Here is a 55,106-nt window from a genome sequence, read left to right as displayed (position 1 = left end):
CGCAGCAGCGGAATTTCATGCGGCTGCAGGAGCTTTTTCCCGTCCTGGTCGTAAAGCCCGAAATGCGCAGCCCATTCTTCCGGAGGACATTTGCGCGCGTCCACACCATGCCAGTCCCGTGCGGCGCCGTTGAATTCTTTCAGCGTTCCCGAAGCGTCACAGCTCACGACGCCATCAGGCAACACATCGAGCAATTCGGAAATAGCGCTTTCCCGGCTTTGGGCAAGCAATTTCTGACGGCGCATCTCAAGCGCGTCACTTGCGCGGCGCGCGATGCAGCTCAGTATTTCCCGCTGCTCATCGCTCAACAGGCGCGGCTTCGTATCGAGCACGCACAGCGTACCGAAGCGATGGCCATCAGGGCTCGTCAACACCGCGCCGGCATAGAAGCGCACATGCGGTGCCGAAATCACGCAGGGAAGATTTGCAAAGCGATCGTCTTCGCGCGCGTCGGAAATCTCGAGGATGCCATCCTGATGAATGGCCAGCGAACAAAATCCGTCGCCGCGCAATGTACCGTCGAGGTCCAGTCCACATCGGGCTTTGAACCACTGGCGCTCGGATGACACCAGGCTGACCAGGCTGATCGGCATGCCCAGGACTTTCGACGCAAGCCAGGCCAGATCGTCGAAGACTGCCTCTGGTGGAGTGTCGAGCACTTGCAATGAATCAAGTGCTCTCAGACGCCTGGCTTCATCGTTGACGCTGTCATCCATGTACGTCTCTATGTCTTTGTCTTTGTCTGTGTCTATATCTAGTTCAGCTGGCAAGTACATGGCATCGAAGTTGAATATGTTCTTTACGGATTATTCAGACTTCGATAGCAACTAACGCCGGAACAACGCCGATTTGCGGCTGCTAATGCGCTCTTTGCCCGTGCTTCAACGACCAGCGATGGTCTGATCAACGCAAGATCATTTGCGCGTTCGCAGGCGAATGGCTGAGCTGGCGTTGTGCAGTCGATCATTCAGCAGAACGACGCCTGCATTACGTGTTCGTTTTTGCGATTTCGCATCTTTGCAAGCTGTCCTGTCGTGCAGCGGACGCACTCCCGTCTGCATAGCAAGCAATCTACCGCGCACCATCCACAGGTTCGACAACGCGAACGGCGTCAGCAACCGGGCCGGGTTCTTCGCGAGCCCGCAGTAGCGCACCTTCATACGGCCGAACTGCCGCTTTATGACCTTGAATGGGTATTCGACCTTGGCACGCATGCTCGCATTGAGCTTTTCGTCCAGGGCATCGATCTCAGCGGTCTTGTCCAGCGCCAGGGTCTGCTCGGCGAGTTTGTGCTTTGCCAGCAGATGGCGGAATTAAAGGATGGTGCTCTCGTCGGGCAACCAGCTGTCCCAGCCAAGCTGGCGAATTTGCGGAACAGGGGCACGTCTCGAAGCGCTTCTTCCATCGCCGGTTCCGAAAGGGTGAACCACTGCTGAATGAAGTAGATGCGCAGCATGGCTTCCATGGCAAAGGGCGGACAGCCCTTCTTGCCATTGGATGCGTGGGGCGCGACCAGATCGACCAGCGCTGCTCGAAGCACGGCGCATGCCATCTGGGCGAGGAATTCTCGTTTGCACTTGCGCTTGGTCGTCAGGTTCAGGCCGCGATCGGTTTGCTTTATGGCTCAGATCGCAAGCGAGTTAGGGGCCAGGTTTTTCAGCGTGTCCCTAAGCGCATCGATGACCCCAGCAGTTCAGACGCTCGCGTTGCATCGCACTGAACTCAATTGAATATCGGATTTTTTGAGGGCGGACTATTTATTTCGCCATCCTTGCTGCACGATATGGTCGCGTGTGTGAAAAGTCTCCCGAATGATTTGACGCATCTTCAAGCGATATTTTTTGATGGTTTGCGCTTTCTCTTCAATCATCACCTTTCCGGCAAATCTGGCCGTTGCAATGAGCTCGCTATTATCAGGATCCTTGCAAGCCTGGATCAGTTGCGCGATAAACATCATCCACACGTCCAATAATCCCATTTGACTAATTAGCTCGACGTGATTACGCGTCTCTTCGTATGCTTGCTGCGCCGTGTTGGCCGCCATAAGTTTCATTTGCTCGCACGAAACTGACTCTACTCTGGCGCAAGCCGATATAGCCATAAACGTCGAATTTCTTCGTCAGTCCAAAGATTTTGCTTCGGCGCTGGTCAACAGCCTCACTGCTTGGCAGTTACCTTTCCGCAAATGAGCGGTATTAAATTATTTCTCCGGCGCCTCTGACCGGCAACAGCCAAAAAAACCATAACAGGTAATGCAAGATAAAAGATAATCTCTAATTTTCACGGTAAAAGAATATAGGAGCAAGAGGCACGCGTTATTCGACTCGTGAGATTACTTGGCGCAAGAAGCTCGGGAAACTTTTTAGGGCGTACCCATATCTGAATATCGTGGCCGCACCTGAAGGCACATACTATGTTGTTCGCGTCGAAGTCCGTTTGAAATGAACACTTTACGACTATATTTATCCCACACGAGACAGCTTGCCTGAGATCGAAGAAACCAGGCCCGCGCGAAACATCACGACAATGCATAAATCTTCAAGTCCCCTCGCCATGCAACCACCGTTCGAAATCACTTCTTTGGGTGCGGGGATCCTCACGATTGACAATTTTCTTTCCGTTGAGGAATGCCAGAACCTCATTCAGCACAGCGAAGCCATCGGGTACGAGCAAGCAGCGATTCGCACAGATGAGGGCGATCGTGTAATCAAAGACATACGAAATAACGATCGTGTGATCTTTGACGATATGTCATTGGCTGGGCAGTTGTTCGAAAGAGCCAAACCGTTTTTGATCCCAGAAAAAGACGGTTGGATATTGAGTCGAATGAACGAGCGATTTCGCTTTTACAGGTATATCGAAAAACAGAAATTTGCATGGCATCTTGATGGCACAGTTACCGACACTCATGGTGACGAGACCTTCTTGACGTTCATGATGTATCTCAATGACGACTTCGAAGGTGGAAGCACTGACTTCAATTGGGAGAAGATAGAGCCCAAGCGGGGTAGAGCGTTGGTTTTCCCTCATCGGCTCCGGCATCAAGGCTCGCCAGTGAGTGCGGGATCTAAATATGTGCTGCGTACGGATGTCTTTTTCTCTATGCCGAGCACATCGTCATAAATTTGGTCGGCCAAATTCTCGTGTGCTGCAATAGCCTATAGAGAGACCAGCCAAAAACTCACATGTAAAAGCTAGTCTCCCAGCGCTCCTGATTTTTGGCCGCCACACGTATAAACGAAGTGCGACGAATCAGTTCCGTCACGGCATTGTTCAGCAATAGCGGAACCAAAGGCAGCGGTCGCAGGAAATCGACAAAGAGCACGATGCGCCACTCCGACGTGCGGTTCCACACTTCATGCTGGAACGTGTTGTCGAAGACGAGAGCCTTACCCTCCGACAAAGTCCGCGTCTCGTATAGGACCCGAATGTCACAGCTTTTGTCCGATACCGGAATGCGCAGGCCAAAGTGATAACGAAGCACCCCCTCACAGGGAACGCAATGCGCTGGCAGCACCTTTCCCGAAGCGAGGATGAAGAAGAAAGCGGTAGAGACACCTGAGATCAAATCGATCGCCGCTGCAGTATTGGTACATGCCTCCCAATTGCGCGCACTTTCGACGCCATAACCAGCGAAGAAGAATGTCCTGGAAATTTGCCAATGAATGGGCACTAGGAAGTAGCGTGTCCAGATCAGCGCGGATCTCGTCGGTGCGCGCGCCAAAAAAATGGCGTACAGCGCCTTTGCGGTCAACTTTCTACGCATCCATTCGTCAAGAAGATCTCAGTCGATAGAAACGATTGGGAATGGCATGGATTATTTTGTCTTGCTTCTGCTCAATACAGATCCACTGGCAGCACCACCCTCACCCAACGCGCTTGGTCCGAATCGCTTTCGAAGCCCGCGAATTTGGCTCCCTACCTAACGTCTGGCTGATATACACACCCGCATCGATCAGAAGATCCAGATCGATTCCCGTTTCGATCCCCATTCCCTGCAACATGTAGACGACATCCTCGGTCGCCACATTCCCGGTCGCCCCCTTTGCATAGGGACACCCGCCCAATCCAGCCAAAGAAGTGTCGTATTGCCAGATCCCCATTTCCAGACTCGCCAGCGTATTCACGAGCGCCTGCCCATACGTGTCGTGGAAATGCCCTGAAATCGCATCGATTTCAAAGTGCTTCCGCGTCGCCTCGATAGCCCGCTGCACCTTCACCGGCGTCCCGACGCCAATCGTGTCGGCCACGCCCACGTGCTGCACACCGATCCCCTTCATCAACCCGGCCAGCATCTCGACCCGCGACGGATCGATCTCACCTTCATACGGGCACCCCACCGTACAGGACATCGCCCCGCGCACATGAATTCCCAATTCGCGCGCCGCCGCAACCACTGGCGCAAAGCGCTCGATGCTTTCCGCGATCGAGCAATTGATGTTCCTCTGGCTGAAAGCCTCGCTCGCCGCACCGAACACCACGATCTCGTCCGGCCATTCCCCGCGTGGCGCGGCAATGGCGGCTTCGAAGCCTTTCATATTGGGCGTCAGCACCGAATAGCGCACACCGGCCTTGCGCGTGATGCCGTGCATCACTTCGGCGTTGTCCGCCATCTGCGGCACCCATTTCGGGCTGACGAAGCTGGTGACTTCGATGTCTTTCAGGCCGGCGTCCTGTAAACGATGTACGAGACCGATCTTGATTTCGGCGGGAACGGGCAGCTTTTCGTTCTGCAGTCCGTCGCGCGGGCCGACATCGACGAGGTTGACGCGGGTGGGGAGCTTCATGAAATTGCCTCTTTTCAATTCGTGGTCGGTCACACGATTCTGGCTTGGGCGACGTGACTTTGGCGATATCGCAGTTTCCCGCGCGATGCACCGCAAAGGTGATCCGAGGGTTTCCAAGGCTGGCCCGCAACTTGCATCCTGGTGTACAAAGTTGACTGTCGACAGTTTTAACAACGCCAAGGATTTATCGAACATGTCAGTCTCAGATTCCGAACGCCAGATACGTGAAGACCTTGCTGCCGCTTATCGCCTGGTCGCGCATTACGGCATGGACGACAGCATCTTCACGCACATCTCCGCCCGCGTGCCCGACCGCCACGACCAGTTCCTGATCAACCCGTTCGGCATGCTGTTTCGCGACATCACGGCGTCGTCGCTGGTCAAGATCGACCTCGAAGGCCGCATCGTCGAGCCCTCCGAGTACGACGTGAACCCGGCCGGTTTCACCATCCACAGCGCCGTGCATGCAGCCCGCCACGACGCGGCCTGCGTGCTGCACACGCACACGGTCGCGGGGGTCGGCGTGTCGTCGCTCGAATGCGGACTGCAGCCGTGCAACCAGTGGGCGCTGCAGTTCTACAACCGCGTGACGTACCACGAATTCGAAGGCATCGCGCTCGACCATGCGGAGCGCGACCGCCTGGTGACCGATCTCGGTCCGACCTCGCGCGCCCTGATCCTGCGAAATCACGGTCTGCTGACGCTCGGTCGCACCGTTTCGGAAGCCTTCATCCTGATGCTGAACCTGGAGCGTGCCTGCCGGGTGCAGCTGGCGATCCAGTCCAGCGGCGAGCCGGTGCATCCGGTGCCGGCCGACGTCTGCGAGCGTACCGCGCGGCAATACGAAGGCGGCGAGACCACGCTGGAGCCGGGCGAGACCGACACGTATGCGCGCGAGTGGCGCGCGATGGTGCAGCGCGTCGAGCCGATGCCGCAGCGCTCGTTCCGCGACTAGCCGCCCTTCCCTTCCCTTCTCTTTTCCGTCCTTCCCTTAGTTCTCTTTTCCGTCAGGAGTCCGTGCCAATGAAACGTCGCAATCTCATCCAAATGGGCGCCGCAACCGCCGCCGGCTTCACGCTCGCCGGCGTACCGCTCCATCTCCTGGCCGCCAGCAAGAAGGGCGGGATCATCAACGTCGTCGTGCAGCCGGAGCCGCCGAGCCTGATGGTCGGCATCACGCAGAACGCACCGACGCAACTGGTGGCCGGCAACATCTACGAAGGCCTGCTGCGCTACGACGAGAAGGTGAGCCCGCTGCCCGGCCTTGCGACTTCGTGGACGTCGAACAAGGAAGGCACGCTCTTCACCTTCAAGCTGAAGCCGGGCGTGACATGGCACGACGGCAAGCCGTTCACATCGGCCGACGTGGTGTTCTCCGCCGACGTGTTCCTGCGCAAGACGCACGCGCGCCTGCGCAACAACCTGGCCGCTGTCGAGAGCATCAAGGCGCTCGATCCGCTGACGGTCGAGTTCAAGCTCAAGTACCCGTTCGGCCCGTTCCTGGGCATCTTCGAGGTCGGCAGCATGCCGATGATCCCGAAGCACATCTACGAAGGCACCGACTTCGCGACCAACCCGGCCAACGCGACGCCGATCGGCACCGGTCCGTTCAAGTTCAAGGAATGGGTCAAGGGCAGCTACATCCTGCTGACGGCCAACGACAAGTACCACGTCAAGGACGTGCCGATGGTTGAGAGCGTCTACTTCCACATCATTCCCGACGCGGCCTCGCGCGCCGCGGCTTTCGAGTCCGGAAAGATCGACGTGGTGCCCGGCGGTTCGGTCGAATACTTCGACGTGCAGCGCCTTGCCAAGCTGCCGGGTGCGGCCGTCACGACCAAAGGTTGGGAGTTCTTCGCACCGCATGCCTGGATGTGGATCAACAACCGCAAGGCGCCAATGGACAACGTCAAGTTCCGTCAGGCGCTGATGCATGCGATCGACCGCGAGGCGATCTGCAAGGTGGCCTGGCAGGGTTTCGCCAAGCCGGCGACCGGGCCGTTCAACAGCAACATCAAGTTCTACAGCACCGATGTCGCCAAGTACCCGCGCAACATCGAGACAGCCAAGAAGCTGCTGGCCGAAGCCGGCTACAAGGGCGAGACGCTGCGCCTGCTGCCGCTGCCCTACGGCGAAACATGGACCCGCTCGGCGGAAATCCTGCGCCAGAACCTGGCCCAGGCCGGCGTGAAGATCGAGACGGTCGCGACCGACGTTGCCGGCTGGAACCAGAAGCTCAACGAATGGGACTACGACCTCGCCTTCACCTACGTGTATCAGTACGGCGACCCGGCGCTCGGCGTGTCGCGCAACTACACCAGCAGCAACATCGCGAAGGGCTCGCCGTTCAACAACGTCGAGGGCTATTCGAATCCGAAGGTCGATGCGCTGTTCGATGCAGGTGCCAAGGAATCGGATCCGGAGAAGCGCGCGGCGATCTACCTCGAAGTGCAGAAGATCCTGCTCGACGAAGTGCCGGTCGCGTGGTTGTACGAGATCAACTTCCCGACGCTGTACCGCAGCAAGATCAGCAATCTGGTGAGTTCCGGCATCGGCCTGAACGACAGCCTAGCCACCGCATCGATCGCATGACATGAAACGCACGCAGTTCATGTTGACCCGCGTGCTGCAGGGTCTGGTGGCGATCCTGCTGATCGCCACCGTCAACTTCATGCTGGTGCGCGCGGCGCCGGGCGATCCGGTATCGGTGATGGCGGGCGAGGCCGGCGCGTCGGATGCGCAGTTCGTCGCGCAGCTGAACAAGCAGTTCGGGCTCGACAAGCCGCTGACGACGCAGCTCGCGACCTACCTCGGCAAGGTGGTGCAGCTCGACCTCGGCTTCTCGTACCGGCAGCAGCAGCCGGTGCTCGACCTGATCCTCGACCGCCTGCCTGCGACGCTGCTGCTCACCGGCAGCGCCTTCGTGCTGTCGCTACTGTTCGGCGTGACGCTCGGTGCGCTGTCGGCGCGCAAGGCCGGCACCTGGGTCGACAGCGCCATCACGACGGTGGCGCTGGTTTTCTACGCAACGCCGCTCTATTGGCTCGCGCTGATGGCGGTGCTGATCTTTACGGTGCAGCTCGATTGGCTGCCCGGCTTCGGCTACAACACCGTCGGCTCCGGCGCGACCGGACTGGCGCTGATGTGGGACCGCTTCCTGCACCTGATCCTGCCGGTGATGACGCTCGCGCTCTTCTACATGGCGGTCTATGCGCGCATGACGCGCGCCACCATGATCGAAGTCGCGCAGATGGATTTCGTGAAGACCGCGCGCGCCAAGGGTGTGAAGCCCGGCCGCATCCTGCGTGCGCATGTACTGCGCAACGCGCTGCTGCCGGTCGTCACGCTGGCCGGCATCCAGGCCGGCGGACTGATCGGCGGCGCGGTGCTGACCGAGACCGTGTTTGCATGGCCCGGCCTCGGACGGCTGATGTTCGACGCGCTGCTTCAACGCGACTACAGCCTGCTGCTCGGCGCCTTCCTTGTGACGGCTGCCATGGCCGTGCTGTTCAACCTCATCACCGACCTGATCTACACATTGGTCGACCCTCGAATCGAACTGACATGACCCTCAACAGTCCTTTCTGGCGGCGCTTCTGTCGCAACAAGGGTGCGGTCGCAGGCCTCGCGGTGTTGCTGGTCGTCGCCATCGTCGCGCTGTTCGGTCCGTGGATCGCGACCAACGATCCATGGGGCATGGTGCAGCAGCCGTTCCTGCGACCGTGGACGGAGCCCGGCTTCGCGATGGGCACCGACACGCTCGGCCGCGACATCCTCTCCGGCGTCATCTACGGCGCGCGTATCTCGCTGCTGATCGGCGTGATCTCGACCGTGGTGGCGCTGTCCATCGGCGTGACCATCGGCGCCATCGCTGGCTATTTCGGCGGCTGGATCGATGCGACGCTGATGCGCTTCACCGAGCTGTTCCAGGCGGTGCCGAGCTTTGCGCTGGCGATCGTGCTGGTCGCGATCTTCCAGCCTTCGGTGACGTCGATCGTGGTCGCCATCGCCATCGTTTCGTGGCCGCCGGTCGCGCGGCTGGTGCGCAGCGAATTCCTCACGCTGCGCCAGCGCGATTTCGTGCAGGCCGCATTGCTTGCCGGCCAGTCGACGACGCGGATCATACTGACGCAGATCCTGCCGAATGCGATGTCGCCGATCATCGTGATGGCATCGCTGATGGTGGCGACAGCCATCCTGCTGGAGTCGAGCCTGAGCTTTCTCGGCCTGGGCGATCCGAACCAGATGAGCTGGGGCTACATGGTCGGTTCGGCGCGCACGGTATTGCGCCAAGCCTGGTGGATGGCGCTGTTCCCCGGTCTCGCCATCGTGCTCACTGTGCTGGCGCTCAACCTCGTCGGCGAAGGCCTGAACGATGGCTTGAACACGCGTAGCGACGGGAGAGGTAAATGACCGCGTCTATCCACACGCGCCCCGTGCTCGAAGTGCAGGGCCTGAGCATCTGTCTGCCCAAGGGCGCGGACCGCGCGCTGGCCGTCGAAGGCGCAACGCTTTCCGTCATGCCCGGCCAGACGCTGTGCGTGGTCGGCGAATCGGGTTCGGGCAAATCGATGATCGCCAATTCGGTGATGGGCCTGCTGCCGCAACCGCATGTGCGTCCGGTGGCCGGCAAGATTTTGTTCGAAGGCGTCGACCTGCTGACGCTGACCGAGCCGCAGATGCGCGAGCTGCGCGGACGCCGCATCGGCATGGTGTTCCAGGAGCCGATGACGGCGCTGAACCCAGTGATGCGCATCGGCGAGCAGATCGGCGAAGTGTTCGATGCGCATGTCAGCGTGCCGGCCGCAGAGAAGCGCAAGCGCATCCTCGCCGCGCTGGCCGATGTCGGCTTGCCCGACCCGGAACTCACCATCGACAGCTATCCGTTCCGGCTGTCGGGCGGCCAGCGGCAGCGCGTGATGATCGCCTGCGCGCTGGTGCTGGAGCCGCTGCTGCTGATCTGCGACGAGCCGACGACGGCCCTCGACGTGACGACGCAGGCGCAGATCCTCAAACTGGTGCGCGAACTGCAGCAGCGCCGCGGCACTGCGGTGCTTTTCATCACACACGACTTCGGCGTGGTGTCTGAAATCGCCGATCACGTCGTCGTCATGCAGACCGGCAAGGTGGTCGAATCCGGTCCGGCGCGCGAGGTGCTCGATGCGCCGAAACATGCCTATACGCGCAAGCTGATCGACGCCATCCCGACAGGCAACGCCGACCGCGTGACGCCGACGGACGACGCGCCTTTCGTGCTGCAGGTGCAGGAACTGTGCAAGACCTACGTCTCAGGCAACGGGCTCTTTAAGAAAGGACGTTCGGTGCAGGCGGCGAAAGACATCAGCTTCGACCTGCGGCGCGGCGAGACGCTGGGGCTGGTCGGCGAATCGGGTTCTGGCAAATCGAGCGTGGGCCGCTGCCTGGTCGGGCTGGCGCCGTTCGATACCGGGCGCATCCTGTTCAAGGGTCGCAACCTGGCGCAGAACGGCAACTTTCGGAAGGAAGCCGCCGGCCGCATCCAGATGGTTTTCCAGGACCCGTATGCGTCGTTGAACCCGCGTCATCGCATCGGCGCGGCCATCGCAGGCGGGCCGATCGCGCAGGGGGTGAGCAAGGCCGAAGCGATGGCGCGCACGATGGAGTTGCTGGCGCTGGTCGGGCTCGGCGCGGACGCCGCGATGCGCTATCCGCATGAGTTCTCCGGCGGACAACGCCAGCGCATCGGCATCGCCCGCGCGTTGGCGATGCAGCCTGAACTGCTGGTGGCCGACGAGCCGGTCTCCGCGCTCGACGTATCGGTGCAGGCACAGGTGCTCGATCTGTTCGCGCAGGTGCGGGAACAGTTCAAGCTGGCGATGGTTTTCATCACGCACGACCTGCGCGTGGCCGGCCAGATGTGCGACCACATCGCGGTGATGCAGCGCGGCGTGGTCGTCGAATACGGCGAGACGCACAAGGTGCTGGGTGCTCCGCAGCATCCGTACACGCAGAAGCTGATCGATGCGGTGCCGCGTCTTGCGTCACCGTCGGTCGAAGCCGCTCGCACGGAAGAGATGGTGGCCTGATGACGGCGCAAGTAATCTCTCCCCTGCCCTGCGTCGCGCTGCTCAGCGAAGTGCTCGACCTCGGCTATCTCGCCAATGCGTTTCGCAAGGCTTTCCCGGGCATCGACCTGCGGATGGGCAACGATGTCGCATCGCTCGGTCCGGTCGAGGACATCGACATCGCAGTCTGCTGGTTCCCGCCGCACGGGCTGCTGGCGCAGTTGCCGAAGTTGCAGCTGATCCAGTCGCTCGCCGCCGGCATCGACCACATCGCGGCAGATGCCGATCTTCCGCGCGACCGGCCGCTATGCCGCATCGTCGACACCACGATGGCTGCGGGCATGAAGGCCTATGTGAGCTGGGCGGTGGTGCAGCAGCATCGCGGCATGGCGGCGTATGTGGCGAGTTCAGCAGCCAGTCGATGGGAGGAACAGCCAGTGATTTCTCCGCGCCACCATCGCGTCGGCATCGCCGGGCTCGGCACGCTGGGCATGGCCTGCGCCGAGGCGCTGGCGACCATCGGCTACCAGGTGCGCGGCTGGAGCCGGAGCGCCAAGACGGACCTGCCAGAAGGCGTGCGGAGTTTCCATGGCGACGACCAGCTCGGCGAATTCCTTTCCGGCTGCGACACGCTGGTGTGCCTGCTGCCACTGACGGCGCAGACGCACGGCTTTCTGAATGCATCGCTGTTCGCGCAATTGCCGCGCGGCGCACACCTGATCAACGTCGGCCGCGGCGATCATCTGGTCGAAGCCGATCTGCTCGAAGCGCTGCAGAGCGGTCAGCTTTCCGGCGCAACGCTCGATGCGTTCTCGGTCGAGCCGCTGCCCGCCGACCATGCGTTCTGGCATGAGCCGCGCATCCTCGTCACACCGCACATCTCGACCCGCACCGATCCGTCGGTGATCGCGCAGCAGACGCTGGCGAATCTCGCGACGCTGCGGCAGGGTGAGCGGCCGCGCCATCTCGTCGACCTCGCGCGCGGCTACTGAAGCAGCGTCGTTTTCCTACATCCACAGCGAAGCCCAATGAACGCACACACACACGCCGAGCACGCAGCCAACGACATCGCATCGCACCTGCATCCGTTCACAAACATGGCGACGCATCCGCAGGTCGGGCCGATGGTGATCGTGCGCGGCGACGGCATCTTCGTGGAGGACGACCAGGGCCGGCGCTATCTCGAAGCGATGTCAGGCCTGTGGTGCGCATCGCTGGGCTTCAGCAATGCGCGTCTAGCCAAGGCGGGCAGCGACGCGCTGCACGGCCTGCCGTACTACCACACGTTCAACGGCCGCTCGAACCCGGCCGCCATCGCGCTGGCCGAGAAGCTGCTGACGCTGGCACCGGTGCCGATGTCGAAGGTGTTCTTCGCCAACTCCGGGTCCGAAGCCAACGACTCCGCCGTGAAGCTGGTCTGGTACTACTTCAACGCCATCGGCAAGCCAGAGAAGAAGAAGATCATCGCGCGCAAGAACGCGTACCACGGCGTCACCGTCGTGGCTGCGAGCCTGAGCGGGCTCATCAACAACCACCGCGATTTCGACCTGCCGATCGACCGCATCCTGCATGTCGATTGCCCGCATCACTACCGCTATGCCGACGCCGGCGAGAGCGAGGAAGCCTTCGCGACCCGACTGGCCGACAACCTCGAGAAGCGCATCCTCGAAGAAGGCCCGGAGACGGTCGGCGCCTTCATCGCCGAGCCGGTGATGGGCGCTGGCGGCGTGATCGTGCCGCCGGCCACCTACTTCGAGAAGATCCAGGCCGTGCTGAAGAAGTACGACGTGCTGCTGATCTCCGATGAAGTCATCTGCGGCTACGGGCGAACCGGGGAGATGTTCGGCTCGACGACCTTCGGCATGCGGCCCGACATCCTGACCACGGCCAAGGGCCTGTCGTCGGGCTACGTGCCGATCTCGGCGGTGATGATTTCCGAGAAGGTCTATGCGGCAGTCTCGGCCAATAGCGGAAAGATCGGCACCTTTGGCCACGGCTTCACCTACTCGGGCCATCCGGTAACTAGCGCGGTGGCGCTGGAAACGCTACAGGTCTACGAGGACGAGAACATCGTCGCGCACGTTCAATCGATCGCACCGCCGTTCCAGGAAAAGCTGCGTGCTTACGCGTCGCGCCGCTTCGTCGGCGAAGTGCGCGGGATCGGCCTGATCGGCGCGATGGAACTCGCCATCGACCCAGCCACGAAGACATCGTTCGACCCGACGCAGAAGGCCGGTGCGAAGCTGGCCGAGCTTGCGTTGGCGCAGGGCCTGATCGTCCGCGCGATGGGCGATGCGGTGGCGTTCTGCCCGCCGCTCATCATCACCGCCGAGCAGATCGACGACATGTTCGCGCGCTTCGACCGGGCGATGGCGCTGTTCGAGGAAGCGATGGCGGTCGAGGCCTGAAGCGACCTGATTCACCGACCGAAACCATCATGAAAGCCTTCTTCACCGACGACCAGCTGCTGCACGATCCGCAGCAATACATGCGGCTCGGCCGCATCCACAAGCCGGCCGATCTGCCGAGCCGCGCGCATGCACTGCGCGACGCGCTGGCATCGCGCGGCATCGCACTCGAAGCGCCGGCCGAGTACGGTCGCGCGCCACTCGAAGGCGTGCACAGCGCCGACTATCTCGACTACCTTGAGACGGCATATGCGCTGTGGCGCGAGCTGAAGATGCGCGGCGTCGAGCCGGGCATCGAGGTGCTGCCGAACCTGTCGCCGTACCACAGCGGCGTGCCGGGCGTGGCGCGCGCGCCGTGTCCGTCGCCGTCGGTCGTGGCGCGTACCGGCTACTACATCAGCGACCTGTCGTGCCCGCTCGGTCCGCACAGCTGGCGCTCGATTCTTCGGTCGGCGCACACGGCAGTCGCCGCAGCCGATGCGGTGCTGGAGAGCGGTGGCGCGGCCTATGCGCTGTGCCGCCCTTCCGGCCACCATGCGCACCGCGACCGCGCGGGCGGCTTCTGCTTCGTCAACAACAGCGCCGTCGCTGCCCACCGGCTGTGGGAGCGGCACGGTCGCGTGGCGGTATTCGACGTCGATGCGCACCACGGCGACGGCACGCAGCACATCTTCTATGCACGCGACGACGTGATGACCGTGTCGATCCATGCCGACCCGGCGAATTACTACCCGTTCTATACCGGCTACGCGCATGAACGCGGCGTCGGGGCCGGCGAAGGCTTCAACCTGAACCTGCCGCTTCCGCACGGCGCGAGCAACGATGTCTTCCTGCAGGCCGTCGACCAGGGCACTGTAGCGCTGCGCGAGTTCAAGCCGGAGGCGCTGGTGCTGGCACTCGGTTTCGACAGCTACAAGGACGATCCGATCAGCGTGCTGAAGCTGGACCTCGACGCCTACCGCCACATCGGCGAACGCGTAGGCGCGCTGGGACTTCCGACGGTGGTGGTGCAGGAAGGCGGCTACATGGTGGAGGCGATAGGCCCGGCGCTGGACATGTTCCTGAGCGGCTTCGAGGCCGCCCGGTGAGCGCCGGATTTCGGGTCCTGCTCCTTCCCCTTCTGGGGGAAGGCTGGGATGGGGGCCCGGGCGGTGGATGTGGCCTGCACATTGGAAACGCCGTCAGCCCCCACCCCTGCCCTCCCCCAAAAGGGGAGCGAGCAAAGACATGAATGCTGCTAGCAATCGGGCGGGTGTCGCCTTCTTCTTCTGCGCGCTCATCGCCTTCGCGTCCTACGACGCCTTCTGCAAGTTCATGCTGCAGTTCTACCCCGCGCCATTCATCAACATCATGCGGTACGTGGCAGTGACCGGCATCGCCTTCGCGATGCTGCTGCACCACGGCGACCTGCGTTTCTGGCGTGCGCCGCAGAAGAAGCTCCTGCTGTTGCGCGGGATGATGCTCGCGACCGTCGCGACCTGCTTCATGACCGCGCTAACCTGGATGCCGCTGGCCGAGGCCACCGCCATCTACTTCACCGCGCCGTTGCTGATGGTCGCGCTGTCGCCGTGGATGCTCGGCGAGCACGTGCCGCGCAGCCGCTGGGTGGCGGTGATCTTCGGTTTCGGCGGCATGCTGCTGATCGTGCGGCCGGGAGGCAGTCTTCCGTTGCTCGGCACCGCGCTGATGGTGGTGTCGGCCGTCTGCTACGCGATCTTCCAGCTGCTCACCCGCCGCCTTGCCGGCCTGGTGCCGAGCCCCGTGCAATACGCATGGACCGCGCTGGCCTGCCTGGTCGTCACGCTGATCCCCGCACCCTTCTTCCTGCCGTCGCAGATGCCGCCGGCCGGCGATGTATTCCTGCTGCTGGCTGGCGGCGCGTGCAGCGGCGCGGCGCAATGGCTCCTGCTCGCGGCCTTCGCGCGGGTGGAGGCGTCGACGCTGGCGCCGCTCAACTACTTCCAGCTGCTGCTGGCCGTCGCCTTCAGCACCTTCTGGTTCCACAAGCCGCCGGACGCGATGGCGACCGCCGGAATCGCCCTGATCGTCGCGGCCGGCCTGTATCTGGCACGCTCGAACATCGCCGCAAGACCCCGACCGGCATTGAACTGACGAGACAAACACAATGACAAGCCCCACCTTCGCCGGCATCAGGAAAGCCGGCAAGCCCGTCGATGATGCACTGTTCGCCTCCGTCGAATCGCCCGACCTCGTCGCCCTGGTAGAAGCCCAGCTGACCCGCGCCATCGTCGACGGCAAGCTGCCGCCCGGCGCGCGCATCGTCGAGGCAGACATCGCCCGCCGCATGGGCATCAGCCGCGCGCCTGTGCGCGAGGCGGCGCGACGGCTCGAACGCCAGGGCGTACTGGTCGCGCGACCGCGCCACGGCTTCGCGGTGCGGACCATCAGCGTGCAGGAGATCGACGACCTGTACGAAGTGCGCATCAGCATCGAACTGACCAATATCGAGCTGGCCTGCCGCAAGGCCGACGATGCCGGCATGGCCCGCGTGAAGACGCTGCTCGACAAGATGATGAAGCCCGACGCGAGTACGCCGCAAGACGAACGCATCACCACCGACCTGGAGCTGCACATGCTGATCTGCGAGCTCGCCGGAAACGCGCGGCTGCTGCGGATATTTACCGACACGCAGATGGAAATGCGCATGATCATCGCGCTCATCAACGCGGTCGACGACTCGGCCGCGGTGGCCGCGACGCACGGCGTGATCGTCGCCGCATTGCTGCGTCGCGATGCCGATGCGGCCAAACACGCGATGCGCGTGCACCTCGAATACGCATGGGAGCACGTGCGCGCGCTGTTCGTCGAGCAGCACGGCACCGACCCCGTCCAGCCGCGCCGCCGCATCGAACTGGGAGCACTCGCATGAAGGTCGTCTACTGCGACACGCACAAAGACCACGACCCGCAACTCTTCATGGTGCGCGGCAAGCTCAAGCGCAGCAACGAGCAACCCGAGCGCGCCTTCCGCCTGCTGAGCGCGGTGCAGGCCGAGGGCCACGAGATCGTCGCCTGCGAAGACTTCGGCGCCGGTCCGCGCGCCGCCATCCACACGCCCGAATACCTGCGATTCCTGCAGACTGCCTACGCGCGCTGGCAGCTGCTCGACGACCCGTCGCCGGAGGTGATGCCGAACATCCATCCCTTCCCCGGCCAGCCGTGCACCTACCCGGAAAGCGTGGTCGGGCAAGCCGGCTTCCACATGGGCGACGCCGCCTGTTCCATCGGCGCGCACACGTGGGAAGCCGCCATCGCCTCGGCCAACATGGCGACGCATGCGGCGCAGCTGGTGCTCGACGGCGAGCGCGCGGCCTATGCGCTGTGCCGGCCGCCCGGCCACCATGCATACGTCGATCGCGCGAACGGCTTCTGCTATCTCAACAACGTCGCCATCGCCGCGCAATACCTGCGGCGCGTGCACGACCGCGTGGCGATCCTCGACATCGACGTGCACCACGGCAACGGCACGCAAGGCGTCTTCTACCGTCGCGCCGACGTGCTGACGATCTCGCTGCACGGCGACCCGCGCAACTTCACGCCCTACTTCACCGGCCATGCGCACGAACGTGGCGAGAGCGAAGGCCTGGGCTACAACATCAACAAGCCGCTGCCGCTCGGCACCGACATCGGCGGCTATCTGCCTGCCCTGCAGGATGCGTGCGACAGCATCCGCGCCTTCGCGCCCGGCGCGGTCGTCGTCGCGCTCGGCCTCGATGCGCACGAGCGCGATCCGTACAAGGGCATGAAGATCGAGACGCCCGGCTTCGCGGTGCTGCTTGCGGAGATCGCGCGACTCGGCCTGCCGACCGTTCTGGTGCAGGAAGGCGGCTATCTCTCCGACGACCTGGGGCCGAACATCGCGAGTGCGCTGCGCGGCTTCGCGAGCGCCGCATGAGCGCAATCGATTTCGACGATGCGCAGGTGCTGAGCCAAGGCTCGCCGGCCCTCGACGACGACTGGGTGCGACAGCTCGCAGAAAAGCGCTACGGCCTCGTCGGCGAGATCAAACCGCTGACCGGCGAGCGCGACCGCAACTACCGCATCGAGCGTGCATCGGATGGCGCGCGCTTCATGCTGAAGATCTCGCATCCGGCGGAGACCGCGCTGGTCGCCGACTTCCAGACGCAGGCGCTGCTGCATCTGGCGAAATCCGATCCCGAGTTGCCGGTGCAACGCATCGTCCAGACGCTCGACGGCGCACCTTCTTTCGTCTGCGATCCCGGCGACGGCCTTCCGCGCGTCGTGCGCCTGTTCACCTACCTGCCCGGCCTGCCGCTGCCCGACGCACCGCGCACGCCGCTGCAGCAGCAGAACCTCGCACGCATGCTCGCGCGCCTCGACCTCGCGCTGCAAGGCTTCGACCATGCAGCTGGCGAACTGAAACTGCCGTGGGACATCCAGCGCGCCGACAGCGTGCGCGGGCTGCTCGCGCTCATCGCCGATGCCGACCGCCGCGCGCTGGCTCAAGCCGCGCTCGACCGCTTCGAACGCGACGCCAAGCCGGTGCTGCCGACACTGCCTGCGCAGCCGATCCACAACGACTTCAACATCTACAACGTGCTCGTCGATCCGCAGGACACCGATCGCATCGCAGCCATCCTCGACTTCGGCGACATGGTGCGCGCGCCGGCCGTGAACGATCTGGCGGTGGCCGCTGCGTACCAGGTCGGCACGGGTGACGACCCGCTTGCCGACATCGTGCCCTTCGTCGCGGCGTACCACGCGGTGCGTCCGCTGTCGGCTGCGGAGGTCGACGTGCTGTTCACGATGATCGTCGCGCGTCTCGTGATGGTGGTCGCGATCAGCGGCTGGCGGGCGGCGCGGTATCCGGAGAACGCGGAATATCTGATGCGCAACAACGCGCTGTCGTGGGCGCGTCTCGCGGCCTGCGAACGTGTCGGCGCGCCGGCTGCGACGCTGGCTTTCCGCATCGCCTGCAGGCTGAACTGAACCGTTACCTCGACACATGTCCACGATCCCTGCCGACACGCAAACCCTGATGGACCGCCGCGCCCGCGCGCTCGGTCCGGCCTATCGACTGTTCTACGAAACGCCGCTGCGTCCGGTGCGCGGCGAAGGCGTGTGGCTGCACGACGCTGACGGCAAGCGCTATCTCGATGCGTACAACAACGTCGCCTCGGTCGGTCACTGCCATCCGCACGTGGTCGAAGCCATCGGGTGGCAGGCATCGGTGTTGAACACGCACACGCGCTACCTGCACGAAGGCGTGCTCGATTACGCCGAACGCCTGCTCGCGACGATGCCCGGCGAACTCGCGCATGCGATGTTCACCTGCACCGGCAGCGAAGCCAACGATCTCGCGATGCGCATCGCGCGCGCGCACACAAAGGCCGAAGGGCTCATCGTCACGCGCTTCGCGTACCACGGCGTCACGTCGGCCATCGCCGGTGCATCGCCGTCGCTCGGCAAGTTCGTGCAGCTCGGAGAAAACGTGCGCACGGTGCCCGCACCCGATAGCTACCGCATCGCGCCCGAAGCAATGGGCAAGGCATTTGCGGACGGCGTGCGTGCCGCCATCGCCGACCTGAAAGCCGCCGGCATGCGCCCCGCCGCGCTCATGCTCGACACCTCGTTCTCCAGCGACGGCATCTTCACCGACCCGCCCGGCTTCATCGCCGAGGCAGTCGATGCGGTGCGCGAAGCCGGCGGTCTCTTCATCGCCGACGAAGTGCAGGCCGGGCTCGGTCGGACGGGCGATGCGCTGTGGGGCTTCCAGCGCCACGGCGTAGTGCCCGACATCGTCACGATGGGCAAGCCGCTCGGCGCCGGCCATCCGCTCGCCGGGCTCGCCGTAAAGCCCGAAGTGCTGGCTGCGTTCGGCCGCGAATGCCGCTACTTCAATACCTTCGGCGGAAACCCGGTGTCGATGGCGGCGGGCATGGCGGTGATGGATGTGATCGAGCGCGAAGGGCTGGCTGAGAACGCGCAACGCGTGGGTGCGTATCTGCGTGGCCGGCTGCGTGAGCTGACCGTGCGGCATCCGCTGATCGGCGATGTGCGCGGCGCGGGGTTGTTCGTCGGCGTCGAGCTGGTGACCGACCGCGAAGCGAAGACGCCGGCGACTGCGGAGACGGTGCGTATCGTGAACGGCATGCGCGAGCGCGGTGTGCTGCTGAGCGGGACCGGGGAACACGCGAATATCTTGAAGATCCGTCCGCCCCTGGTGTTCTCGGAGGGGAATGCGGATCTGCTGGTGGAGACGCTGGATGGGGTATTGAGGGACCTGTCGGCAGGTTGAAGGCCGCCTAACCCGACGCGTTCTATGTGAGAAGCGCCGGAAACTTCGCTCCCAAGAACAACCGGGTATGCGCAAGCAGGCTTTGCGCCTGGGCCATGCACTCGACGACCACCGCATGGCCGACAGGATCGCCTTCGTAGTCGTTCTGGTTTCGCTGCTTGCGTAGAGCATCGAGCACGATGATCACGTCCTTCGGAAGCTCCATCGTGAGCGGCAAGGCTTGCAAGGCGGTCTGGTGATGCCCCGGCTGGCTGGTGGCGGTCCGGTAGCCCTGCGCCCAGAGACCGAGCATCGCGCACTGAAGAATGCATTTGTACGCGGCATCGAAACGGTTTTCCGGGCTCAGCGCCTGCAATTGGGCGTCTGCAAGATTGCGCGTGGCTGCAGCAAGCAGACGCTGCACGCCTTGCGGCGTCGCCTCAAACGCCTGCAGGCGCTGGATGGCCAGCAAATTGACCAAGGTCATGTTCGGTTCCGATCAGAAGAAGTCGTGGGCCCGCGAATATGTTGCTCACGAAGGAGTCTCGCGCGTCGATGTGCTGTCGCAGTTCTACCGGGCTGTAGACCACCGGGTTGATTTCGCGGCCAAGTTCGGACTGTGCGTCATGCAGCGCGCGGACGACATCGCCGAAGCTGTGTCCGGTGACGACCAGCACGTCCACATCGCTGGCCGCGTTTTCAGTGCCGCCGGCGACCGAGCCGAAGATGAAGGCCAGCTCAGGCTGCAGAGGCGTCAATGCTGACTTCAACACCTCAGAGGTGCCGGTGGTTTTTCGAAGCAAACCCGCAAGCTCAAGAAAAACGGGTGATTCGCGATTGGCCTGATAGCGCACCTGATTGCCCTGCGCTTTTCTCAACAGCAAACCTGCTTCTGCCAGCCTCGACAGCTCCTTGTGCAAGGTGCCGGGCGCCGTGTTCGTCAAACGTGCCAGCTCACGGACGTGGTAGTCCATGTCTGGGTGCAGCAGCAGCTGACTCAAGACTTTCTTGCGATAGCTGCCAAATAGAAGATCGGCCAACATGACAGATAGGTGAAGCCTTTCAAGCTTTTATTGTAGTGAAATTAGCTTCGATCGAAGCAGTTTTTGCTACGATTTCGATTGCTTGCTTTGGGTGCTTATCTAATACCCGCGCCCCGAATCCACCAACCCCGGCAACGCATCGAACCCCACCCCCGCCTCCAGTGCCCTGATCTTCCCCGCGATCTGCGCGATCGATTCATCGCGCAACGTCCGCGCCGATCCGTGCGGCGTCACGACGATCTTCGGATGGCGCCAGAACGGATGATCGGCCGGCAACGGTTCCTGCTCGAACACATCCAGCGTCGCGCCGGCAAGTTGTCCGGCGTCGAGCAAAGGAATCAGGTCGTCCTCGACCAGATGCGCGCCGCGCGCCACGTTGATGACGTAACCGCCCGGCTTGCCGCCGTTCAGCTTCAACAGGCTTTCGCGCCGCATCACGCCGCGCGTATCCGGCGTGACCGGCAGCAGACAGACCAGCACGCGGCTCGCGGCGAGGAAATCGTCGAAGCTTTCGGCACCCGCGAAGTTGCGAACGCCATCGATATGTTTGGGCGTGCGGCTCCAGCCGTTGATCGGAAAGTCAAACTGCGCAACAGCCTTGGCAACACGCTCGCCCAACACGCCAAGTCCCATGATGCCGACCGGGAAATCGGCCCTCGGACGCGGCTTTCGAAATGTCCAGCGTCCCGCACGCGCTTCCGCTTCGTACGCGTCGAATTCGCGGAAGTGCCGGATTAGCGCATGGCAGACGTATTCGGCCATCTGCACCGACATGCCGGCATCGTCGAGCCGGACGATGCGGGCGTTCGGCGGCAGCCTGAGACCGATCAACGCATCGACGCCCGCGCCGATGTTGAATAGCCCGCGCAGTTGCGGCTGGTCGTCGATGAAAGCCTGCGGCGGCATCCAGACGACAGCATGGTCGGCGGGCGGCGTGCCGGGTTCCCAGGCTTCGATGTCGGCGCCGGGCAGTGCGGCGCGGAGGCCGGAAACCCAGGGGTCGGGGCGGGTGTCGGTGAGGCAGACGGTGATTCGCATGCGCGCAATTCTCGCCGCGCATGAAGCCGTTTTTCAGCTCAGGCTGCGATGCGCAATAGCTCCGATCCCTCGGTCACCTGATCGCCCGGCGCGCAAAGAAGTTCTTCGACCGTGCCGTCGGCAGGCGCGGCGATGGTGTGTTCCATTTTCATTGCTTCCATGACGGCCAGAGGCTGGCCGCGTGTGACCTTGTCGCCGGCCTTGACCGCGAAGGACACGACCTTGCCCGGCATCGGCGCGGTCAGGCGACCGCCTTCGGCCTGCGTGTCGCCGGCGTGCGCGAGACGGTCGACGGTCGCAATGCGTGTCGCGCCTTTTCCGGCGAAGACATGTGCGACGGACTGGCGCTGGTAGACATCCAGCGTCTGGCGTTCGCCGTCGTAGGTCAGCGCAATCCGGCCGCCGGGCAGGGTATCGATGACCAGCGGGCCAGAGACGCCGCCGACGTCGAGCGTCAGCGCGCCGTCGTGCAGATAGTGCAACGTCGCGGTCTGCATCTCGCCGCGAAACTCGAAGGCGAAGATGCGCGCGGTGGTGCCGAGCGAGCGCCAACCGTCGCGCCGGCTGAACGGGTCCGGCGTCGCGGACGCGCGTTCGTCGAGCAGCGTTCGCGCGATCGACGCGGCAGCCGCCATCGGCAGGCCCAGCGGCTCGCGATCGAACAGCACCGCGCGCTCACGCTCGATGAGTGCGGTGTCGAGATCGGCCTTGGAGAACGAATCGGTGGCAAGCACCCCGCGCAGGAACTGCACGTTGGTCTGCACGCCGACGATGTGGACTTGCGCCAAGGCAGTGTCGAGCCGCGCGAGCGCCTCGTCGCGCGTCGCGCCGTGGACGATCAGCTTGGCGATCATCGAATCGTAGAACGGCGATATCTCGCCACCCTCGCGCACGCCGTCGTCGATGCGGACCGGGCCACGCTCGAAGGCCGTGGCCTGCGGCTTGCGGTAGACCTGCAACGTACCGGTCGCGGGCAGGAAGTTGTTGTCCGGGTTCTCGGCGCAAATGCGCGCCTCGATCGCGTGGCCGTGGATCTTGAGGTCGGCCTGCTTCAGCGGCAACGGCTCGCCCGAAGCCACACGCAACTGCCATTCGACGAGATCGAGTCCGGTGATCGCTTCCGTCACCGGATGCTCGACCTGAAGCCGCGTATTCATCTCCATGAAGAAGAAGTTCATCTCACCGCCAGCTCGCTGTTCGACGATGAATTCGACCGTTCCCGCACCGACGTAATTCACCGCCTTGGCCGCAGCAACGGCGGCAGCGCCCATCTGCTGGCGCATCGATTCGCTCATGCCGGGCGCAGGCGCTTCTTCGAGCACCTTCTGGTGCCGGCGCTGCACCGAACAGTCGCGCTCGAAAAGATAGACGCAATCGCCATGCGTGTCGCCGAAGACCTGGATTTCGATATGGCGCGGACGCTGGACGTACTTCTCGATGAGTACAGCGTCGTCGCCGAAGCTGTTGATCGCCTCGCGCTGACATGATGCGAGCGCAGCCGCGAAGTCTTTCGACGTTTCGACAGCGCGCATGCCCTTGCCGCCGCCGCCCGCGCTGGCCTTGATCAGCACCGGATAGCCGATGCGGTCGGCCTCGCGCTGCAGCAGCGCCGGGTCCTGGTCATGGCCGTGGTAGCCGGGGACCAGCGGCACGCCGGCAGCCTCCATCAGCTGCTTCGATGCGGCCTTGAGGCCCATGGCCTTGATGGCCGATGGCGGCGGACCGATGAAGACGAGCCCGGCGTCGGCACAGGCCTGCGCGAACTCCTCGTTCTCGCTCAGGAAACCGTAACCCGGATGGACGGCTTCGGCGCCCGTGGCCTTGGCGGCTTCGAGGATCTTTTCCCAGCGCAGGTAGCTGTCCTTCGGCGCGCTGCCGCCGATGTGCACCGACTCGTCGCAGGCGCGCACGTGGTTGGCGTTCGCGTCGGCATCCGAATACACCGCGACGGTGCGGATCGCCATGCGACGTGCGGTCGCAGCGATGCGGCAGGCGATCTCGCCACGGTTGGCGATCAGGATCTTCTTAAACATTCGGTGTGTCTCCAGGAAGCTTCTTTGAATTTTTCGACGTGAACGGGAAGGCGGACACGACACCCGGATCGGGCTTGCCGCTGAAGATGCGCGTGACGCGGCCGACCAGCCCGCGCAGGAAGCGCCAGCTCTTGCGGATCAGCCATACGCTGGCGACCAGCACAACGACGAACAGCACCACGAACACGAGCGGATGCGCGACCGCGAGCCAGAGACTCGCCGGCACCATGCTGTCTTCGACCAGCGAGGCACCGACGTTGCTGAACGGTTCGGGCGACGTATTGATGGCGGCGCGCGTGGTCGCCTTGGCCGCATGTGCCGTCGCCGCGAAACCACCGCCCAGCAATGCTGCGATCAGCGCCATCACCGCATGGTCGCCACCAAAAACGCCGGCCGCGAGTGCCGCGCCCGCCGGGATGCGGATGACCGTGTGCACCATGTCCCAGAGCGAATCGAGCCCCGGAATCTTGTCGGCGAAGAACTCGATGAAGACCATGAACCCGGCGACCGCCATCACGACCGGATTCGCCAGCAGGTGCAGACCGCTCGGCAGCGGCACCCATCCGAAGTAGCCGGCGAGCCCGGTCAACAACACGACGAGATAGAGCCGGATGCCGCTGGCCCAGCCAATCGCGGCGGCCAGCGCGAGCAACTGGGGCATGTCGAGTTCGGGCATCTCAGGCGATCCAGTTGGGTTTGCGCTTCTGCAGGAAAGCCTGGACGCCTTCGCGGCCTTCGTTGCTGGCGCGGATGTCGGCAATGCCTTCGACGGTCTTCGCAATCAGCGCATCGTCGATCTCACGGCCGCCGACATCGGCCAGCAGCGTCTTGCAAGCGCGTACGGCGGCAGGGCTTGCAGAAGTAAGCGCCTTGAGCAGTTCGTCGACCTTGGCATCGATGGCGTCTGCCGCGACCACCTCGTGCACGAATCCGATGCGATGCGCCTCGGCGGCGGTGAAGCGCTCGGCCGTAAGGAAGTAGCGCTGCGAAGCGCGCGCGCCCATCGCCCGGATCACGTACGGGCTGATGGTCGCGGGGATCAAACCGATCTTTACTTCGCTGAGGCAATACCAGGCGGTATCGACGCTCACCGCGATGTCGCAGGCCGCGACAAGCCCCATGCCGCCGGCATAGACATCGCCCTGCACGCGCGCGATGGTCGGCTTGGGACATTCGGCGATAGTCCGCAGCATGTCCGCGAGCTTGCCGGCATCCGCGAGGTTCTCGTCGCGGGTGTAGTCGGCCATGCGGCGCATCCAGTTGAGGTTCGCGCCGGCGCAGAACGCCGGGCCGCTGGCGCCGAGTACGACAGCGCGCACTTCCGGCGCGGCGCCAGCTTCGACGAAGGCCTGCGTGAGTTCGGCGATGACGATGTCGTCGAATGCATTGCGGGTATCGGGCTGGTCGAGCCAGATGCGGGCGACGCGGTCGTCGATGGTGAGTTTCAGTTTGGTGAAGTCAGTCATCGAGACGCTCCTTTTTCGGCGACGCATCGTTCAGGCCTTCGATGCCATCGAAGTCGCGGTCTGCATGCAGCAGCGCGCAATCGTGTTCCAGACACCATGCAGCCACCATCAGATCGATCGGGCTGCGGATGGTGATTCCCTGGCGTCGCTGCTGCCGGTAGAGGTTGGCTGCGCGCAAGGCAACGGCCTCGCCACCGGCGGTGGAAAGCGGAAGACCCGCAAAGGCCTGCCGCGCCAGGCGCCATTCACGATCATGCGCAAAGCCGCGCAACACTTCCATGAGGACCAGGTCGAGCACCACGAGCTGATCGGCGTTGTCCTCCAACAGAGCGCCTAGGGCGGCCGTCTGGGGGGTGTCCCTGTTGCGAAAGAAGTCGATCCAGACACTGGAGTCCACGGTCATCATGACCGTGTTCGCTTCATGCGTCCGTACGGAGGCGGCGCAGGCGCCTGAACGGTCTGCGGCTCAGCGGGCAAGTGCGTCCAGTCGATGCTCTCGTCCCCCATCCACTGAAGCTTGCCGCGCAGGGCAAGGAGCTTCTGGTACGTCTCGCGCCGCGCCAGCAACCGAAGGCCTTCTTCTACCGCGTCCTTCTTGGTCTTGAAGCCACCTGCTCGCATGGCAGCTGCCATGAGCTCGTCGTCGATCACGATATTCGTCCGCATAAATGTCCAAATGTGTACGTAAATTGCAAATCATACACATCACATCCGAAAGATGCCGAATTTCGGCTCCGGTATCGGCGCGTTGCGCGAAGCAGCCAAGCCCAGCGCCAGCACGCGCCGCGTATCGGCCGGATCGATGATCCCGTCGTCCCATAGCCGCGCCGTCGCGTAATACGGATGGCCCTGCTCCTCATATTGCTGGCGGATCGGTGCCTTGAAGGCTTCTTCCTCGTCCTTGCTCCAGCTGCGGCCCTTCAGTTCGATACCGTCGCGCTTGACCGTGGCGAGCACGCTCGCGGCCTGCTCGCCGCCCATCACGCTGATGCGTGCGTTGGGCCACATCCAGAGGAAGCGCGGCGAATACGCGCGGCCGCACATGCCATAGTTGCCGGCGCCGAAACTGCCGCCGATGATGATCGTGAACTTGGGAACGTTGGCAGTCGCCACCGCAGTCACCATCTTGGCGCCGTGGCGCGCGATGCCTTCGTTCTCGTACTTGCGGCCGACCATGAAGCCGGTGATGTTCTGCAGGAACACGAGCGGGATCTTGCGGTGGCAGCACAGCTCGATGAAGTGCGCGCCTTTCTGCGCGGACTCGGAAAACAGGATGCCGTTGTTGGCGACGATGCCGACCGGCATGCCCTCGATCTCCGCGAAACCGCAGACCAGCGTGGCACCGAAGCGCTGCTTGAACTCGTGGAACTCGCTGCCGTCGACGATGCGGGCGATGATTTCGCGAACGTCGAAAGGTTTGCGGGTGTCGGTGGGGATGACGCCGTAGAGCTCTTCCGGTGGAAAAGCCGGAGCCTCGCGAACCGTGTCTGTGCTGCGAATGGCCTCGCGATTCAGATTCGCCACCGCCGACCTCGCCAACGACAGCGCATGAAGATCGTTCTGCGCCAGATGGTCCGCCACACCCGACAGCCGCGTGTGTACGTCCCCGCCGCCCAGGTCCTCGGCCGTAACGACCTCGCCGGTCGCGGCCTTCACCAGCGGCGGGCCGCCCAGGAAGATTGTGCCCTGCTCCTTCACGATGATCGATTCGTCGCTCATCGCCGGCACGTAGGCGCCGCCGGCCGTGCACGAACCCATCACCACCGCGATCTGCGGGATGCCGACGGCGCTCATGTTGGCCTGGTTGTAGAAGATGCGGCCGAAGTGCTCGCGGTCGGCGAAGACTTCGTCCTGGTTCGGCAGGTTGGCACCACCGGAGTCGACTAGGTAGATGCACGGCAAGCGGTTCTGCTCGGCGATTTCCTGCGCGCGCAAGTGCTTCTTGACCGTCATCGGGTAGTACGTACCGCCCTTCACCGTCGCATCGTTGCAGACGATCATGCAATCGACGCCGCTGACGCGACCGATGCCGGCGATCAGCCCGGCACCCGGTGCCGATTCCGCGCCCTTGCCGTCGAGATACATCCCGTAGGCGGCGAGCGGCGCGATCTCCAGAAAGGGCGTGCCCGGGTCGAGCAACTCGGCGACGCGGTCGCGCGGCAAAAGCTTGCCGCGTGCGACATGCTTGGCGCGCGCAGCCTCGCCGCCGCCGGCCTCGACCTTGGCGAATTGGGCGTGCAGGTCGTCGACCAGCGCCCGCATCGCTGCGGCGTTGGCCTGAAAGTCCGCGGAGCGGGCGTTGAGTTTGGTTTCGAGCTTGCTCATCGGATGTTGGCGTTCGGATTCAGGACGTTTCGGAAAACAGTTCGCGACCGATCAGCATGCGGCGGATTTCGCTCGTGCCGGCGCCGATCTCGTACAGCTTGGCATCGCGCCACAGCCGCTCGACCGGAAAATCCTTGGTGTAGCCGACGCCTCCCAGCGCCTGCACCGCTTCGCCGGCCATCCACGTCGCCTTCTCGGCCGAATACAGGATCGCGCCGGCGGCATCCTTGCGAAAACTGCGCGCATGGTCGTTGCGATCGCAGGCCTTGCCGACCGCGTACACGTAGGCGCGCGTGGCCTGCCAGGTCGAGTACATGTCGGCCAGCTTGCCCTGCATCAGCTGGAACTCGCCGATGCTCTGGCCGAACTGCTTGCGCTCGTGCACGAACGGAATCACCGCATCCATGCATGCGGCCATGATCCCGAGCGGGCCGCCCGACAGCACGGCGCGCTCGTAGTCGAGGCCGCTCATCAGCACCTTGGCACCCATGCCTTCGCCGCCGAGCACGTTCTCCTCCGGCACCTCGCAGTTGTCGAAGAACAGCGGGTAGGTGTTGGAGCCGCGCATGCCGAGCTTGTCGAGCTTGGTACCGGCAGAAAAGCCCGCGAAGCCCTTCTCGACGATGAAGGCCGTCATGCCGCGCGCGCCCATCTCGGGCTCGGTCTTGGCATAGATGACCAGCGTGTCGGCATCGCCGCCGTTGGTGATCCACATCTTGCTGCCGTTGAGCACGTAGCGATCGCCCTTCTTCTCGGCGCGCAGCTTCATGCTGACGACGTCGGAGCCGGCATTCGGCTCACTCATCGCCAATGCGCCGACATGCTCGCCGCTGACCAGCTTCGGCAGGTATTTCGTTTTCTGCGCCTGGCTGCCGTTGCGGTGGATCTGGTTCACGCACAGGTTCGAATGCGCCCCGTACGACAGCCCGACCGAAGCCGATGCTCGCGACACCTCCTCCATCGCGACCATGTGCGCGAGGTAGCCGAGTTGCGTGCCGCCGTATTCCTCGGAGACGGTCATGCCGTGCAGGCCGAGGTCGCCGAGCTTTTTCCAGAGGTCGGCCGGGAACAGGTTCTCGCTGTCGACCTTTGCGGCGCGCGGCGCGATTTCCGCATCCGCGAAATCGACGATGGCGTCGCGCAGGGAATCGACGGTGTCGCCGAGGTCGAAGTTCAGGCCCGGAAGGGTCGTCGATGGCATGGGTTTGTCTCCTTGCTGTTGCTCGCAAAGATGCAGCTTACGCCCGTGAAGTCCGCAGATGCCGCCACAATGGTTGCAAATCCAGCCACGTTTTCCCGCAGTCTTTTCCATCTTCCATGTCCTCGCCGACGCTTCTCAAATCCGCTCGTGCCGCGACGCCGATGGCTTTTGTGCAGGCGATCGTCCGGGCCTATACGCATTACGGTGCCGATCCGGCCGCAGCGCTGCATGCGGCACAGATCGCGCCGCAAACCGTCGGCGATCCGGCTGCTCGCGTGACGGCCGCGCAATTCGAGGCGCTCAACGCGCATGCGATGCAGGAGCTCGACGACGAGGCGCTCGGCTGGTTCTCGCGCCGGCTGCCGTGGGGCAGTTACGGCATGCTGTGTCGCGCATCGCTGACCGCACCGGATCTCGGCGTGGCGATCAAGCGCTGGTGCCGGCACCATCGTCTGCTTACCGACGACATTGCGCTCGACCTGCGGTTAAGCGGCGGCGTGGCGACGGTGTCGATCGAGGAACGCCGGCCGCTGGGCGTATTTCGCGAACTGTGCCTGGTGTCGAGCCTGCGCTTCCTGCACGGATATGCCTCATGGGCAATCGACTCGCGCATTTCGCTTCGGGAAGCGCATTTCCCGTTCGCGCTGCCCGCGCACGGCGATTCCTATCCGCTGATGTTCGGCGGCAGCCTGCATTTCGACATGCCGCGCGCCGGCTACAGCTTCGACGAGCGCTACCTCGCTTTGCCGCTGCAACGCGACGAACGCGCACTGCGGACCATGCTCAAGCGCGCATTGCCGCTGACGGTGCTGCAGTATCGGCGCGACCGGTTGCTGGGCGAACGCGTGCGCGAGTTGCTGCAGACTCACAGCACTGAAGTCTTCAACGCAGAGGGGATCTCGGGTCTGCTTCACATCTCGAGCCGGACGCTGCACCGCCAACTGCACGAGGAAGGGCTTTCGTTGCAGACGCTGAAAGACGAGGTGCGACATGCACAAGCGGTCGAGCAACTGCGCCGTACCGCAAGGCCGATCAAGCAGATCGCGCTGGCCGTCGGTTTCAGGAACGAAAAGAGTTTCTCGCGCGCATTTCTCGGATGGACCGGCATGACACCGGGCGAGTTTCGGCGCGTATCCTTTCAGCATCCATGACGACATCCATCGCTCGCCCTCCTTCTCTCTCGCAACGCCTAAAGGCAGAAACCGAACCGCAACACCTGCGCATGCACGACCTCATGGAACGAGGAAAACCGTTCGCCGACCTGAAGCATTACGCACGGTTCGTCGCCGCGCAATACCTGTTCCAACGCGACATCGAACATCTGTTCGCCGATCCGGCCGTCCGAGCGGCCGTGGCCGACCTCGACGCGCGTGGCCGCGAAGCAGCGTCGCTCTCCGATCTTGCGGATCTAGGCGCAATCGTGCCGCAGGATGCGCTGGCGAGCATCGGTGTGAACATGCCTGAGGCGCTCGGCTGGCTGTACGTTTCGGAAGGTTCGACGCTGGGCGCCGCATTTCTGTTCAAGGAGGCCGAGCGCAATCTCGGGCTTACGGCAGATTTCGGTGCTCGCAATCTGGCAGCGTATCCGGAGGGTCGGGCGACGGTATGGCGCCGGTTCGTCGCCTCGCTGGACGATGAAGCGCTGGCGCCTGAAACGCACGATGCGATCATCCAGGGCGCGTTGGCCGCATATGGGCGGTTCGGCAATCTGTTGCAGCGCCATTTCGACTTGCATGCCTGATCGCAAACAGCCTGAACAAGTGAAAACGGGGCCAGGAAAGAATTCCTGGCCCCGTTCATGAGACGCTTTTGAAGCCGCCGTGTCTGGAGCGGGATAAGAGACTCGAACTCTCGACCTATACCTTGGCAAGGTATCGCTCTACCAACTGAGCTAATCCCGCAATTTTTTGCGTCTCGAATTATATAACGTAAATCCGGGCTTTCTCGAGGATGCCGATCTTCAGGTGAGCAGCAACGTCATTCCAGGATCGCCTTTCTTCATCGCGCGCTGGTAGGACTCGCGCGATCCGATGCGCGCCAGATAAGAAAGGATGTTCGAGTACGGCGATAGATCCAGAGGCATGAAGTAGCGCATCGTGGTCAGCGTGAACACGATCATGATGTCCGCCGCGGTCAATTCGCTGCCGGCCAGGTATTCGGACTCGCCCAGTCGTGCGTCGACCAGCGCCATCGCGCGATCCAGCCGACCCCGCATCCCGACCAGCGTCGGATCGTCCGTCGCAAGATCGAGTCGCTTCAACACCATGTTGCGCCCCATGTTCGGCTGCAGGTTCGCATTGGCAAAATGGAACCAGTACAGATACTGCGCAAAGTCAGGATGCGCCGGTCCGAGTGCGAGCCGCCCCGCGCCGTATTTCCCGATGATGTACTCGACGATGGCGCCCGATTCGGCCAGAACCAGTTCGCCGTCGGTAATGACCGGCGCGGCGCCCAGCGGATGCAGCGCCCGCAATTCAGGCGGCGACAGCATCGTGACCGGATCGCGAACGTAATGCTTCAACTCATAAGGAACGCCGAGCTCTTCGCAGAGCCAGACGATGCGTTCGGATTGGGACTTGCCGAGATGATGGATCGTAAGCATGTCCAAGACGATAAATCTTCGTTGCGATCGGCGAGGTCGGCCAAGACGCCGTCAGCGCGCGGCCATGCGCAGCAGCCGGGCCGCTTCCTCTGCGCGCGCATCGTCGACTTCGCGCATTACGCCGCCCAGATCGACCGGACCGGTCGCATGCTTGAAGAGGCCTGTCAGCCCGGTCTCCGGCGACAGGTCCCCGCGCTCGTAAAGGCTCCAGATTTCCGCACCGTAGTGCGTCTTGAGCAATTCCGGTGCGAACTGGCCGAAGAAATTCTTGAGATTGTCGACGTCGCGCAGCAACATGCGCCGCGCGTGGTTGTTGCCGGCCGCGTCGACGGCCTGAGGCAGATCGATGATCACCGGACCGTCGGCAGCCAGCAGCACGTTGAACTCCGACAGGTCGCCGTGCACGACGCCGGCGCACAGCATGCGCACGACCTCGACCAGCAGGCTCGCATGATGGCGGCGCGCGTCCTCGGGCGTGAAAACGACGTCGTTCAGGCGCGGCGCGGCGTCGCCTTCGGCATCCGTCACCAGTTCCATCAGAAGCACGCCGTCGCAGAAGTTATAGGGTTCGGGCACCCGCACGCCGGCCGCGGCCAGCCGGTAGAGCGCATCGACTTCGGCGCTCTGCCACGCGGCCTCGGTGGCCTGCCGACCGAATTTCGTGCCCTTGGCCATCGCGCGCTGCAGTCGCGTGTTCTTGACCTTGCGGTTTTCGGTGTAGTCGACAGCCTGCCGAAAGCTGCGATTGGTTGCCTCCTTGTAGATCTTGGCGCAGCGCGTCTCGTCCCCGCAACGCACCACGTAGACCATCGCTTCCTTGCCGCTCATGAGCTGGCGCACGACGGTATCGATCAGGCCTTCGTCGACCAGCGACTGCAGGCGCGGCGGCGCTTTCATGCCGCTGCCTTGCGCCAGTCGGCCAGCATCGCCGGCAGCTGCGCCATGTCGGTGAAGATTGCCGCCGCGCCGACGCCGCGCAACGCTTCTGCTCCGCTGTGTCCCAGGCCGCCGGGGCTGTAGCCGAAAACAGTGGCGCCGGCCGTCACGCCGGCCATTGCGCCTGTCACCGTGTCTTCGATCACCGCGCAGCGAGCCGGATCGGCATCGAGCGCTTTTGCCGCAGCAAGATAGACGTCGGGCGCCGGCTTGGAGCGCGGCGTCTCGTGGCCGCTGAAGATGCGGCCGTCGAAGGCATCGAACAGGCCGATCTTCTTGAGCTGCAGCTCCACCTTGAGTCGGTCGGCGCCCGATGCACAGGCGATGCGGCCGTCGAGCGTCGCGTGCAATGCGCGGACTGCAGCAGGCGCGCCCGGAATCTCGATCAGATCGCGGTCCAGGACCACGTTGCGCCGCGCCCAGAAGCTTTTCAGCCACTCGTCGGTCAGCGGAACGCCTGTGTTCGCCTCGATCAGCGAGCGCTCGTCCTTCACCGCCTTGCCGATGAAGAGACGCATGCATTCGTCGCTGCTCAGCGTCCATCCGCGCTCCTCGAGCATGTCGCGCAATACGCCGTTGGTGATGGGTTCGGAGTCGACGAGTACGCCATCGCAGTCGAACAGCACGGCATCGAAGGGAAAGATGGACTTCATGCGTCGATGGTAGCCAGTTGTGGTTTCTCGAAGCGTCGCAAACCCTCGCCGAACGGTATTCCCTGACATACAAATTCTGTAGTACTAAGTTACTATTCATACGTCAAAGTATCCAGATGCAAAGGTCGGTAGCGTGTTCTTTTCCGAAGATTCGACGGCAGTACGTGGGCAGACTTCGGTGCGGCGCGCAGCGAAGTCGTCCGGCCACGCGGGATTCCGCGCACATCCACGCACGCTCTCTCTAGGGCAGCGCGCGGTCAAGCGCGCCATGGACATCGTCGGCGCACTGGCGTTCTTTGCGCTGTTCGCACCTCTGCTGCTCGCGATCGCGCTGTGCGTCGGGCTTTCCTCGGGCTGGCCGGTCCATTTCCGGCAGACCCGCATGGGACGAGGCGGCAGCCGCTTCCATTTCTACAAGTTCCGCTCGATGGTGACGGACTCCGACCGTGTGCTCAGGGAACTGCTCGATCGGGACCCGGATGCCCGCGCCGAATGGAATGCTTTCCAGCATCTGCGAAAAGACCCGCGCATCACGCGGATCGGCCGCTACCTCCGCAAGTCGAGCTTCGACGAGTTTCCGCAGTTCTGGAACGTTCTCATCGGCGACATGAGCCTCGTCGGACCGCGACCTTGTCTGGAGCGGCAGGCGAGCATGTTCGGAGACGCATGGGGCCACTATTGCGCCGTGCGGCCGGGCATCAGCGGACTGTGGCAGGTGAGCGGACGGAACCAGCTCACATTCGCCCAGCGCGTCGAACTGGATGTGTATTACGTCGAAAACTGGTCGATCCGGCTGGACTTGTCGATCCTGCTCAAGACCACCCGCGCAGTCTTTGCAGGCGACTAGGAAGACATTCGATGATCGGCCAGACAATTCTGCTAGTGGGCGCGCATGCGGACGACGTAGAGCTCAATGCCGGTGGCTCGATCCACAAATGGCGCGCCGACGGCCGGCAGGTACACGTTGCCATCCTTTCCGCACAGGAGGCCAATCTGCGCCATCGCGAAAGCCGTGCCGCCTGCATGCACCTGGATGTCGACCGCGTCTACGCTCTCGGCGGGCAGGACACGCGCTTGCGGGACAGCTTCAACATGCTGCTGGAACAGCTGGAAGACATCATCCGGACCCTCGCGCCCGACACCGTATTCACGCATTTCCATGCCGATACGCATCAGGACCATGTGAGCGCCTACAAGATCGCCGTCGCGGCCGCCCGGAAGGTGCCGAACTTCCTGATGTTCAAGCCGACCTATCCGAGCGGCCGGCCCGACATTCCTTTCCAGCCGAACGTGGTCAGCATCCTGTCACCCGCCAACATCCGAGCCAAGATCCAGGCGATCAACGCGTTCGACAGCCAGCGCGGCAAATACGGCGATGACCGCTGGGGCGGTGCGATGGAGGCTGTCGCGCGAGGCGACGCCTGGACCTATGCCGGCGTGCACGGGCACGCCGAAGTGTTTCAGCTCGGCCGCTTGAGGATGTAGATCTCGCTGCCGCCGGCCTTGAATTCGGCCGACTTGCCGGCCATGCCTTCGGTCACCGCGTCGGCCTCGCCGATGCCGCGCTGCGTGGCATATTCGCGCACCTCCTGCGTGATCTTCATCGAGCAGAACTTCGGTCCGCACATCGAGCAGAAATGCGCCGATTTGCTGACGTCCTTCGGCAGCGTCTCGTCGTGGAATTCACGTGCGGTGTCGGGGTCGAGTCCGAGGTTGAACTGGTCGTGCCAGCGAAATTCGAAGCGCGCCTTGCTCAGCGCGTCGTCGCGAGAGCGCGCACCCGGATGGCCCTTTGCCACGTCGGCCGCATGCGCCGCGATCTTGTACGCGATGATTCCCTGCTTCACGTCGTCGCGATCGGGCAGGCCCAGGTGTTCCTTCGGTGTGACGTAGCAGAGCATTGCAGTGCCGGCCCAGCCGATCATTGCCGCGCCGATGGCGCTGGAGATGTGGTCATAGCCCGGCGCGATGTCGATGGTCAGCGGGCCGAGCGTGTAGAACGGCGCCTCGTGACAGTGTTTGAGCTGCTCGTCCATGTTGGCCTGGATCATGTGCATCGGCACATGACCGGGGCCTTCGATCATGGTCTGCACGTCGTGCTTCCAGGCCACCTGCGTGAGTTCGCCCAGCGTGCGCAGCTCGGCGAACTGCGCCTCGTCGTTGGCATCCGCGCCGCTGCCCGGACGCAGCGCATCGCCGAGCGAGAAGCTCACGTCGTACGCCTTCATGATGTCGCAGATGTCCTCGAAGTGCGTGTACAGGAAGCTTTCCTTGTGATGCGCGATGCACCACTTGGCCATGATCGAGCCGCCGCGCGACACGATGCCCGTCATGCGCTTCGCCGTGAGGTGAATGAAAGCCAGCCGCAAGCCCGCGTGGATGGTGAAGTAATCGACGCCCTGCTCGGCCTGCTCGATCAGCGTATCGCGGTAGATGGCCCAGGTCAGGTCCTCTGCAACGCCGCCGACTTTCTCCAGCGCCTGGTAGATCGGCACGGTGCCGATGGGCACTGGCGAGTTGCGCACGATCCAGTCGCGCGTGGTGTGGATGTTCTTGCCGGTCGAAAGGTCCATCACGTTGTCCGCGCCCCAGCGGATCGCCCAGACCAGTTTCTCGACCTCTTCCTCGATGCTCGAAGTCACGGCGGAATTGCCGATGTTGGCGTTGATCTTCACCTTGAAGTTGCGCCCGATCGCCATCGGCTCGACCTCGGGATGATTGATGTTGGCCGGGATGATGGCGCGGCCGCGCGCCACTTCGTCGCGCACGAACTCGGGCGTGATGATCTGCGGGATGCGCGCGCCCATCGGGTTGCCCGCCACGCGTTTCGCGCGTTCTTCGTCGGCCAGGTATTCGGCCATCCACTCGCGCTTGCCGTTCTCGCGCAAAGCGACGTATTCCATCTCGGGCGTGACGATGCCGCGGCGCGCGTAGTGCATCTGCGTGACGTTCGCTCCGGACTTCGCGCGGCGCGGCGTGCGCTGAAGCGCGGCCGCGTCGGCGCGGAGCTGGGCGATCCGCAGGTTCTCCTCGCCCTTCACGCCGTCGTCGAGCGCGGCGAGCTGCCGCCCTTCGTAGCTTTCGGTGTCGCCGCGGGAAGCGATCCAGCCGCCGCGTACATCGGGCAGGCCGCGCCGCACGTCGATGTCGACTGCCGCGTCGGTATACGGACCGGAGGTGTCGTAGAGCGAGACGATCTCGCCGTTGCTGAGCGCGACGTCGCGCACGGGCACGCGCAGGTCCGGCAGGCTGCCGACGATGGCTGACTTGGTGGAAGCGGGAAAGGGCTCGCGGGTGAGCGTGAGCAGAGAGGCGAACTTGTCGACGGCATTCATGCGGGGCACTCCTGTTGTGGATGGGGTGCTCCGCAATCGCTCGACGGACCCACGGCCCGAAAACGAAACGGACCTGTGGATCAGGGGAACTGCAGCTCTTCTTCCGCCGGTACTAACCGGGTCAAGTTCGCGGGTTCGGCGATGAGGATCGCCGTCTCAGCACGTCGATACGTGCGCCCCGGAGCGGAATCGATTCTAGTGCGGCTCAGGCTCGAGCCGCAAAGAACCGATGCCCACCGCATCCGCGATGTCGTCGTCATGCGTCACCAGCAGCAGCGCGGTGTCGCTCTCTTCAACAGCATCCAGCAGCACCGCCATCGCTTCCTGCTGTGACAGCGGATCGAGACGCGAAGTCGGCTCGTCGGCGAACAGAAGCGCAGGACGCGCGACGAGCACGCGCGCCAGGGCGATGCGCTGCAATTCGCCGCCCGACACCTCGGACGGACGCCGCGCCAGCAGTTCCTGCGGCACGCCAAGGCGCTCGAGCCGCTGCACCACGGTCAGCCATGGGTAGCGATGGAGACCCGCCGCATCGCGCAAGGACTGCTCCAGGCTGACCGTCGGCGGAAACGACGCGGCCGGGTCCTGGTAGAGCTTCTGCAGCGCGGTGCCCGGCAGGCCGATGGCCCGTTGCACATTGCCGCGGTCCGGCTGCAGCAGGCCGAGCAGCACGTTGCCCAGCGTGCTCTTGCCGGTGCCGCTGGCACCGCGCACGACCAGCCGGTCGCCGCGACGGATGTCCAGGTCGACGTCGCTGAAAAGCGTCCGCTTGCCGAAACTTTTGGTCAGCTCGCGCGCAGCCAGCACCGGCTCGCCGCGTGCGGGTACGGCTCGCCGGACCCAGCGCGCGGGGTTGGCTTCGACAAGCCGGCGCGTGAACGCATGCTGCGGATCCGCGAGCACGACGCGCGTGTCGCCCTGCTCCACCACCTCGCCGCCACGCAACACGATCAGCCGCCCGCCGAGCGCCTGCGCCACGCGCAGGTCGTGCGTGATCACGACGACGCAGCCGCCTTCGCTCTGCACGGCGCGCAGCGTGTCGACCGTGCGGTCGCGCCAATGCGCGTCGAGCCCCTTGGTGGGCTCGTCGGCCAGCAGCACACGGGCGCCGCCGGCGCTCGCCACGGCGGCGGCGGCGCGCTGTGCCATGCCGCCGGACAGCTGCCACGGGTACTGCAGTGCGGCATCGGACAGGCCGGCGGCTTGGAGGTCTTGCAGGGCCGCAGCACGTGCGGTTTCGGCATCGACACCTCGCACCAGCGCATGCGACTCGACCAGCTGCGGCGCGACACGCATCAGCGGATCGAGGGCCAGCGCCGGTTCCTGAGGCAGTAGCGCCAGCGTGCGGCCCCACAGATGGCGTCGCGCGTATGCGTCCTGCGCCCGGCTGCGTGCGCCGTCCACGGTCACGGTGCCGCCAGCGCGCAGGGCGTCCGGCAGATTGCCCATCACCGCCTGCGCCAGCAGCGACTTTCCTGCGCCGCTTTCGCCCAGCAGCGTCAGTGCTTCTCCGGGCCGCAGGCTGAACGAGACGTCGCGCAACAGCGGTCGGCTGCCGACATGAACCGACAGCCCTTCGACCGACAGAAGGATCGCATCGCTCATGCCGCCTCCCCATCGCCGGCCAGCAGCATCATCCCCAGGACCAGCAGCATCAGCAGCGCCACCGGCGCGCCGATGAGCCACGGCGCTTCCTCGTAGTGCGGAAGGTATTCGGTCATCATCAATCCCAGTTCCGGCGTCGGCGGTTGCAGTCCGACACCGATGAAGCCCAGCGCAGCCAGCGCGAGCACGGCCTGCGCCGCGCTGAAGGCCAGCAACGTGCCAAGCACCGGTGCCAGCGCCGGCAGCAAATGGCGTCGCAACACGTAGATCGGACCGAAACCCAGCAGCCGCGAAGCCTGCACCGCATCGCCCGCCAGCACTGGCCGGCTCGCGGCGCGTGAGACGCGGAAATACTCGACCCACAGCGATAGAGAAAGCCCGACGTACAGCGCCCAGTGCCGTCCGGGCGCGATGGCCGCAAACAGCAGCACCAGCATCAGCCCCGGCACGGACAACACCATGTCGGCAAGCATCACCAGCGCGCGCTCGGTGCGTCCGCCGCGCCAGCTCGCCACGACGCCAAGCAGCACGCCCGGCACCGCAGCCGTGACGGCCGCGAGCAGCGCCAGACCGAGCGACAGCCGCGCCGCATGCGCGAGCCGCGCGAGCACGTCGCGTCCCAGCACATCGGTGCCCAGCCAGTACACATCGCCGGGTGCCTGCAGGCTGTCCGCCAGCACCTGCCGCGCCGGGTCGATGCCGACCAGCAACGGGCCGAGCAGCGAGAACAGCGCGACGAGCGTCAGCACGCCCATACCGATGTGACGGCGCGTCATGCCGCATCTCCCGTGCGACGGCGCGGATCGAGCGCCACGCATGCTGCATCCACCAGCAGGATGAACACCACGAACAGCAGGCCCATGCACAGCGCCGCCCCCTGAATCACCGGCACATCGCGACCGAACACCGAATGCACCAGCGCATGGCCGATACCCGGCCATGCGAACAGCGTCTCGACGACCAGCGCGCCCTCGACCAGGAACACGGCCTGAATGCCGAGATAGGTGACGACCGGCACCGTCGCCTGCCGCAGGCCGTGGCGCACCAGCGCCTGCCTGTCCGACAGGCCCTTGGTGCGTGCGAATTCGTACGACGGCGACAACACAGCCTCGCGCATCGCACCGCGCGTCACGCGCGCCAGCCCGGCGGCCAGACCGAGTCCCAGCGTCAGCGCCGGCAGCACCAGGCTGCCCGCATCGTGGCTTCCCGCCACTGGCAGCGCGCCGAATCGCACGGCGACCAGCACCATCAGCAGCACGGCCAGCAGGAACGAAGGCAAGGCCCGCAACAACACGGCTGCGGCCATCGTGAAACGATCGACCCAGCCGCCCGCATGCAGGCCCGACCAGATGCCGAGCGGCAGCCCGATCACCGCCGCAATCACCGCAGCCGCGACCGACAACTTCAGCGTCTCGCCGAGCGCATGAGCGACCTCTTGCCACACGGGTTCGCCGGAGACCAGCGAAACGCCAAGGTCCAGCCGGACGATCTCGCCCCACCAGTGCAGAAGCGCGATCCACACCGGACGATCGAGCCCCAGCTCGGCACGGACCGCATCGGCGGCCGCGCTGCTCACCAGGTCGTAGCCGTAGCGACCGGCGGCGATGCGCATCGCCATGTCGCCCGGCAGCGCCCTCGCCATGAAGAAGCAGGCCGTGCCGACCAGCAGTGCCAATGCGACGATCTGGAAGCTGCGACGCAGCAGCAGCCCGGCCCAGGGAGAGCGAACGGAATGAACAGTCCTCATGCGCTCCACCTCATTGCGGAAAGTCGATAAGAGCGCTCGAGCGGATCGAGGCTCACATCGGCCAGGCGACCGCTCACGGCCACCTGTTGCCGATACCAGGTCACCGGAATTACCGGGAGCCCTTCCTGCAACGCCGCCGCCACTTGCGCACGCAAAACGGACGTGCGGTCAGGAGACGGCGTGGTGCGTTGCAGTTCGGCCAGCGCCTGTACCAGGTCGTCGTTCTTCCAGCCCATTGCGCCCCAGTCGCCGCCGTTCGTGCCGAAGTCCTGCGCCAGCGTGCCGGTCGGATCGGGCATGTTCGCGTAATTGCGAGCGGCCAGCGCCAGCTGAAGGCTGCCGTCGCGATGGCCGCGCGGCACGTCGCCAGAATTGCCGATGTCGACCTGCACCGCGATGCCGGCCTCTTTCCACTGCGCCTGCAACGCGGTCGCGATGACCGGCAGCTCGGGCCGGTCGACGAAGGTGCGGATCGACAAACGCAGCGGCTGGCCGTCGCGGTCGCGCAGCCCGTCCGGTGTGCGCCTCCAGCCGGCTTCTGTCAGCAGCCGCATCGCAGCACCGGGGTCGTAAGCGAGCGGCGCGAGCGAGGCGTCGTGCCAGCTGCCGAGCGTCGGCGGGAAGAGCTGGGTCGCGGCCAGTTCCGGATCGCGCAACAACGCCTTGGCGATGCCGGCACGATCGATCGACAGGCTGAGCGCGCGCCGCACGCGCACGTCGGCCAGCGCAGGCAATCCGGCATTGACCTTGACGATGACCGTGCGCGGCAACGTGACCGCGGCAATGCGCACCGCGCCGCGTTTACGAAGGCGTGTGAGGCTCACCGGATCGAGCCCGAAAGCCAGATCGGCCTGTCCGCTCTCCGCCATCAGCGCGCGGGTTTCCGCGCGGCTGGCCGACAGGTACGCCACCCGCTCGACCGCCGGACGCGGTCCGTCGTAGCCGTCGAAAAGCACCGCCTCGACGCGCTGCGGCGGCTCCAGGACGACGACCCGGTAGGCCCCGCTGCCGACGATGGCGCGCACCGTGCCGTCGGGGCCGTAACTCACCGGCGCCAGCACCAGCGTGCTGCTGTGCGCGAGCAGCGCGGTCAGGCCGCTGTACGGCGCCGACAGCCGGATCGTCAGCGCGCCTCGGCCCTCTGGCTCGATCGCCACGATCGGCGCCACGCTGAGCAGCGCCGGCGGGGTGCGCGCAGCACGCAGGCAACGCACCACGGCATCGGCCGTGACCGGCGTGCCGTCATGGAAATGCGCACCCGGCCGCAGCACGAAGCGCCAGACCAGTCCATCGGGCGAAACACTCCAGCGCTGTGCCAGTCCGGGCAGCGGCGTGCCGTTGTCGGCGGCGTCCATGAGCGTCTCGGCGATCTGCATCCGCGTGAAGACGTACCCGCTGCTCGCCGGCGCGAGACCCCCGATTTCCCAGGGCCCGACGATCTGCAGCGGCGTGCGGACCGACTGCGCGAATGCCGACGTACGCGCTGCTGCGGCGACGCCAGCCGCAGCCAGCGACACGCGCAACGCGGTACGCCGCGTGAATTCGAAGTCGTTCATCAGAACCTCGCCTGCAGGCCGACCGTGACCGATCGCGCCGTGCCCGGCGTCACCCAGACGCGGCTGTAGGAGCTGGCGTAGTAGGTGCGGTCGAACACGTTGTCGACGTCCACCGTGAGGCGCAACATCGGGTTGATGCGCCAGTAGCCGACCAGCTTGGCCGTGGTGTAGGCCGGCAGATCGAACGCGGGCGTGCCGGCGTTCGCTTCGGCCTGCGTGCGGGCCTGTCCGAGCCGCTGCCCGACATGCGTCACGCCGCCGCCGACACCGTAGCGCTGCCCGTTGGCCAGGGCGTTCTCGTACATCGCCAGCAGGCTGCCGTTGACCTTCGGCACGTTGAGCAGGCGACCACCGGTTTCGAGCGTGTTGTCGCGCGTGATCTCGACATCGTTGAAGACCAGGCTGGCGTTGACGCGCCAGTTCGTCGTGACTTGACCGGCCAGATCGAACTCCAGCCCACGGCTGCGGATCTCGCCCGCTGCCACCGAGAAACCGGCATTGGCCGGGTCAGCAGTCAGCACGTTGCGCTTGCGGATGTCGAACAGCGCCGCGGTCGCACCCATGCGGCGGTCGACGCTTTCCCACTTGGCGCCTAGCTCCAATGCTTTGCCGGTTTCGGGCGTGAAGGCCTGCGCCGCGACATCGGAGCCGACATTGGGGCGGAAGGAGCGGCCGACGTTGGCATACACGGTCCACTGCGCGTCGGGCAGCCAGCTCAGGCCGATGCGCGGCGACGTCGACGACGGCTCCTGTGCGGCCAGCGCACCCGTGCGGCGATTGAGCAGCGACTGGTCGTAGTTGTCGGCGCGCAGGCCGGCGATGAGGCGCCACTGCGGCGACAGCTTGATCGCGTCCTGCACGTAGAACGCGGTATTGCGCTGCTTCTCGCGGGTGTCGGTATTGGCGAGGGGCGTCGGCTGCGCCTGACCGTAGACCGGGTTGTAGATGTTGATGGCGTAAGGCGCAGCCGCCGTCGGGTTGGCCCGCAGCATCAGCGAATCCATGTCGAAGCGGAAGCTTTCCATGCCGAACAGCAGCTCGTGTTCGACCGGCCCGGTCTTCACGACGCCCTGCAACTCCGCCTGCAGCGCGATGTCGTCGGAAGCGAAATCGCGATAGCGGCGCTGGCGCGTGAGGTCGCCGTTGGCGCGCAAGGCAGTCGCCTCGGTCGAGAAGCCTTCGACGGAGGTCTCGCGGTAAGACAGCCCGACGCGACTGCGCCATGCCGGACTCCATTCGTGCGACAGGATCAGCTGATGCGTCTGGTTCGTCACCGTCACGTCGCCGTCGGCCGGCTCGCCCAGGAAAGTCCGGCGCGATACGGCGCCCAAGCTGCTGTTCACGGCCACGACACCACGATCGAGCGGCGTCGCATGCCGCAGATACTCGCCCGAATACTCCAGCACCGTGTCGCGCCCGAGCTTCCAGGTGAAGGCCGGTGCGATCACTTCGCGCCGCGCCTTGACGTTGTCGCGGAAGCTGTCGCGGTCTTCTATGGCGACGTTCAGGCGATAGGCGAACCTGTCGCCGACCGGGCCGGTGCTGTCGAAGGCACCGCGCTTCAGGCCGTAGCTGCCGACATAGCCTTCGACCGAGTTCGCAGACGTCCACAGCGGGCGCTTCGAGACGATGTTGAGCGTACCGCCCGGCTCGCTGCTGCCGTAAAGGGCCGCGGCAGGGCCCTTGAGGAACTCGATGCGCTCGACGCCGGCCAGGTCGCGCGGCGCGTTGAAACCGCGGTTGGACGAGAAGCCATTGAACAGCGTCGCCATGCCGGTGTTCTCGTTGCCCGGCAGGCCTCGGATCGAGATGTTGTCCCAAAGGCCGCCGAAGTTGTTCTGGCGCGAAACGCCGCCGACGTAGTCGAGCACGTCGTCCAGCCTGGTGGCGCCGAGGTCGTCGATGGCCTGGCGGGTGACGATACGCACCGATTGAGGGAGTTCTCGCAACGGCAGATCGGTCTTGGCGCCGGAGGCTTCGTCTGAGTGATAGGCGCCGGACTCGGTGCGGCCGACGACCTCGACGGTGGAGAGTTCGTCGGCGGCGAAGGCAGCAACGGGCGGCGCGAACAGGACGGCGATGGCGAAAGTGATCGGCAGCGGGCGCGCTGAAACGGGAACGCGTGGTTCCGGGTAGCGGATGAAAGGCATGAAATTACTCGGCAAGAACAGGCGAACCGCCCGACGCTGGAGGCGTGCCGGACGGCAGGAAGCTGAAGATGGAAGCGAGGGGCGTCAGCCCCGCGCCGGTGCCGAAGGTGGATCGCGGACGGCAAAGCGCCAGCGTTCGAGACGGGGAACGAATCGGACGGCCAGCGCCGCGTCTGGCAGATCCGCGGCAGCGGCGGCGGCCAGCGACGGGATCGGAGCGGTGCGGATCGCCGTCGAAAGATGCGCGAAGGCCAGACACCAGGCGCACAGGCCATCGACGCTACGACCGCCTTGTTCGCCGGTCTCGCCGGCATTGCCGGTTTCGGCTTCGCTGGTCGATGCAGCCGCACGTTCGATCTTCTGCGCGAGGTGTGTCGCCTCGTGCGCAGGCATGCCGATCACCGTGTGGAAACACAGGGCGAGGAGCAGGAGACGGATCAGTGCGCGGCGTATGAACATGGCGAGGGCTCGGAATCATACGGGCCCGGCCTCTGTCGAGATTGCCTGGAACGGCCTTTGCATGCCACCATCGCCACCGAACCGGAGCACCCATGACCCCAAAAATCCTGCGACGCGCAACCCTGACGGGCGCTATCGGCCTTACCGCCGTGCTTCTAACCGCCTGCGGCGCCATCGGCACCTTTTCGTCCCCCGCCGTCATCGACAACAGCGCCATCGGCCAGCCGGATTTCCGCAGACATGTCGCAACCTACGGCGTGGTTTACCGGCTGCCGATCGACGTCGTCGACACGCTCGACATCCGGATCAACAGCCAGCTCAGGCGCGACCTGGTGCGGCTAGGACTGCAAACGGAGGCGCTGCTGCCCAACATTCCGCATGTCACCGTCGTGCACATCCACAGCGCAGACCCGTCCACACCGCGCAGGATGCTCGCCGCGCTGCCGAAGCCGCCGGGACCGATCCGGCTGACGCTCAAGGGTTTCTACACGACGGAAGCCGCCAAGGACGCCGGCCGGCCGTGGTGGCTCGATCTGGGCATCGTCAAGTCCGGACCGGGCTTCGAGGCAATGATGGCTTTCAACACGGCCACCACCGCGGCGATGGCGCCGCTGCGCGACGGGCCGCTGCCGCGAGTGACGGGTCCGGTCTACGCGAAGATGGGCGATGCAGGCAAGGAACTGGTCCGGACGGTGGGCGTCAGCGGCGTGAACGTGATCAGGGACGGCAAGGAGGTGCGCTCGCACAATCCGCACAACACGCTGGTCTACAGCATGACGCCATTCACGCCTGCGCTGCAGGCGTCGATGAACGAGGTGGCCGACAAGTTCAACGCGGTCATGCCGGAGGGCATCGAAACCACCTTCAACACGGTGTCGATCGTGGAACTGGCCTTTGCCGGCAATGTGACCCGGGAGATCTACCGGATCGGCCTTGTCGACGGCAGCGTCACCGACGCGGAGACAGGTCGGGCCGTGAAGCGCTGACCTTGAGGAAAGGCGCCGCCTGCAAGGCTCAGCGCCGTTCGCCGTCCAGGTAGAACCAGCGCGAATTCTCTTCGTCGCCTTCTCGCACGAAGCGGCTGCGCTCGTGCAGGCGTGTCGCCACGCCGGCCGCGCTGCGCTGACGCGCGACGAACTCGACTTCGGCATGCTCGGCGTCGAGCACGGAACGCGATCGCACGTCCAGGCCGAGCCACTTTACGTCCGGCTCGAACTCGACCGTGGCCGGCCGGGTCGACGAATGCCAGGTTGCGAGCAGGTAATCGGCACGCTGGAACACGAACGCCGAATAGCGCGAACGCATCAGCGATTCGGCGTCTGGCGCGGGTGTGCCGTCGAAGTCTTCGACATAACGGCCGCAGCAGAGCGCATAGGCGAAAGGCCGGTCGCGGCGATCGGTCTTGCCACAGGGGCAAGGGCCGTTGGAAGGAGGGGTCGGGCTGCTCATCACGGCCTCCATTGGAACATCATCCGAAAGTAGCACATGCCTTCAGGCCAGCGCGCGCTGTATCAGCAGCTTCTGGATGTCGGAAGTCCCCTCGTAGATCTGGCAAACCCGCACGTCGCGGTAGATGCGCTCCAGCGGAAAATCGTTCACGTAACCATAGCCGCCCAGGGTCTGGATCGCGGCACTGCAGACCTTCTCGGCCATCTCGCTTGCGAAGAGCTTCGCCATCGCAGCTTCCTTCAGACAGGGCCGGCCGGCATCGCGCAGCGCAGCCGCATGCCAGATCAGCTGCCGCGCGGCTTCGAGCTGCGTCGCGCATTCGGCCAGGCGGAAGCCGACTGCCTGCTGCTCGAAGATGCTGCCGCCGAAAGCCTGGCGGTCTTTCGCATACGCCAGCGCCACGTCGAACGCGCTGCGCGCCATGCCCACGCTCTGCGCCGCGATGCCGATCCGGCCGCCTTCCAGCGCGCCGAGCGCGATCCTGTAGCCCTCGCCTTCCTTGCCGATCAGGTTCTCGGCGGGGATGCGGCAGGCGTCGAAATTGATCTGCGCCGTGTCGCTGCTGTGCTGGCCGAGCTTGTGTTCCAATCGCGCGACGTTGTAGCCCGGCGCGTCGGTCGGGACGATGAAGGCGCTCATGCCGCGCTTGCCGGCGCCCTTGTCGGTGACGGCGATCACGATCGCGACCTGGCCGTTTTTTCCGCTGGTGATGAACTGCTTGACGCCGTCGATCACGTAGGCGTCGCCGTCCTTGCGCGCAGTGGTACGCAGCGACGATGCATCGCTGCCTGCCTGCGGCTCGGTCAGGCAGAAGGCGCCGAGCATCTGTCCCTGCGCCAGCGGCCAGAGCCACTGCTTCTTCTGCTGCGCATTGCCATAGCGCATCAGGATCGCGTTGACCGGGCAGTTGGTCACGCTGATCGCGGTACTGGTGCCGCCGTCGCCGGCCGCGATTTCCTCCAGCACCAGGGCGAGCGTGAGGTAGTCGAGCCCCGCTCCGCCGTCTTCCTCGGGAACGCAGATGCCGTAGGCGCCGAGCGCTGCGAGGCCCTGGTGCGCCGCTTCGGGGAACGCATGGTCGCGATCCCATTGCGGTGCATGGGGCCAGAGCTCGGACTGAGCGAAGTCGCGCACGGCGTCGCGGATGGCTTCCTGGTCGGTGGTCAGCAGCATGTTCGTCTCCGGTCTCTTTTTATGAATGTCAGGCGCCGGGCGTTTGCTCGTCCGCCAGCAGTTGCCGAAAGCGCGCGACCATGTCTTGGTGCGGCTCCACGGGCTGCTCCACAGACTGGCCGATCTGGTCGCGCAGCATCTGGTTCATCGAAGGCAGTTCCGAGCGCGGCTGCCAGCTGTCAGGCTGCCACAGACCCGAACGCATGAAGGCTTTTGCGCAATGCAGATACGCCTCGGCCACCTGCACCTCTATGACGAGCTTCGGACGCTGACGCTCCTGCGCGAACGGGTCGGCGAATTCGTGCTCATCGCGCAAGCGCGCGGTGCCGTTGATGCGCAACGTCTCGTCGACGCCGGGGATCATGAAAAGCAATCCGATGCGCGGATCGCGCAGCAGGTTCTCCAGCGTGTCGAGCCGATTGTTGCCGCCCGAATCGGGCAGAAGAATCGTCTGCGGATCGGTGACTTTCGCGAAGCCTCGCGCACCGCCTCGCGGCGAGGCGTCGAGCAGTTGGCCGGCCGGTCCGGCACTGGCGACGACGCAGAACGGCGACAGCGAGATGAAGCGGCAGCAATGCGCATCGAGCTTGCCCAACTGCTTCTGCACGGCACGCGGTATGACGGGATCGTAGAGGGCGCGCAGCTGTTCGGTGGTGCGGATCATGGCATCGCCCTGCCCGACCCGAGATCCATCACCAGCCGCGTCGCCATGTAGAGACGGCGCGGGATGGCGTCGATCAGCACGTACTCGGCCTTGTCGCTGTGATAGCCGAAGCCCGGCAGCCCGAGACTTTCGATCACCGGCTTGCCCGACAGCGCCGCATAGGCCGCATCGGTGCCGCCTCCGGTGCGCTCGTCGATCTGCAGGCCCCCACCGGCTTCCTTGTAGAAACCGACGGCCTTGTCGATCAGCAGACGCCCGCCCGGCCCGGCATTGAACGCAGGACGCCCTGCCTTGACGACGATGGCGACCTCCGCTTCTGGCAGCTTCTTCATCTGTGCGCGCGCTTCCAGCGTCTTCATCGCGGCGTCGAAGTCCTCGGCGCGCGCATAACGGACATCGGCATTGAGCGTCGCGTTCGCAGGGATGATGTTCGACACGGCGCCCGCCTTGGCGATGGTCCAGTTGAAGCGCAGGCCTTTGGCCTTGTCGTCGATATCCATCGTCCGCAGCACCAGGTCCGACGCTTCGACCAGCGCGTTGACGCCCTGCTCCGGCGCCGCGCCCGCATGCGATGCCCGCCCGGTGATGTCGGCCTGCACATAGGCGATGCCGGACGTGCCGAGCGTCATGCTTTCGCGCTCCGCCGATGTGGGCTCGAAGGACAGCACGTAGTCGGCCTTGCCTGCTTCTTCCTGGATCAGGTCGCGCGAGCCGAAAGAACCCTTTTCCTCATCGGTGTTGAAGAGCACGGTGATCGAGCCGAAGTCGCGAAAGCCGTAGGTCTTCAACAGCTTCAGCGTGTGCAGGATCACGGCGTTGCCGCCCTTGTCGTCGGCGATGCCCGGCCCGTAGGCGCGGTTGCCCTCGATGCGGAACGGCGCCTTGGCCAACATGCCGCGCGGGTAGACCGTGTCCATGTGCGAGATCAGCAGCAGGCTCTTGCCGCCCCTGCCGTCGAGCGCGCCCTTGAGCCGGCCGACGATGTTGTCGCCGACGGCCGGGATCAGCGCTTTGTGGCGCGTCACGGCGAAACCGAGCGCTTTCAGGTGATCTTCGAGGTACTTGCCGGCCGTCGCCATGCCTTCGACATCGCCGGTGCCAGTCTCGATGTTGACGAGCTGCTCCAGCGTCTTCACGACGGCTGCCTGCTCATTGGTGGCTGCATCGAACAGGGCGTTGTCGCGCTTCTGCGCCGATGCGGGAAAAACCGACATCGCCATCAGCGTGGCGGCCAACGAAAGACGAAACACAAGACGCATGAATACTCCGGGGATCAGATCAGTTCGATGGCGACGGCCGTGCCCTCGCCGCCTCCGATGCACAGCGTCGCGACGCCGCGCTTGAGGCCGCGCGATTGCAGCGCGTGGATCAGCGTGACCATGATGCGAGCGCCGCTCGCACCGATCGGATGGCCCAGCGCGCACGCGCCGCCGTGCACATTGACGATGTCGTGCGACACGCCGAACTCCTTCATCAGCGCCATCGGCACCACGGCGAAGGCTTCGTTCACTTCCCATAGATCGACGTCCTTCACGGTCCAGCCGGTCTTGGCAAACAGTTTCTGGACGGCACCGACCGGCGCGGTGGAGAACCATTCGGGCTGCTGCGCATGCGTGGCGTGGGCGACGATGCGGGCAATCGGCTTTGCGCCGATCTTGGCGGCATGCGATTCGGTGGTCATGACCAGCGCGGCCGCACCGTCGTTGATCGATGAGCTGGAAGCCGCGGTGATGGTGCCGCCGTCTTTCTTGAACGCGGGCTTGAGCGTCGGAATCTTTTCCAGCCTGGCCTTGACCGGGCCTTCGTCGATCGAGATCAACGCATCGCCGCTGCGGCCCTTGACGGTGACCGGCACGATCTCGGCCTTGAACAGGCCATCGGCAGTCGCCTGCCGCGCACGTTCGACGCTGGCGACGGCAAAGGCATCCTGCTGCTCGCGCGTGAAGTCGTACTTGGCCGCGCAGTCCTCGCCGAACGTCCCCATCGAGCGGCCGGGCTGGTACGCGTCTTCGAGCCCGTCCAACATCATGTGATCGAAGATGCGATCGTGGCCCATGCGATAGCCGCCGCGACCCTTGAGCATCAGATAGGGCGCGTTGGTCATGCTCTCCATGCCGCCCGCGACCATCACGTCGTGCGTGCCGGCCAGGAGCATGTCGTGCGCCAGCATCGCAGCCTTCATGGCCGAGCCGCACATCTTGCTGAGCGTCACCGCGCCGGCGCTATCGGGCAATCCGCCCTTGTAGGCCGCCTGCCGCGCAGGCGCCTGGCCTTGCCCCGCCATCAGGCAGTTGCCGAACAGCACTTCGCCGACGGCGTCCGGGTAGATCCCGGAACGCTCCACGGCCGCCTTGATCGCGGCGCCGCCGAGATCGTGCGCGGAGAGAGAAGCGAAGTCGCCTTGGAACGCGCCCATGGGCGTGCGGGCGGAACCGACGATGACGATGGATTCGGACATGGATATCTCCTTGGATGGATGGCGTTGCGGAACGATTGGCTCAGTCCAGTTCGGACGCTGCGGGCGGCTCGCCTACGAAACCTATGACACCGGAAGGGGCGGCTGCAGGCGCGTCGATCTGGCCCGGCAGCGCGTCCGCCTTCTTGCTCCACTTGTAGCGGATGCGCTGCACGGCGGCGCGGTAGAGACCTTCGAGCGGCTTGCTGCCGTCGACGGTCATGGCGAGGTCCTGCAGCAGCCCGTCGTGGACGCCGAATGCCCAGCCGTGGATCGTCACCTTCTGCCCCCGGCTCCAGGCGTCGACCATCACCGTGCTGACCGCCACGTTGACGACCTGCTCGGCCACGTTGAGTTCGCACAGCGCATCGGCACGCACCTCGAGCGGAAGCGATTCGAGCATCACGCGATGGCGGTCGCGCACGTCCTGGATGTGGCGCAGCCAGTTGTCCGCGATGCCGATGCGCGCGCCTTCCATGGCGGCCTGCACGCCCGAGCAGCCGTAGTGGCCGACGACCATGATGTCCTCTACCTTGAGCCGCTCGACCGCGAACTGGATCGCCGAGAGCGCGTTGAGATCGGAGTGCACGACGATGTTCGCGACGTTGCGGTGCACGAACACCTCGCCCGGCTCGAGCCCGGTGATCTGGTTGGCGGGCACGCGACTGTCGGAGCAGCCGATCCACATGTAGCGCGGCGTCTGCTGCTTGACCAGGTTGGTGAAGAAACCGGGACGGTCGCGTTGCATATGCGCGGACCAGGCACGGTTGTGGGCGAACAGGTCTGAAAGATCGTGAGGCATGGCTGTAGTTTCCGTAGAGGCAGTGAATCGTTGTCCGGTGTTCAGTCTGTGCGTGCGGCCGTGCGGCGCGGCACCGGCTTCTTCTGCGCGCGTGCTAGTGCTGCACGGGCCTGCTTTTCCTGCGCCAGCACCTCGTCGAGGTTGGTCTGCAGTTCGGCCAGCTTGGCCTCCATCTGCGCGCGATGTTCGCCGAGAACGCCGAGGAATTTTTCAAGCTGCGCGGTCGTGTCGCGCGGGCTGTCATACATGTCGAGGATGTCTTTTGCCTCGTTCAGGCTCAACCCGAGTCGCTTGGCGCGCAATGTCAGCGCCAGACGGGTGCGGTCTCGCGCGCTGTAGACGCGCTGCAGGCCACCGGGCCCGGAACGATCGGGCGCGAGCAGGCCGACGTCTTCGTAGAAGCGCATCGCCCGAGTCGTGAGTTCGAACTCGCGCGCGAGTTCGCCGATGGTGAAAGTCTGGACAGGCATGGGTGACGGAACGGTTGCAAACGGGACAGCATGCCGGCCGCGCCTTGCCTAGAATCGGACAAGGGCGTCATCATGACGTTTACGTTAACGTCAATCCTACATGAACCTCCTCGAACGCGAACTCCACTATCCCTTCGACGAAAAGCTTCCCGAACCCGGCGAGGCGATGGAGATCGCGCCGGGTATCCGCTGGATTCGCATGACGCTGCCGTTCGCGCTGAACCACGTCAATCTCTGGCTGCTGCGCGACGAAATGGATGGCCCCACGGGCAAGGTGCAGGGCTGGACCGTCGTCGACTGCTGCATCGCCCGGGACGAGTCTCGCGCGCAATGGGAACAGGTTTTCGAGACGCAGCTCGAAGGCCTGCCGATCCTCCGCGTGATCGTCACCCACATGCATCCCGATCACGTCGGTCTCGCCGACTGGATATGCAAGCGCTGGAACGCGCCGCTGTGGATGAGCGCCACCGACTACTACGTCGCGCGCAACCTGACGTCGCCGGGCGCCGCCGACAACGGCGCAGGCGGGGAAAAGGCCGCAGATTTCTTCGGCATGCATGGTTTGGTCGACCCGGAAGCGCTCGCCCGCATCCGCGAGCGCACGAGCTATTTCCGCGACATGGTGCCTTCGATGCCGTCGTCTTTCGTTCGCATGCTGGACGGCGGTGCCGTGACTATCGGCGGACGCGCATGGCGCTGCATCAGCGGCTTCGGCCATGCGCCGGAACACATCGCGCTGTACTGCGCCGAAGCCAATGTCCTGATCGGCGGCGACATGATGCTGCCGCGCATCTCGACCAATGTGAGTGTCAACGCCGACGAGCCCGAAGCGGATTCGCTGCGCCTCTTCCTGGAAAGCATCGTGAAGTTCGACGTGCTGCCGAAGGACGTGCTGGCGCTGCCGTCGCACGGCAAGCCCTTCACCGGCGTCCATCGACGCATCGAGCAGTTGCAGGAGCACCACCGCGACCGGCTGGCCGAACTGCTGGCCGGCTGCGTGACACGCCCTCTCAGCGCCGCCGAAGCAGTGCCGATCATGTTCAAGCGCGAACTCGACGTGCACCAGCTGACTTTCGCGATGGGCGAGACGGTGGCGCACCTGCACCTGCTCTGGTTCTCGGGTCAGTTGCAGCGCCGGCTCGGCGACGACGGCATCTATCGTTTCTCGGTGGCGGGTTGACCGGGTCGACCGGATTGAAAGACACGCTGCAACAGCTGCGTGACGGCGAACTTGCCGGCACCCGGCGTTTCGCACTCGCAGCTGGACTCGAACAGTTTCCGCGCGAGATCTTCGCGCTGGCCGGTTCGCTCGAAATCCTCGATCTTTCGGGCAATGCGCTGCAAAGCCTTCCAGACGACCTGCATCGCTTCACGCACCTGCGGGTGCTGTTCTGCTCGAACAATGCATTCACCGAACTACCGGCATGCATCGGCGACTGCGCTGCACTGGAGATGGTCGGCTTCAAGGCCAACCGCATCGCTCAGGTACCCGCAGCGTCGTTGCCGCCGTTGCTGCGCTGGCTGATCCTCACCGACAACCGGATCGAGGAACTGCCCGACGAACTCGGTAGACGGCCGAAACTGCAGAAGCTGATGCTTGCCGGCAATCAGCTGCGTGCGCTGCCCAAAACGCTCGCCGGCTGCGAGCAGCTCGAACTGCTGCGCATCGCAGCCAACCGGTTCGATGCGTTGCCAGACTGGATCGCGTCTCTGCCGCGCCTGGCATGGCTGGCTTTCGGAGGCAATCCGATGAGTGCGGCGACGGAGGCATCGGCCTTGACGGCGCAGCAGTTCCCGACGATCGACGAGTCGCGCATCGCGCTGCAGGAGAAGCTGGGCGAAGGCGCCTCGGGCATCATCTATCGCGCGTTATGGCAGCGCGACGATGGCGAGGTGGAGCCGTTGGCGGTGAAGCGCTTCAAGGGCGCGATCACAAGCGATGGAACACCGCGCAGCGAGATGGCAGCCTGCATGGCAGCGGGTGCGCATCCACGGTTGATCGGGGCGACAGCACGCGTGGCGTCAAGTGCTTCCGATACCGGATCGGAGGCGCTTGCCATGCGGTTGATCGATCCTGCTTTCAAGATCCTGGCCGGACCGCCGAGCCTCGAGTCCTGCACCCGCGACATCTACGACGGCGCGGTTCGCTTCACGCCGCAACAGGCGTTCCGGATCGCATCTTGCATCGCAGGCGCGGTCGCGCAACTGCATGCGCGCGGCATCCTCCACGGCGACCTGTATGCGCACAATATCCTGCGCGATGGTGGCGATGCGCTGCTCGGCGACTTCGGGGCCGCGTCGTTCTTCGAGGGTACCGACGGCGTCGACAACGCGTTCGCATCGGCTTTGGAACGCATCGAATCCCGTGCTTTCGGTTGTCTGCTGGAAGAGCTGGTCATGCGCTGCGATGCAAGCGCGTCCACAGCACACGACGACCGTCTGCTCACCGCACTGATCGGTCTGCAACAGCGCTGTCTGAGCGAGATCCCTGGCGCGCGCCCGACCTTCGCGCAGATCGCCACGACGCTCGCAGCGCTCGGCTGACGCCAGCCGCAGGCACGGGAGTCGAACGCTGGCACCTTGGCGACGCCGTCCGACGTAACCGCGCACTAAGCTGCCCGCGGTTGAACAAGAACACCTCGGAGACACCGCATGGACACCTCGAATCTCTTCTCGCTCAAGGGCCGCGTGGCCCTGGTCACCGGTGGCTCGCGCGGTATCGGCCGCATGATCGCCGAGGGCTTCCTCGGACGGGGCGCGCGCGTCTACATCTCGGCGCGCAAGACGGAAGCCTGCGAGCAGGCGGCACGGGAAATGTCGGCGCTCGGCACGTGCATCGCGCTGCCTGCCGACGTGTCGACTGCCGACGGCGTGCGCTCCCTGGTCGATGCTTATTCGCAGCATGAATCGACGCTCGACATCCTGGTCAACAACGCTGGCGCAGCCTGGGGCGCGCCCTTCGACGAGTTCCCGGAAAGCGGCTGGGACAAGGTGGTCGATCTCAACCTCAAGGCGCCCTTCTTCCTCACGCAGGCACTCGCACCCTTGCTGCGCAAATCGGCGACCGACCATCTCGCCAAGGTCATCAACATCGCATCGATCGACGGCCTGGCGGTCAATCCGCTGGAGACCTATTCGTACGCCGCCAGCAAGGCCGGGTTGATCCACCTCACACGCCGCATGGCGCTGCGGCTGGCCAAGGACCGCATCGCGGTCAGCGCGATCGCACCTGGCGCTTTCGCCTCCGAGATGAACCGCGACGCGCGTGACAACGGGGGCACGGTGAAGAACCGGATTCCGGGCGGCCGCATCGGCGAGCCCGAGGACATGGCGGGCGCCGCGATCTACCTGGCGTCGCGTGCCGGCGACTACGTGACCGGCGCGACGCTGGTCGTCGACGGCGGAGCGACGCTGGCGCGCTGAGTTTTCATTTCGCGTCCCGCAGCCGTGCGAACACTTTCCAGAACGCCGCGTCCTGCGCGGTAGCGAAATTGATCCGCATCAACGTGCTCGGCGGACGCCGCGCATGGAACAGCGATCCCGGCGCGAGCAGGTAGCCCTCGTCGAGCATGCGCTGGGTCAGCGCGTCGGTATCGACACCGGTGTCTACCCAGCCGAACAGGCCTGCCGGTTCCGACTCGAACGTGCAGCCGTGCGAGATCGCCAGCTTCACCGTACGCGCCCGCGCGCCATCCAGCCGCACACGTACGCGTTCGGCATGGCGTCGCACCTGCCCCTGGTCCATGCACCACGACAACGCGCGCTCGAACAGCGCGGGTGTCGTCAGCGTGGCGAGCAGCTTGGTTTCGAGCAGCCGCGGATAGAGCTCCGGCGATGCGGCCAGGAAGCCGATGCGCCAGTTGGGCGCCAGGATCTTCGCGAAACCGCTGACGTAGATGGTGCGTCGCAGGCCGTCGAGCGCGCACAGACGCGTCGCATGCTCGGGCGCGAGATGGCTGTAGGTGTCGTCTTCGACGATGTGGAAATCGTGCTTGTTGGCAAGCTGCAGCAGACGGTGCGCACTGCCGGGCGTCAGGCTGTAGCCGGTCGGGTTGTGCAGCACGCTGACGCTGACGAACAGCTTCGGCGCATGCGTGGCGCAGTACTGCGCCATCACGTCGAGATCGGGTCCGTCGGCACGACGCGGTACCGGCAGGATGCGCATGCCCAGCGCTTCCAGCCGCGCGAACTCGATCGCCCAGCCCGGCTCCTCGACCATCACCGGATCGCCCGCGCGCAGCAGCGTGCGGCTGACGACGTCGAGCGCGTGGGTGGCGCCGATGGTGGTCACGATCTGCTCGGGCGAAGCAGGGATGTTCAGGCTGACCAGCTTCTGCGACAGGCTACGCCGCAGCGCGCCGTCGCCGGCCGGTTCGCCGTACTGCAGCGAGATTTCCTGCAGCGCGCGCGTGCCCGTGAGGCGGCGCAACGAGGTCGGCATGAAGGT

54 protein-coding genes, 1 tRNA gene, 2 pseudogenes and 1 riboswitch (2 of these 58 running past the window's edge) are annotated in these 55,106 nt (G+C 64.7%); of the genes and pseudogenes, 22 read left to right on the top strand and 35 right to left on the bottom strand.

Features of this window, described 5'->3' with window-relative positions:
• From ACSFA3_RS09450 to ACSFA3_RS09435, 4 genes and pseudogenes are all read right to left on the bottom strand, one after another.
• Positions 1–716, bottom strand: partial view of a sensor domain-containing diguanylate cyclase gene (locus ACSFA3_RS09450; RefSeq protein ID WP_435505191.1) — the 5' portion only. It extends 670 nt beyond the left edge of the window; only the first 716 of its 1,386 coding nucleotides appear in the window; it begins with the start codon at positions 714–716; the stop codon falls past the left edge of the window.
• A gap of 342 nt (positions 717–1,058) precedes the next feature.
• Positions 1,059–1,232 (bottom strand): annotated as a pseudogene (locus tag ACSFA3_RS09445) (IS5/IS1182 family transposase); the annotation flags it as partial.
• A gap of 84 nt (positions 1,233–1,316) precedes the next feature.
• Positions 1,317–1,621: pseudogene (locus ACSFA3_RS09440) on the bottom strand (transposase); the annotation flags it as partial.
• 132 nt (positions 1,622–1,753) lie between these two features.
• Positions 1,754–2,044 carry a hypothetical protein gene (locus ACSFA3_RS09435; RefSeq protein WP_435505190.1) on the bottom strand — a complete coding sequence of 97 codons (291 nt, stop codon included), beginning with the start codon at positions 2,042–2,044 and terminating at the stop codon, positions 1,754–1,756.
• A 509-nt stretch (positions 2,045–2,553) separates the two neighbouring features.
• Here ACSFA3_RS09435 and ACSFA3_RS09430 point away from each other — a divergent pair.
• A complete protein-coding gene (locus tag ACSFA3_RS09430) occupies positions 2,554–3,123 on the top strand; it encodes a 2OG-Fe(II) oxygenase (protein ID WP_435505189.1) in 570 nt (189 codons plus the stop codon).
• Between the two features lie 58 nt (positions 3,124–3,181).
• On the opposite strand, the gene ACSFA3_RS09425 is transcribed toward ACSFA3_RS09430, so the two are convergent.
• On the bottom strand, positions 3,182–3,754 hold the full coding sequence (locus ACSFA3_RS09425; RefSeq protein WP_435505188.1) for an aspartyl/asparaginyl beta-hydroxylase domain-containing protein: 573 nt from the start codon (positions 3,752–3,754) through the stop codon (positions 3,182–3,184).
• A 112-nt stretch (positions 3,755–3,866) separates the two neighbouring features.
• Positions 3,867–4,787 carry a hydroxymethylglutaryl-CoA lyase gene (locus ACSFA3_RS09420; RefSeq protein ID WP_435505187.1) on the bottom strand — a complete coding sequence of 307 codons (921 nt, stop codon included), beginning with the start codon at positions 4,785–4,787 and terminating at the stop codon, positions 3,867–3,869.
• Positions 4,788–4,980: 193 nt separating this feature from the next.
• Between ACSFA3_RS09420 and ACSFA3_RS09415 the strand changes: the two genes are divergently transcribed.
• The 13 genes from ACSFA3_RS09415 to ACSFA3_RS09355 all read left to right on the top strand — a co-directional run bounded on the left by ACSFA3_RS09415 (position 4,981) and on the right by ACSFA3_RS09355 (position 19,518).
• Positions 4,981–5,742 carry a class II aldolase/adducin family protein gene (locus ACSFA3_RS09415; RefSeq protein ID WP_435505186.1) on the top strand — a complete coding sequence of 254 codons (762 nt, stop codon included), beginning with the start codon at positions 4,981–4,983 and terminating at the stop codon, positions 5,740–5,742.
• A 68-nt stretch (positions 5,743–5,810) separates the two neighbouring features.
• Positions 5,811–7,379 (top strand): ABC transporter substrate-binding protein, encoded by a 1,569-nt coding sequence (locus ACSFA3_RS09410; protein ID WP_435505185.1) that lies wholly within the window; start codon positions 5,811–5,813, stop codon positions 7,377–7,379.
• A 1-nt stretch (position 7,380) separates the two neighbouring features.
• On the top strand, positions 7,381–8,355 hold the full coding sequence (locus tag ACSFA3_RS09405; RefSeq protein ID WP_435505184.1) for an ABC transporter permease: 975 nt from the start codon (positions 7,381–7,383) through the stop codon (positions 8,353–8,355).
• Complete coding sequence (locus ACSFA3_RS09400) at positions 8,352–9,200, top strand: ABC transporter permease (protein WP_435505183.1); 849 nt, start codon at positions 8,352–8,354, stop codon at positions 9,198–9,200. The genes ACSFA3_RS09405 and ACSFA3_RS09400 overlap by 4 nt, the downstream gene beginning before the upstream one ends.
• A complete protein-coding gene (locus ACSFA3_RS09395) occupies positions 9,197–10,852 on the top strand; it encodes an ABC transporter ATP-binding protein (protein ID WP_435505182.1) in 1,656 nt (551 codons plus the stop codon). Before ACSFA3_RS09400 ends, ACSFA3_RS09395 begins: the two co-directional genes overlap by 4 nt.
• Positions 10,852–11,823 carry a 2-hydroxyacid dehydrogenase gene (locus tag ACSFA3_RS09390; protein WP_435505181.1) on the top strand — a complete coding sequence of 324 codons (972 nt, stop codon included), beginning with the start codon at positions 10,852–10,854 and terminating at the stop codon, positions 11,821–11,823. The genes ACSFA3_RS09395 and ACSFA3_RS09390 overlap by 1 nt, the downstream gene beginning before the upstream one ends.
• A 36-nt stretch (positions 11,824–11,859) precedes the next feature.
• Positions 11,860–13,239 (top strand): aspartate aminotransferase family protein, encoded by a 1,380-nt coding sequence (locus ACSFA3_RS09385; RefSeq protein ID WP_435505180.1) that lies wholly within the window; start codon positions 11,860–11,862, stop codon positions 13,237–13,239.
• Positions 13,240–13,268: 29 nt separating this feature from the next.
• Positions 13,269–14,327 (top strand): histone deacetylase family protein, encoded by a 1,059-nt coding sequence (locus tag ACSFA3_RS09380; RefSeq protein WP_435505179.1) that lies wholly within the window; start codon positions 13,269–13,271, stop codon positions 14,325–14,327.
• A 139-nt stretch (positions 14,328–14,466) separates the two neighbouring features.
• Positions 14,467–15,351, top strand: coding sequence for a DMT family transporter (locus tag ACSFA3_RS09375; RefSeq protein WP_435505178.1), 885 nt, complete (start codon positions 14,467–14,469; stop codon positions 15,349–15,351).
• 13 nt (positions 15,352–15,364) lie between these two features.
• The gene (locus ACSFA3_RS09370) at positions 15,365–16,129 is read left to right on the top strand and encodes a GntR family transcriptional regulator (protein ID WP_435505177.1); all 765 of its coding nucleotides are present in this window, start codon (positions 15,365–15,367) and stop codon (positions 16,127–16,129) included.
• On the top strand, positions 16,126–17,154 hold the full coding sequence (locus ACSFA3_RS09365) for a histone deacetylase family protein (protein ID WP_435505176.1): 1,029 nt from the start codon (positions 16,126–16,128) through the stop codon (positions 17,152–17,154). The genes ACSFA3_RS09370 and ACSFA3_RS09365 overlap by 4 nt, the downstream gene beginning before the upstream one ends.
• Positions 17,151–18,209: a phosphotransferase gene (locus tag ACSFA3_RS09360; protein ID WP_435505175.1), complete on the top strand. Its 1,059-nt coding sequence runs from the start codon at positions 17,151–17,153 to the stop codon at positions 18,207–18,209. Before ACSFA3_RS09365 ends, ACSFA3_RS09360 begins: the two co-directional genes overlap by 4 nt.
• Positions 18,210–18,225: 16 nt before the next feature.
• Positions 18,226–19,518, top strand: coding sequence for an aspartate aminotransferase family protein (locus ACSFA3_RS09355; protein WP_435505174.1), 1,293 nt, complete (start codon positions 18,226–18,228; stop codon positions 19,516–19,518).
• A gap of 22 nt (positions 19,519–19,540) precedes the next feature.
• Here ACSFA3_RS09355 and ACSFA3_RS09350 read toward each other — a convergent pair whose 3' ends face one another.
• The 10 genes from ACSFA3_RS09350 to ACSFA3_RS09305 all read right to left on the bottom strand — a co-directional run bounded on the left by ACSFA3_RS09350 (position 19,541) and on the right by ACSFA3_RS09305 (position 28,603).
• Positions 19,541–19,984 (bottom strand): DNA-binding protein, encoded by a 444-nt coding sequence (locus ACSFA3_RS09350; RefSeq protein WP_435505173.1) that lies wholly within the window; start codon positions 19,982–19,984, stop codon positions 19,541–19,543.
• Entirely contained in the window at positions 19,938–20,540 is a 603-nt protein-coding gene (locus tag ACSFA3_RS09345) for a nucleotidyltransferase domain-containing protein (protein WP_435505172.1), read from the bottom strand. Before ACSFA3_RS09345 ends, ACSFA3_RS09350 begins: the two co-directional genes overlap by 47 nt.
• A gap of 99 nt (positions 20,541–20,639) precedes the next feature.
• Positions 20,640–21,578 carry a 2-hydroxyacid dehydrogenase gene (locus ACSFA3_RS09340; RefSeq protein WP_435505171.1) on the bottom strand — a complete coding sequence of 313 codons (939 nt, stop codon included), beginning with the start codon at positions 21,576–21,578 and terminating at the stop codon, positions 20,640–20,642.
• Positions 21,579–21,616: 38 nt separating this feature from the next.
• A complete protein-coding gene (locus ACSFA3_RS09335) occupies positions 21,617–23,611 on the bottom strand; it encodes an acetyl-CoA carboxylase biotin carboxylase subunit (protein ID WP_435505170.1) in 1,995 nt (664 codons plus the stop codon).
• A complete protein-coding gene (locus ACSFA3_RS09330; RefSeq protein ID WP_435505169.1) occupies positions 23,604–24,287 on the bottom strand; it encodes a DUF4126 domain-containing protein in 684 nt (227 codons plus the stop codon). Before ACSFA3_RS09330 ends, ACSFA3_RS09335 begins: the two co-directional genes overlap by 8 nt.
• Position 24,288: 1 nt before the next feature.
• Positions 24,289–25,077, bottom strand: a complete 789-nt coding sequence (locus ACSFA3_RS09325; protein ID WP_435505168.1) for an enoyl-CoA hydratase/isomerase family protein — start codon at positions 25,075–25,077, stop codon at positions 24,289–24,291.
• Entirely contained in the window at positions 25,070–25,483 is a 414-nt protein-coding gene (gene vapC / locus ACSFA3_RS09320) for a type II toxin-antitoxin system VapC family toxin (protein ID WP_435505167.1), read from the bottom strand. The genes ACSFA3_RS09325 and vapC overlap by 8 nt, the downstream gene beginning before the upstream one ends.
• Positions 25,480–25,743, bottom strand: a complete 264-nt coding sequence (locus ACSFA3_RS09315; RefSeq protein ID WP_435505166.1) for a type II toxin-antitoxin system VapB family antitoxin — start codon at positions 25,741–25,743, stop codon at positions 25,480–25,482. Before ACSFA3_RS09315 ends, vapC begins: the two co-directional genes overlap by 4 nt.
• Before the next feature lie 39 nt (positions 25,744–25,782).
• The gene (locus ACSFA3_RS09310; RefSeq protein WP_435505165.1) at positions 25,783–27,402 is read right to left on the bottom strand and encodes a carboxyl transferase domain-containing protein; all 1,620 of its coding nucleotides are present in this window, start codon (positions 27,400–27,402) and stop codon (positions 25,783–25,785) included.
• 19 nt (positions 27,403–27,421) lie between these two features.
• Complete coding sequence (locus ACSFA3_RS09305) at positions 27,422–28,603, bottom strand: isovaleryl-CoA dehydrogenase (RefSeq protein WP_435505164.1); 1,182 nt, start codon at positions 28,601–28,603, stop codon at positions 27,422–27,424.
• A 116-nt stretch (positions 28,604–28,719) separates the two neighbouring features.
• Between ACSFA3_RS09305 and ACSFA3_RS09300 the strand changes: the two genes are divergently transcribed.
• Both ACSFA3_RS09300 and ACSFA3_RS09295 read left to right on the top strand, forming a co-directional pair.
• Positions 28,720–29,754, top strand: a complete 1,035-nt coding sequence (locus ACSFA3_RS09300) for an AraC family transcriptional regulator (RefSeq protein ID WP_435505163.1) — start codon at positions 28,720–28,722, stop codon at positions 29,752–29,754.
• Positions 29,751–30,344, top strand: a complete 594-nt coding sequence (locus ACSFA3_RS09295; RefSeq protein ID WP_435505162.1) for a biliverdin-producing heme oxygenase — start codon at positions 29,751–29,753, stop codon at positions 30,342–30,344. Before ACSFA3_RS09300 ends, ACSFA3_RS09295 begins: the two co-directional genes overlap by 4 nt.
• Positions 30,345–30,428: 84 nt before the next feature.
• Here ACSFA3_RS09295 and ACSFA3_RS09290 read toward each other — a convergent pair.
• The 4 genes from ACSFA3_RS09290 to ACSFA3_RS09275 form a co-directional block, all read right to left on the bottom strand.
• Positions 30,429–30,504: transfer RNA gene (locus tag ACSFA3_RS09290), tRNA-Gly, on the bottom strand.
• Between the two features lie 59 nt (positions 30,505–30,563).
• Positions 30,564–31,205 carry a glutathione S-transferase family protein gene (locus tag ACSFA3_RS09285; RefSeq protein ID WP_435505161.1) on the bottom strand — a complete coding sequence of 214 codons (642 nt, stop codon included), beginning with the start codon at positions 31,203–31,205 and terminating at the stop codon, positions 30,564–30,566.
• A 51-nt stretch (positions 31,206–31,256) separates the two neighbouring features.
• Positions 31,257–32,102 (bottom strand): PA4780 family RIO1-like protein kinase, encoded by an 846-nt coding sequence (locus tag ACSFA3_RS09280; protein ID WP_435505160.1) that lies wholly within the window; start codon positions 32,100–32,102, stop codon positions 31,257–31,259.
• On the bottom strand, positions 32,099–32,794 hold the full coding sequence (locus ACSFA3_RS09275) for an HAD family hydrolase (RefSeq protein ID WP_435505159.1): 696 nt from the start codon (positions 32,792–32,794) through the stop codon (positions 32,099–32,101). Before ACSFA3_RS09275 ends, ACSFA3_RS09280 begins: the two co-directional genes overlap by 4 nt.
• A 133-nt stretch (positions 32,795–32,927) precedes the next feature.
• Here ACSFA3_RS09275 and ACSFA3_RS09270 point away from each other — a divergent pair, with 133 nt between their 5' ends.
• Both ACSFA3_RS09270 and ACSFA3_RS09265 read left to right on the top strand, forming a co-directional pair.
• On the top strand, positions 32,928–33,641 hold the full coding sequence (locus ACSFA3_RS09270; RefSeq protein WP_435505158.1) for a sugar transferase: 714 nt from the start codon (positions 32,928–32,930) through the stop codon (positions 33,639–33,641).
• 11 nt (positions 33,642–33,652) lie between these two features.
• Positions 33,653–34,279 (top strand): PIG-L deacetylase family protein, encoded by a 627-nt coding sequence (locus ACSFA3_RS09265; RefSeq protein WP_435505157.1) that lies wholly within the window; start codon positions 33,653–33,655, stop codon positions 34,277–34,279.
• On the opposite strand, the gene thiC is transcribed toward ACSFA3_RS09265, so the two are convergent.
• From thiC to ACSFA3_RS09230, 7 genes are all read right to left on the bottom strand, one after another.
• Positions 34,255–36,129, bottom strand: a complete 1,875-nt coding sequence (thiC, locus tag ACSFA3_RS09260) for a phosphomethylpyrimidine synthase ThiC (RefSeq protein ID WP_435505156.1) — start codon at positions 36,127–36,129, stop codon at positions 34,255–34,257. The genes ACSFA3_RS09265 and thiC overlap by 25 nt on opposite strands.
• 81 nt (positions 36,130–36,210) lie before the next feature.
• Positions 36,211–36,320, bottom strand: a riboswitch (TPP riboswitch).
• Between the two features lie 4 nt (positions 36,321–36,324).
• Positions 36,325–37,734 (bottom strand): ABC transporter ATP-binding protein, encoded by a 1,410-nt coding sequence (locus ACSFA3_RS09255; protein WP_435505155.1) that lies wholly within the window; start codon positions 37,732–37,734, stop codon positions 36,325–36,327.
• Positions 37,731–38,510, bottom strand: a complete 780-nt coding sequence (locus ACSFA3_RS09250; protein ID WP_435505154.1) for an ABC transporter permease — start codon at positions 38,508–38,510, stop codon at positions 37,731–37,733. Before ACSFA3_RS09250 ends, ACSFA3_RS09255 begins: the two co-directional genes overlap by 4 nt.
• Complete coding sequence (locus ACSFA3_RS09245; RefSeq protein ID WP_435505153.1) at positions 38,507–39,481, bottom strand: ABC transporter permease; 975 nt, start codon at positions 39,479–39,481, stop codon at positions 38,507–38,509. The genes ACSFA3_RS09250 and ACSFA3_RS09245 overlap by 4 nt, the downstream gene beginning before the upstream one ends.
• A complete protein-coding gene (locus ACSFA3_RS09240) occupies positions 39,478–41,037 on the bottom strand; it encodes an ABC transporter substrate-binding protein (RefSeq protein WP_435505152.1) in 1,560 nt (519 codons plus the stop codon). Before ACSFA3_RS09240 ends, ACSFA3_RS09245 begins: the two co-directional genes overlap by 4 nt.
• Positions 41,037–43,187 carry a TonB-dependent siderophore receptor gene (locus ACSFA3_RS09235; protein WP_435505151.1) on the bottom strand — a complete coding sequence of 717 codons (2,151 nt, stop codon included), beginning with the start codon at positions 43,185–43,187 and terminating at the stop codon, positions 41,037–41,039. The genes ACSFA3_RS09240 and ACSFA3_RS09235 overlap by 1 nt, the downstream gene beginning before the upstream one ends.
• A gap of 84 nt (positions 43,188–43,271) precedes the next feature.
• Positions 43,272–43,646: a DUF2946 family protein gene (locus tag ACSFA3_RS09230; RefSeq protein WP_435505150.1), complete on the bottom strand. Its 375-nt coding sequence runs from the start codon at positions 43,644–43,646 to the stop codon at positions 43,272–43,274.
• A gap of 92 nt (positions 43,647–43,738) precedes the next feature.
• Between ACSFA3_RS09230 and ACSFA3_RS09225 the strand changes: the two genes are divergently transcribed.
• The gene (locus ACSFA3_RS09225) at positions 43,739–44,632 is read left to right on the top strand and encodes a hypothetical protein (RefSeq protein ID WP_435505149.1); all 894 of its coding nucleotides are present in this window, start codon (positions 43,739–43,741) and stop codon (positions 44,630–44,632) included.
• 28 nt (positions 44,633–44,660) lie between these two features.
• On the opposite strand, the gene ACSFA3_RS09220 is transcribed toward ACSFA3_RS09225, so the two are convergent.
• The 7 genes from ACSFA3_RS09220 to ACSFA3_RS09190 are packed head-to-tail and all read right to left on the bottom strand — an operon-like array spanning position 44,661 to position 50,659.
• A complete protein-coding gene (locus tag ACSFA3_RS09220; RefSeq protein ID WP_435505148.1) occupies positions 44,661–45,095 on the bottom strand; it encodes a YchJ family protein in 435 nt (144 codons plus the stop codon).
• Positions 45,096–45,137: 42 nt separating this feature from the next.
• A complete protein-coding gene (locus tag ACSFA3_RS09215; RefSeq protein ID WP_435505147.1) occupies positions 45,138–46,268 on the bottom strand; it encodes an acyl-CoA dehydrogenase family protein in 1,131 nt (376 codons plus the stop codon).
• 28 nt (positions 46,269–46,296) lie between these two features.
• Positions 46,297–46,932, bottom strand: coding sequence for a pyridoxamine 5'-phosphate oxidase family protein (locus tag ACSFA3_RS09210; RefSeq protein WP_435505146.1), 636 nt, complete (start codon positions 46,930–46,932; stop codon positions 46,297–46,299).
• Entirely contained in the window at positions 46,929–48,191 is a 1,263-nt protein-coding gene (locus tag ACSFA3_RS09205; RefSeq protein WP_435505145.1) for a glutamate carboxypeptidase, read from the bottom strand. The genes ACSFA3_RS09210 and ACSFA3_RS09205 overlap by 4 nt, the downstream gene beginning before the upstream one ends.
• A 14-nt stretch (positions 48,192–48,205) precedes the next feature.
• Complete coding sequence (locus ACSFA3_RS09200) at positions 48,206–49,390, bottom strand: acetyl-CoA C-acyltransferase (RefSeq protein WP_435505144.1); 1,185 nt, start codon at positions 49,388–49,390, stop codon at positions 48,206–48,208.
• A 40-nt stretch (positions 49,391–49,430) separates the two neighbouring features.
• Positions 49,431–50,189, bottom strand: coding sequence for a carbonate dehydratase (gene can, locus ACSFA3_RS09195; RefSeq protein ID WP_435505143.1), 759 nt, complete (start codon positions 50,187–50,189; stop codon positions 49,431–49,433).
• 41 nt (positions 50,190–50,230) lie between these two features.
• On the bottom strand, positions 50,231–50,659 hold the full coding sequence (locus ACSFA3_RS09190) for a MerR family transcriptional regulator (RefSeq protein WP_435505142.1): 429 nt from the start codon (positions 50,657–50,659) through the stop codon (positions 50,231–50,233).
• 100 nt (positions 50,660–50,759) lie between these two features.
• Here ACSFA3_RS09190 and ACSFA3_RS09185 point away from each other — a divergent pair, with 100 nt between their 5' ends.
• The 3 genes from ACSFA3_RS09185 to ACSFA3_RS09175 all read left to right on the top strand — a co-directional run bounded on the left by ACSFA3_RS09185 (position 50,760) and on the right by ACSFA3_RS09175 (position 54,082).
• A complete protein-coding gene (locus ACSFA3_RS09185) occupies positions 50,760–51,839 on the top strand; it encodes an MBL fold metallo-hydrolase (protein WP_435505141.1) in 1,080 nt (359 codons plus the stop codon).
• A gap of 14 nt (positions 51,840–51,853) precedes the next feature.
• Positions 51,854–53,203, top strand: a complete 1,350-nt coding sequence (locus ACSFA3_RS09180; protein ID WP_435506188.1) for a leucine-rich repeat-containing protein kinase family protein — start codon at positions 51,854–51,856, stop codon at positions 53,201–53,203.
• Between the two features lie 108 nt (positions 53,204–53,311).
• Positions 53,312–54,082: an SDR family oxidoreductase gene (locus ACSFA3_RS09175; RefSeq protein WP_435505140.1), complete on the top strand. Its 771-nt coding sequence runs from the start codon at positions 53,312–53,314 to the stop codon at positions 54,080–54,082.
• A gap of 4 nt (positions 54,083–54,086) precedes the next feature.
• Here ACSFA3_RS09175 and ACSFA3_RS09170 read toward each other — a convergent pair whose 3' ends face one another.
• On the bottom strand, positions 54,087–55,106 hold the 3' portion of the coding sequence (locus ACSFA3_RS09170; protein WP_435505139.1) for an aminotransferase-like domain-containing protein. The gene runs 426 nt beyond the window's last position; 1,020 of the gene's 1,446 nt are visible here — the last part of the coding sequence; the start codon falls outside the window, past its right edge — the gene reads right to left on this strand; its stop codon occupies positions 54,087–54,089.

Source organism: Variovorax glucosi, assembly GCF_051216695.1.
Taxonomy (GTDB): Bacteria; Pseudomonadota; Gammaproteobacteria; order Burkholderiales; family Burkholderiaceae_C; genus Variovorax.
This window is presented reverse-complemented; position numbering and strand designations above follow the sequence as displayed.

Bases quoted from the DNA above. Each gene is read 5' to 3' on its own strand.
- ACSFA3_RS09230 (WP_435505150.1), bottom strand. From the start codon at position 43,646: ATGTTCATACGCCGCGCACTGATCCGTCTCCTGCTCCTCGCCCTGTGT.
- ACSFA3_RS09375 (WP_435505178.1), top strand. From the start codon at position 14,467: ATGAATGCTGCTAGCAATCGGGCGGGTGTCGCCTTCTTCTTCTGCGCG.
- ACSFA3_RS09405 (WP_435505184.1), top strand. From the start codon at position 7,381: ATGAAACGCACGCAGTTCATGTTGACCCGCGTGCTGCAGGGTCTGGTG.
- ACSFA3_RS09275 (WP_435505159.1), bottom strand. From the start codon at position 32,794: ATGAAGTCCATCTTTCCCTTCGATGCCGTGCTGTTCGACTGCGATGGC.
- ACSFA3_RS09345 (WP_435505172.1), bottom strand. From the start codon at position 20,540: ATGTTGGCCGATCTTCTATTTGGCAGCTATCGCAAGAAAGTCTTGAGT.
- ACSFA3_RS09235 (WP_435505151.1), bottom strand. From the start codon at position 43,187: ATGCCTTTCATCCGCTACCCGGAACCACGCGTTCCCGTTTCAGCGCGC.
- ACSFA3_RS09255 (WP_435505155.1), bottom strand. From the start codon at position 37,734: ATGAGCGATGCGATCCTTCTGTCGGTCGAAGGGCTGTCGGTTCATGTC.
- can (WP_435505143.1), bottom strand. From the start codon at position 50,189: ATGCCTCACGATCTTTCAGACCTGTTCGCCCACAACCGTGCCTGGTCC.
- ACSFA3_RS09285 (WP_435505161.1), bottom strand. From the start codon at position 31,205: ATGCTTACGATCCATCATCTCGGCAAGTCCCAATCCGAACGCATCGTC.
- ACSFA3_RS09360 (WP_435505175.1), top strand. From the start codon at position 17,151: ATGAGCGCAATCGATTTCGACGATGCGCAGGTGCTGAGCCAAGGCTCG.
- ACSFA3_RS09210 (WP_435505146.1), bottom strand. From the start codon at position 46,932: ATGATCCGCACCACCGAACAGCTGCGCGCCCTCTACGATCCCGTCATA.
- ACSFA3_RS09355 (WP_435505174.1), top strand. From the start codon at position 18,226: ATGTCCACGATCCCTGCCGACACGCAAACCCTGATGGACCGCCGCGCC.
- ACSFA3_RS09380 (WP_435505179.1), top strand. From the start codon at position 13,269: ATGAAAGCCTTCTTCACCGACGACCAGCTGCTGCACGATCCGCAGCAA.
- vapC (WP_435505167.1), bottom strand. From the start codon at position 25,483: ATGATGACCGTGGACTCCAGTGTCTGGATCGACTTCTTTCGCAACAGG.
- ACSFA3_RS09395 (WP_435505182.1), top strand. From the start codon at position 9,197: ATGACCGCGTCTATCCACACGCGCCCCGTGCTCGAAGTGCAGGGCCTG.
- ACSFA3_RS09220 (WP_435505148.1), bottom strand. From the start codon at position 45,095: ATGAGCAGCCCGACCCCTCCTTCCAACGGCCCTTGCCCCTGTGGCAAG.
- ACSFA3_RS09225 (WP_435505149.1), top strand. From the start codon at position 43,739: ATGACCCCAAAAATCCTGCGACGCGCAACCCTGACGGGCGCTATCGGC.
- thiC (WP_435505156.1), bottom strand. From the start codon at position 36,129: ATGAATGCCGTCGACAAGTTCGCCTCTCTGCTCACGCTCACCCGCGAG.
- ACSFA3_RS09315 (WP_435505166.1), bottom strand. From the start codon at position 25,743: ATGCGGACGAATATCGTGATCGACGACGAGCTCATGGCAGCTGCCATG.
- ACSFA3_RS09335 (WP_435505170.1), bottom strand. From the start codon at position 23,611: ATGTTTAAGAAGATCCTGATCGCCAACCGTGGCGAGATCGCCTGCCGC.
- ACSFA3_RS09265 (WP_435505157.1), top strand. From the start codon at position 33,653: ATGATCGGCCAGACAATTCTGCTAGTGGGCGCGCATGCGGACGACGTA.
- ACSFA3_RS09350 (WP_435505173.1), bottom strand. From the start codon at position 19,984: ATGACCTTGGTCAATTTGCTGGCCATCCAGCGCCTGCAGGCGTTTGAG.
- ACSFA3_RS09190 (WP_435505142.1), bottom strand. From the start codon at position 50,659: ATGCCTGTCCAGACTTTCACCATCGGCGAACTCGCGCGCGAGTTCGAA.
- ACSFA3_RS09385 (WP_435505180.1), top strand. From the start codon at position 11,860: ATGAACGCACACACACACGCCGAGCACGCAGCCAACGACATCGCATCG.
- ACSFA3_RS09310 (WP_435505165.1), bottom strand. From the start codon at position 27,402: ATGAGCAAGCTCGAAACCAAACTCAACGCCCGCTCCGCGGACTTTCAG.
- ACSFA3_RS09200 (WP_435505144.1), bottom strand. From the start codon at position 49,390: ATGTCCGAATCCATCGTCATCGTCGGTTCCGCCCGCACGCCCATGGGC.
- ACSFA3_RS09305 (WP_435505164.1), bottom strand. From the start codon at position 28,603: ATGCCATCGACGACCCTTCCGGGCCTGAACTTCGACCTCGGCGACACC.
- ACSFA3_RS09300 (WP_435505163.1), top strand. From the start codon at position 28,720: ATGTCCTCGCCGACGCTTCTCAAATCCGCTCGTGCCGCGACGCCGATG.
- ACSFA3_RS09245 (WP_435505153.1), bottom strand. From the start codon at position 39,481: ATGAGGACTGTTCATTCCGTTCGCTCTCCCTGGGCCGGGCTGCTGCTG.
- ACSFA3_RS09370 (WP_435505177.1), top strand. From the start codon at position 15,365: ATGACAAGCCCCACCTTCGCCGGCATCAGGAAAGCCGGCAAGCCCGTC.
- ACSFA3_RS09295 (WP_435505162.1), top strand. From the start codon at position 29,751: ATGACGACATCCATCGCTCGCCCTCCTTCTCTCTCGCAACGCCTAAAG.
- ACSFA3_RS09250 (WP_435505154.1), bottom strand. From the start codon at position 38,510: ATGACGCGCCGTCACATCGGTATGGGCGTGCTGACGCTCGTCGCGCTG.
- ACSFA3_RS09280 (WP_435505160.1), bottom strand. From the start codon at position 32,102: ATGAAAGCGCCGCCGCGCCTGCAGTCGCTGGTCGACGAAGGCCTGATC.
- ACSFA3_RS09175 (WP_435505140.1), top strand. From the start codon at position 53,312: ATGGACACCTCGAATCTCTTCTCGCTCAAGGGCCGCGTGGCCCTGGTC.
- ACSFA3_RS09215 (WP_435505147.1), bottom strand. From the start codon at position 46,268: ATGCTGCTGACCACCGACCAGGAAGCCATCCGCGACGCCGTGCGCGAC.
- ACSFA3_RS09365 (WP_435505176.1), top strand. From the start codon at position 16,126: ATGAAGGTCGTCTACTGCGACACGCACAAAGACCACGACCCGCAACTC.
- ACSFA3_RS09430 (WP_435505189.1), top strand. From the start codon at position 2,554: ATGCAACCACCGTTCGAAATCACTTCTTTGGGTGCGGGGATCCTCACG.
- ACSFA3_RS09205 (WP_435505145.1), bottom strand. From the start codon at position 48,191: ATGCGTCTTGTGTTTCGTCTTTCGTTGGCCGCCACGCTGATGGCGATG.
- ACSFA3_RS09410 (WP_435505185.1), top strand. From the start codon at position 5,811: ATGAAACGTCGCAATCTCATCCAAATGGGCGCCGCAACCGCCGCCGGC.
- ACSFA3_RS09325 (WP_435505168.1), bottom strand. From the start codon at position 25,077: ATGACTGACTTCACCAAACTGAAACTCACCATCGACGACCGCGTCGCC.
- ACSFA3_RS09185 (WP_435505141.1), top strand. From the start codon at position 50,760: ATGAACCTCCTCGAACGCGAACTCCACTATCCCTTCGACGAAAAGCTT.
- ACSFA3_RS09420 (WP_435505187.1), bottom strand. From the start codon at position 4,787: ATGAAGCTCCCCACCCGCGTCAACCTCGTCGATGTCGGCCCGCGCGAC.
- ACSFA3_RS09400 (WP_435505183.1), top strand. From the start codon at position 8,352: ATGACCCTCAACAGTCCTTTCTGGCGGCGCTTCTGTCGCAACAAGGGT.
- ACSFA3_RS09240 (WP_435505152.1), bottom strand. From the start codon at position 41,037: ATGAACGACTTCGAATTCACGCGGCGTACCGCGTTGCGCGTGTCGCTG.
- ACSFA3_RS09390 (WP_435505181.1), top strand. From the start codon at position 10,852: ATGACGGCGCAAGTAATCTCTCCCCTGCCCTGCGTCGCGCTGCTCAGC.
- ACSFA3_RS09435 (WP_435505190.1), bottom strand. From the start codon at position 2,044: ATGGCGGCCAACACGGCGCAGCAAGCATACGAAGAGACGCGTAATCAC.
- ACSFA3_RS09330 (WP_435505169.1), bottom strand. From the start codon at position 24,287: ATGCCCGAACTCGACATGCCCCAGTTGCTCGCGCTGGCCGCCGCGATT.
- ACSFA3_RS09415 (WP_435505186.1), top strand. From the start codon at position 4,981: ATGTCAGTCTCAGATTCCGAACGCCAGATACGTGAAGACCTTGCTGCC.
- ACSFA3_RS09340 (WP_435505171.1), bottom strand. From the start codon at position 21,578: ATGCGAATCACCGTCTGCCTCACCGACACCCGCCCCGACCCCTGGGTT.